Origin of the sequence: Burkholderia sp. Ac-20349, from assembly GCF_017104865.1 — a bacterium.
In the GTDB taxonomy this organism is placed as follows: Bacteria; Pseudomonadota; Gammaproteobacteria; order Burkholderiales; family Burkholderiaceae; genus Burkholderia; species Burkholderia aenigmatica.
In genome coordinates this window covers 1-56,613 of record NZ_JAAGPM010000034.1, presented here as the reverse complement: position 1 = coordinate 56,613, position 56,613 = coordinate 1, and the positions used below count along the sequence as shown (strand labels likewise).

Below are 56,613 nucleotides of genomic sequence, written 5' to 3'. Positions count from 1 at the left end.
AGGCGGCATCGAGGCGTGGGTACGGCTCGGCGAGGCATGCGGTCTCGCGCGCGCCGAACTGTGGTCGCTCGAACATGTGTTGCCCGGCGTGCGTTTCGCGGTGGACGCATACGTGAACTTCGCGCGGCGCGCGCCATGGCAGGAAGCCGTGTGCTCGTCGCTGACCGAGATGTTCGCGCCGCAAATCCATCTCGACCGCCTCGCGGGCTGGCCGTCGCATTACCCGTGGATAGAGCCGGCCGGGCTGCATTACTTTCGCAGCCGCGTCCCGCTCGCGCAGCGCGACGTCGAGCATGGTCTCGCCGTGACGCTGCAGCATTTCACGACACCGGAAGCGCAGCAGCGCGCGCTCGGCATTCTGCAATTCAAGCTCGACATTCTGTGGTCGATGCTCGACGCCGTCGAAAAGGCCTTCCCCCTATGAACACGATCGAAGCCGCGAGCGGCGTACCGCTGCGCCCCTGTCTCAGTGGCATGTACCGCCTGCAATGGGAGGCGGCCCAGGATGCGTACGTGCTCCTCTATCCGGAGGGAATGGTCAAGCTCAACCCGAGTGCGGGCGAGATTCTCGCGCGCTGCGACGGCACGCGCGAACTGGACGACATCATTGGCGAACTCGAGCGCCTGTTCAGCCAATCGGACCTCGCGACCGACGTCTACCGTTTCCTCGATCATGCGCGACTGCGCGGCTGGCTCGACTGATATGGTTCCCGACACGTCCCGTCCGTCCGCACCGCTGTGGCTGCTCGCGGAACTCACGTACCGTTGCCCGCTGCACTGCGCGTTCTGCTACAACCCCGTCGACTTCGCGGCGCACGGCGCGGAACTCGATACCGATGCGTGGCGCACGGTCATCACCGATGCGCGCGCGCTCGGCGCCGCGCAGATCGGCTTCTCGGGCGGCGAACCGCTGCAACGTGGCGACCTCGAGACGCTCGTCGCGCATGCGCGCGGGCTGGGCTTCTATACGAACCTGATCACGTCGGGCATCGGGCTGAACATTGCGCGCATCGAGCGGCTCAAGGCGGCCGGGCTCGATCACATCCAGCTGTCGCTGCAGGATTCGACGCGCGAGCTGAACGATTTCCTGAGCAGCACCCGCACGTTCGAGCTGAAGCGCAGCGTTGCGCGGCTGATCAAGGCGCACGGCTACCCGATGGTGCTCAACTGCGTGCTGCATCGCTACAACCTGCCGCACGTGGGACAGATCATCGAGATGGCGCTCGACCTGGGCGCCGATTACCTGGAGCTCGCGAACACGCAGTACTACGGCTGGGCGATGCTGAACCGAGACCAGTTGATGCCGACCGTCGAGCAGGTGCGCGAGGCCGAGGAAACGGTCAATCGCTATCGCAAGCTGGTGGGCGAGCGCTGCAAGATCCTGTTCGTCGTGCCCGACTATTTCGAGCGGCGCCCGAAGGCATGCATGAATGGCTGGGGCTCGGTGTTCCTGGGCGTTGCGCCGGACGGCACCGCGCTGCCGTGTCATGCCGCGCGGTCGCTGCCCGGACTCGCACTGCCGAACGTGCGCGACCGGTCGCTGCGGGAAATCTGGTACGACAGCGACGCATTCAACGCGTTTCGCGGCGACGACTGGATGCGCGAGCCGTGTCGCACATGCGACGAGCGGCATGCGGATCACGGCGGTTGCCGGTGCCAGGCCTATCTGCTGGCCGGCGACCCGAAGGAGGCTGATCCGGTGTGCGAGAAGTCTCCGCACCACGGCCAGGTCGAGCAGACCGTGCAATTCGCGCGACGTCGCGAGCCGCGCGACGAACAGCCGATGGTCTTTCGCAGCCGGGAGAATTCGCTTGCGCGATGCGGGACAGCGAGCGACTGATGACGGAGTACGGTGAAGACGACGGGAAGGCGCGAGGCTGGGCAAAACGATGAAGATCGTGGCAGTCGATATGCAGTCCTCTTCATGGCGGCGACGTGTTGCGTCCGGATGGGGTGATGGAACACTGGATGGAGGGCGTGTTGAGCACGGCTGCCTTCGATGCGCGAGGGACGGGCAGGACTAGCCGTTACGTCCGCGATCGTCCCGGTTGCCGCGGTATGCGCGTGGCATCGGCCGTGGCTGTCATGAGTGTGCTGCATGCGGGCGTATTCGTACCGTTCGCACGCGAACCGGTCGCACCGGTTCGAGCCCGGCAGCGCGCACATGATGCACTTGCGTCGCCACGGCCGGTGCCGTTTGCGACGGTGGTCGAGCGGCGCGAGGTGGTGCACCACGATGCGGCGTCCGGCACCACGCAGACACAAGCGGCGGCGTGAGCCGCGGCCTGCATCCGGTGTCCGGTGCCGAACGGCAGGCGTGTCTTGCCGCAGCGGCGCGCGCCGCGTCCCAACCGGAAGTGTGCCTGTCGGCCGATCGCGCGGCCTGTTACGACAGCGTCGCGAAGTTGCTGTCGGCGGCGCGGGCAGCCGGCCTTGCGAAGGTCGGTTTCGTCACCGATCTCGCACTTGGCCCTATAGCGCGCGGCGCTCCGCTGCCGCGGCAGCACGACGCGACCTGACGGCGCCGCCCGGCCGTGACGTTACCCATCATCCGCCTTCGCCTGCAGCCCCTTCAACCCCTGGATGACAACCAGCAGCGCGCGTCCGTGTTCGTCCGACCCATATCGCGGGCGTAGCGATCAGCGGCCGTTGGCGGTCGGGTTGGAGCAATAGGCGCTGTATCTGTATCCGTAGCGCGCGCTCGAGGTCAGCGTGCCGCGATCCGCGCGTTTTCGCGGCGAAGACTCGTGTGAGTGAGCATCAGCAAGTTGATGACGACGACGGCGATCGTTGCGACGATCATCCAGTTCACCCCGCCGTGGGTCACCAATACGCCCGCTACGTACGGAAACCCGAACAGGCCCGTAAAGTAGGCGATCGTGAAGACTTGCGAGCTTGCCGATGCGGACAAGCCCTTCTCGCTGGCGAGATTGACCGCCATGCCGTTCAAGGTGGAGTAGCTGAGTCCGTAGCCGATCGCGAAGATGAACGAGCCGACCACGTACAGGACTTCGCTGCCCGGATTGAACACAAAAATGACCAGCGCCACGAGCGTCATCGCGAACAGCGTGAAGGCGAGCTTTCGGACCGGCAATCGGCTGATCGTCTGCGCCAGCGTGAATCGGCAGAAGACGGTCGTCAACGTGAATGTCACGAAAAAGAGATCGGGCGACAGGTGTCGTGACTCCGCATAGATCGCCTGAAAATTCGACAACGCGGAAAAGACACAGGCGGCGAGTCCGATCATGATGATCGGCAGCCGGGTGGCATGGCGCAGTATCTCGGCAACCCGCGCGGCGGTCAGGCCGGTTGCATCGGCGGGCGGGTGGGGTAGGCGTTCCGCCCGTTTTCGGACAATCGAAAATGCGATGGCGGCAATCACGCAGAGACATGCCAGGCCTGCGTAGACGATGGCGTACGAACCGGAGCGCCTGGCGACGAAATGGCCGATCGGTGATGCGAGACCCAGCCCGACCATTTGACCACCCGAGAGCAAGGTCAGGTATTTGATCCGTGCGGAGGGCCTGAGGTGGTGAATGATTTGAAGTGGCGCGAGTATGTAAAAAGCCGACCATCCCATTCCCAGAAGCAGGCCGCCGATGAATGCGATCCTCAAATCGTGCGCTGCCAGGCTGAACGCGAGCATGGAAAGGGCCATGACGGCAGCGGCGGCCACGATGGTCGACATCAGGCCGATTCGTTGTGCTACCCATCCGGCGACCAGGGAACTGACGATCATGGTCAGGATGCCGGTCGAAATCACGGCGCCGGCCATCGACGAATCCAGGCCGCTCTGACGCAAATGCTCGGAGAGGAGAAAGCTGGCGCCGTAGGCGGCGGCAAGCGCGACGCTCGCGATGAGGAATGGAACGAACGTGGCAGCGGCGAGCGACGACGGAAGCGGGTCAGCGGAGGTGTTCATGGCGTTGGCGTCCAGTTTTTATCGCCGCCGTGATGCCTCGAGCGGGCCGGATTTCTTTGATCGTCTTATACCCGCATATGGCATACAGAAGGCCCTTCCGGATTTTATGATCCCGAGCCTGACGGGCATTGTGTTTTAGGTGGAAGCGGGATGAAATGTACAGTGACGCCGATTTTCTTCTGCACAGTTCCGGCCGTCGCTGATGAGCTTGGGCTCATAAACTTGAAGTCGATTGAGATTACGTTGGATGGTTTCGAAACGCGATCAATTACCTGCCTGAATCATTCCGATGTTGCTACCGCTCATATTTTTGCCGGCGATGCCGTGCGACGGCCGCCTGTATGCCGATCAGATCGACGCGCTGAAGGATCTTGCTTCGCCGACCGTGAAGATACTCGCGCATGCAACCTTTGCGGAGAGTGCGGAGCAGCTCCTGGCATCGACAAGCGGTGCGTTCATTCTTGCCGGCACGGCATATGGCGGATGTCTCGCGATGGAAGTGCTCGCGAGAGCGCCGGATCGCGTTCGTGGACTCTGGCTGATGAATTGTCAGCCGGGCGCTCATCCGGATCCGGACGCCGCTCGTGCCACCAGCCGGCGAATTCGCACCGGAGAGCACGAGCGGGTGATTGCGGAGTTCGCCGAGCAGGCGATTCCGGCGCACGACGGCGGGTCACGGGCTGCGTTCGTGCAGATGGCCCGCGATGCCGGAGCGGAGCTGTTCGCGCGACAATCCGATGCCACGCTGACGCGCTCGGATCATTGGTCGACGCTGGCGTCGAGCCAGGTTCCTGCGTTGCTCATCTGGGGGGCTGCGGATCGCTTCGTGCCCGTCGACGTCGGCCAGCGCATCGCCAGCCTGATGCCGCATGCCCGATTCGAGGCGATCGACGGATGCGGTCATTTCCCGACTCTGGAGCGGCCTTCGCAATGCACGGCGATCGCGCGTGAGTGGTTGAGAGAGTCGGTGCTGGGGTGAATCGTGCGTGGGAACGGGTCACATGCGCAGATTGCGCGGGGCTGCATTCGGCCAGTTGCGGTCATCACGACGAGAACGATCTAGTCAGCCGTTGCTGATCCATGCAGTCCACTTATGAGGCATCTAATGGATAAGAAGGCAAGAAACATCCTGGTCAGAACCTATTGGAGCAGCAATGGATGGGTAGACAGAAAGAACAGGAACATCAGCGAAGCCGATTTTGCCTATGCAAAGGAACACGGCGTGATGTTTTCTCCCGTCACGCTGACGCACGACCAGAGCATTGCGGCAATCAAGGACATTCTGCCCAAGGTTGCGCAGGATGCCGTAGCCAGGGCATTTTTAAGCAGCCTCTCGACGCGGCGGCTGGAGTGGCGTTCGGCGCTGGCTTCTTTCGTGTGTGCGCAACGATTGTCGCCGCCGCATGGATACGTGCCGAAGGTGAGCGGACACGGGTACACGAACGGTGTCATCACACACACCTCTTATCGCTGCGGCGTCTGCGATGGATCCCTGGAGTATGAAGATGTGGATTTGAACGTACTGAATTTCGAGCGCATCAAATGGGGAGGTGTGCGTCTCGGCGACCGGATCTATACCTTGTTCGATTTGCAGCAATTCCTGCGCGAAGAAATTTCGGAGCCCACGCAGGCCGACATCGACATTCTCAAATCGATGCTGTCAGTAATCGCTCATAGTCAGCCAGACGACTACCCGAGTGCGCTGAGGGACAGCCTGGCGCCGGTCATCAAATCGTCGAAAAGCGAGCGCGACGTGTTGATGGAAATTCTGGCTTGCGTTGATATTCTGAGACCATCGTCTTTCGACAGGCTCTCGCGAGGAAGGCACGATTGGCATTTCGTGGAGCACTGGCGCGGCGAGGACAAATACAACGAAGCTGCCGTGAAGCAGTATTTCGGCAAGTATCTCGATTGACAAGAGGGCGCAACTTGCCTGGTTTGCAGGCCGAGATGGCAGCACCGATTCAGCCTGCCTCGATTGCTGATGCCGCACATCGAAGCCAACACAGGGTTCGGCCGAATGGCGGCTTTCAGGAATGCTGCGCGTCTCTTGCGGGGCGTCAAGCAACATCCATTGGAATCTCCGACGCGCCTTCTCTTCTTCTCTTCCGTTGCTTGCCGTAGCCGCGGGCGCGTAACGCCCCACCCGCACGATCACCCATCATCCGCCTTCGCCTGCAACCCCTTCAACCCCTGGATCACGACCAGCAGCGCGCGCCCGTGCTCGTCCGACCCATCCCACGCGTCGACGATCGCTTCGCGCAGCAGGTCGTTGTACTGGCGGCGCGACGGCCCGGTATCGACACCATAGAAACTGCATAGCTTATTGAATGGCGCGCTGCGGCGCAGCCGGTGCCCGTTCGACAGCCTCAGGCGCGATACGGTCGGCTGGCTGACCCCGGAGAGTCGCGCTATTTCGCTGGACGAGCGTGTATCTGCCATCAGGCGGCGCAACAGGTCTTGAACGGGAAAATCTTGGTCCGGGGCTTCCATGCGATGCATTATACCTATACAGTTACGGCTGTTGAATGGGCTTGCTGTCACCAGCGAGGCTGTATCCCGAGAAAGTTGATGACACTGAAACACCTCCCACCCACGTTCTGCTGGACCAAGATCGGTACCGAGTCCGGCGAGGAACTGCCGACCGTCGTGCTCCGCAAGGAATGGGAGCGCCGGCTCGGGGGCGGGCGTTTTCTGTGGGGCATCAACCAGCCGCTCGGCAGCAGCGCACAAGTCGCCGCGCATCGCACGGGCTCGCTGCTCGCGCTGTTTTCGCCGGTCGCGTCGCGCCCGCGCGCAGGCGAGCGGAAAGACATGCTGCTGTGGAATGCATGGGTCGACGCGAGCGGGCAGGTGCGGCCGTTGCCGCCGCACACGTTCATCGCCAGTCGCGCGACCTTGCCGTCGGGCCGGCGTCGCGAACAGCACTACGCGCTCGTGTGCGCGTCATCCACCGCGCTGACGGTCGGCACGCAATTGCGCGTGTTTCCCGATCACCTGCGCAGCGTGAGCACCGGCCAGCCGCTCGGCGCCGCACAGGGTGCGGCCGTGGTCGATTGCGTCGGGCGCGCGAAGGAGCAGACGGGCAAGAGCTATCCGCTCGCGCTGTCGGTCGAACTCGAAGCGCCGTATTTCGTGCGGCTCGCGCAGCCGTGCGTGCTGAAGGCACGCGATCTCGCGGAAGTGAACAAGGCCACGCGCGCGGGCGATTTCGATCGCTTCGTCGAGCTCGTCGCGCGCTTGCGCGGCCGTTCGCCGACCGACGCCGAGCGCGGTGTCACGCGTGATCTGTTCGACGTGCCGCCGATCGAAACGGCGGCTGCGTACGTTGCGCCCACGCACGTGGCGCGCTTGCGCAATCGGCCGGCAGCCGAGCATCCGCGCGATCTCACGGGCGACCTGTTCGACCTGTCGCCGGGCGAGGCGGCCGCGTTCGCGGGTCTGTCGCATCCGCGTATCGGGCGCGCGTGACGCATCGCGCGCAGCAGATCGCGCAAGAATTTGTTGCAATCTCGCCATAGCGGAGCGGCGAGCGCAGAGGGACAATCGGCACGAAGCGCGCTGCGCGGCGGCCGATGCGTCGACACTTGATGGGTCGTGGTTCACGCCGCCGACATGCGCACCACGCACACTGAGCGTCGGCGTGCTTCACACTGCAACCCTGAGGGAGGAGTGTCGATGTCGACCCACATCTGTTCGCAGGAAGCCCGGGCCGCGCAACGCTTCGTCGAAGCCACGCGCAACGTCGATCAGGCCTTTCGCGCCGTGCGCGGCGAAAGCGACGACGACGGTTCGTCAGCCGAATACGCACGCGCGATGTCACGCCTCGATCGCGCACTCGACGAACTGGCGCGTGCACAGGAATTCTTCGATCGCGTCGTCAGCGCCGGCACGACAGCGCACGACAACTGACCCCGGCGCTACCCCGTGTTCGCGCGTCGGGCGACGCGCGTTCATCATCTTGCCGGGCATCGCGCCCGGCATGTCATTCAATCATCCCGTTCCGACTTCAGACCTTGCGGCCTTCGACCGGATAACCGGGATCGGTGTAGCCGTGCGTCGATGCATGCCCGGGCGGCACGAGCGCATCGACGAACCGTTCGTCGTCCGGGCCGAGTTCGAGCGTCAGCGCATCGATGTAGCTGTCCCAGTGCGCCTCGGTGCGCGGCCCCGCGATCGTCGAGCTGACGATGCGGTTCTTCATGACCCACGCGAGCGCGAAGGCAACTGATGTCGTGCCGCGCGAGGCCGCATGCGCGGCCACTTGCTGCGCGATGTGCAACGATTCGGGCCGCCATTCCGTTTGCTGGATACGCCGGTCGCCGCGGCCCGCGCGCGAATCGGCGGGCGGCTGCGCATCCACCGCGTATTTGCCGGTCAGCACGCCGCGCGCGAGCGGGCTGTACGGCACGACGCCGATCCCGTAATGCGCGGCGGCCGGCAGTTGTTCGACCTCGGCCGTGCGATCGACGAGGTTGTACAGCGGTTCGCTCGCGACCGGGCGATCGATGCCGAGCTGGTCCGCGAGCCGCACGATCTCGGCGATGCGCCAGCCCTTGAAGTTCGACAGCCCGAAGTAGCGCACCTTGCCTTGCCGGATCAGGTCGGCGATCGTGCGCATGCCTTCGTCGAGCGGCGCATCGGTCAAGGTGCGATGGAAATAGAGGATGTCGATGTAGTCGGTGCCGAGCCGCTTCAGGCTCGCATCGACCGATTCGACGATCCATTTGCGCGACTGGCCCTGCCGGTTCGGGCCGGCGTCCGGCCCGGCCGGAAAGCCGAACTTCGTCGCGACGACCCAGCTGTCGCGACGCGGCGCAATCGCGCGGCCGACCACTTCTTCCGAGCGGCCGGCGTGATAGACGTCGGCCGTGTCGATGAAGTTGATGCCCTGGTCGAACGCCTTGTCGATGATGCGCGCCGAGGTCGCTTCGTCGGTCTCGCCGCCGAACATCATCGCGCCGAGACACAGCGGCGACACCTTGAGCGCACTGCGCCCGAGATAGCGGTAATCCATGGAGGCTCCATGCGGGCGCATGCCCGCCGGTTGAATGAGGGGACGCCGCGCTCGCTTACACGCCGGCTTCGTCGAACACGCGCTGCGCGATCGTCAGCGCCGAGCTGGCGGTCGGCCAGCCCGAGTAGAACGCGAGGTGCGTGATCGCTTCGACCAGCTCGTCGCGCGTGAGGCCGTTGTCGAGTGCTTTCTTCAGGTGGAACGGCAGTTCGTTGATGCGATACAGCGACACGAGGCTCGCGACCGTGACGAGGCTGCGATCGCGCGGCGACAGGCCGGGGCGCTGCCAGACGTCGCCGAACAGCACGTTGTCGGTGTAGTCGGCGAGGGCGGGGGCGATGGCGCCGAACGCTTTGCGTGCGGCGGAAGTCGGTTCGGACATCGAGGGCTCCGGGGAAGGTAGGGAACACCGACGATGGTAGCCACCGGGGCGTCTATCGATAATCCCCGGCAATGCGCATGCACTTATCGACCGGATTCATGAATTGCGGCGCAAGAGCCGCGCGCCGTCGGCTCAGGCGCGATAGCGCAGCGCGTCGACGATCACCGCGAGCGCGCGCGACGATTGCCGCCGGCTCGCGTAGTACAGGTGATGACCGGGGAACGTCGGGCACCAGTCGTCGAGCACGCTGTCGAGGCGGCCGGCGGCGACATGCGGCGCCGCGAGTTCGGCGGGCACATAGGCGAGCCCGTAGCCCGCGAGCGCCGCGTCGAGCGTTTCGTACGTGCCGTTGAACGTGACCTGCCCGTCGACGCGCACCTGCAGCGTGTCGTCGCCGCGTGCGAGTTCCCACGCGTACAGCGCGCCGTGCGTCGGCAGGCGCAGGTTGATGCAGTCGTGCGCAACCAGATCCTGCGGCGACACCGGGCGCGCGCGTTCCGCGAAATATGCGGGTGCGCCGACGATCGCCATTTTCATGTCGGCGGAGATACGCACGGCGATCATGTCCTTCGCCACCTGGTCGCCGAGCCGCACGCCGACGTCGAAGCGTTCCGCGACGATGTCGGACAGCCCGTAGTCGTTCACGAACTCGACCTTCAGGTCGCGATAGTCGCGCAGGATCGGCGCGAGCTTCGGCCACAGCAGCGTGCGGATCACGAAGTCGGTCGCGTTGATGCGCACTGTGCCCGCGGGCTGGTCGCGCAGTTCCGCGAGCGCCGTCAGTTCGGCCTCGATTTCGTCGAAGCGTGGCGCGAGGTTGCGCAGCAGGCGCTCGCCGGCTTCGGTCGGCGCGACGCTGCGTGTCGTGCGCGTCAGCAGCCGCACGCCGAGGCGCGTTTCGAGCGAGCGGATCGTATGGCTGAGCGCGGATTGCGAGACGCCGAGCTGCGCGGCCGCACGCGTGAAACTGCGCTCGCGCGCGACGGCGATGAAGGCGAGGAGGTCCGCAAAGTTGTCGCGCGGCATGGAAGGTGTCGGGTGGTCGATGCCAGCGCATCGTACCACCGGGTTCACCGGGCCGCGTTGCGACGCGGCGCGCGTCAGCCTGCGCGCGTCATGCCCGGCGCATGGGGCGCCGGATGGTACGCATAGCCGCCATGCTGGAACGACGTCGCGAAGAACCGCATCTGGTAGCGGATCGCATTCGCCCAGTAATCCCACGTGTGGCCGCCTGGCCGCTCCGCGTAATCGTGCGGCACGCCGAGCGCGACGAGCCGTTCGTGCAGCGTGCGGTTCGAGCCGACGAACGCGTCGTCGCGGCCGCAATCGATCGTCAGGTCGAGATGCGCGCGCACGAACGCGCTGGCGCTGGCGACGATCACGTTGCGATTCCAGAACGACGGATGGCGGCCGGGGTCGCCGAACACGTGGTCGATGCCCGGCTCGTCCTCGCAACAGCGCGGATCGACCGCGCCGCTGATGCTGCCGACCGCGCCGAACGTGTCCGGCCGGTCGAGTGCGATGCGCAGCGCGCCGAAGCCGCCCATGCTGAGTCCGGTGATCGCGCGGGCGTGCTGTGTCGCGATCGTGCGGAAGTGCGAATCGACGTACGATACGACTTCGTCGCCGATGAAGGTCTCGTAGCGGCTGCCCGAGTCGAACGGGCTGTCGATGTACCAGCTCTCGTGCCCGCCGTCGGGCATCACGAGGATCACGTGGTAACGGTCGGCCAGCGCTGCGATGTGCGTGTTCGACGTCCAGTCGGTATGGTCGCCGCCTGAACCGTGCAGCAGATAGACGACCGGATAGCGGTCGCCGTCGCGGCTGCCGCGCGCATAAGCGTCGGGCAGCACGACGGTGGCCTTGAGCGTCTCGTTCATCGCGGCGCTGGGTATCGCGACGACCCGCGCGTGGAAGGCGAGAGCAGGGCCTGAAATGGCGAGCAGCAGAAGCAGCCAGAAGGCGCGTGCCAGGTACATCGATCCTCGCATGTGTCGACCCCGTCCGGCGCCGGGCGCCGGGAAACCCTGTTCGGGCGACTCTAGCAACCGCGCCTTTCAACCATATTTCGGCGAATCCTACGGGTTGTCAGGCGGGCGCTGCATACGCGATGCGCTCGACCGCCGCGCGAAACGCATCGGGCTGCTCGGCCGGGATCAGATGCCCGCAGTGCTCGATCGTATCGAAGCCGGCGCAGCGCGCGAGCGCCCAGTCGGGCACGTGCCAGCCTGCGCGCGACCGTTCGCCGGCGACCAGCCAGACCGGGTGACGCTCGAACACCTGCGCGAGCGCCTGCAAATAGCCGGGCTCACCCGTCGTCGCGACGACCGAGCGGCCCATCGCGCGCAGCGTCGAGGCCGGCTGATGCGCGAGCCAGCGGCGGGCGTCGTCGAGCAGGCCGGGCGACGGCATGTCGATCGCGCCGCGCAGCCAGCCGGGCGGATCGGCGCGCAGCCCGTCGAGCATTGCATCGGCTTCGGCGGGCGTCATGCGGCCGACCGATGCCGACCAGAACGCATCGTCGAGCGTGAAGTTGCCTTCGACGTTGACGATCCGCCGCACGCGTTCGGGATGCGCATGCGCGAACAGCATCGCGATTGCGCCGCCGACCGAGTGGCCGACGACATCGACCGGCTGCGCGCCGAAGTGCGTATCGACGGTATGGCGGACATGCTCGACCTGCGCGGCGAGCGTGATCGCATCGAACGGTACCGCGCGATGCGCGCCGTAGCCGAGCAGGTCGGGAGCGAGGTGCGGGCCGTTCCACCCGCGCACGTCGAGCGTGCCGATGAAACCGTGAATGAAGACGACGGGCGTAGGCGAGTTCATGCGGCGGGCGCGGAAGGAAGGGGCGGCAATTCGAGTTCGGCGAGCAGTTCGTCGAGTTCGAGCACGTGCGTGCGGTCGTGGTCGAGCAGCTCGCGCACGAGTTCCTCGAGCGACATGCGGCGGATGCCGTCGCGCAAGCCGCAGCGTGCGAGTTGCGCGGGATCGAGCGCGGCCGCGGTTGCGCGCAGCGCGGCGCGCCCCGTGCGGAATGCCGAGACGGCAGCGTCAAGCGGCTGCGCGAGATAGTCGCGTTGCGCGGCGAGCACGGTGCCGTCGACGGACGCGATCACCGGCAATTCGAGCGTGCGCACGGCGTCGATGCGTTCGGCAAACACCGCGTCGAGATCGCGCAGGTGGCACGCATGCTCGACCAGCGAGAAGCCCGTGCCGTCGGGGCGGCGTGTCCACAGCGCGGCTGGCACGTGCGCCGCATATGCGGCGAGCCGATCGGGCAGGCGGGCCAGCGCGGCGACGACGTCGGCGAACGGCAGCAACTGCGGATACGCGCTGAACACCGCGCCATAGCTGAACAGCGTGCCGCCGAGCCGCCCGCGTGCCTGCACGACGTCATGGCCGTGACGACGCATGACTTCCGCGACCATCGCGCCGCAGAACTGACGGGCCGTCGTGTCGGTTTCGATTTCGGGGAATTTCAGTGCGATCTCGTGCTGGATTGCGCCGATCGCGGCGACGCCCACGCGCGACAGCGCGGCGAATTCGACGTAGTGCCCGGGTTGCACGATGAGTGCTTCGAGCTGGGCGCCGAGCGGCGTGGTGCGAAAGCGGTCGAAGCGGGAATGCATGACGGAAGGATCTCGGCGAGTAACGTATCAAAACGATACGTTACTCGCCGAGCAGTGTCAACGGGCGGAATCGGGCAATGCGTGGCGTCACTCCTTGCCGGCGCCCTTGGCTGCCTGTTCGATCAGCTTCGCGACTTCGGCGGGATGCGAGATGTAGGCGACATGGCTCGACTTGAGTTCGATCGTCTTGCTGCCGGCGCGTTGCGTCATGAAGCGTTCGAGTTCCGGGTTGATCGCGCGGTCGGCGGTGGCGACCACGGCCCAGCTCGGCTTGGTGCGCCATGCGGCATGCGTGATCGGCACGCCGAACGACTGCGCGGCCGGCGTGACTTGCGAGATCGCCATGAATTTCGCTTCGGCGGCCGGCACGTCGGCTGCGAAGTCGGCGTGGAACGACGCCGGGTCGAAATACAGGTAGCCGTCCTGCGTGGCCTTGATCGCCTGGGTGGCGGGCGGCGTCTTCTTGGTCAGGTCGAGCGGGCTCTCGCCGGTGTCGGGCTGGAACGCGGCCACATAGACGAGGCCCGTGACCTTGTCGTCGTTACCGGCTTCGGTGATCACCGCGCCGCCGTAGCTGTGGCCGACGAGGATGCTCGGGCCGTCCTGCGCGTCGATGACACGCCGGGTTGCCTTCACGTCGTCGTCGAACGACGTTTCCGGCTGCTGAACGACGGAAACCTTGTAGCCGTCGCGCGTCAGGATGTTCGAAACAGCTTGCCAGCCCGAGCCGTCGGCGAAGTAGCCGTGAACCAGCACGACGTTCTTGACGGGGGCGGCGACGGCCGCATGCGAGCCGAAAGCGGCGGCGGACACGGCGAGTGCGGCAGCGATGCGGCGGAGTTGGGACGAGCGCGTCATTTTCATTCTCCAGAAGAAAGGCAGGTTAGGAACCGTCGGGTATCGACAGTCGTTTTGTTCCGTCGATGTAGCCATCCTACTAGTAGGTAGTCTCAACTTCAAGGAGAAAGCACAGCTAGAAAACAGTATCTCGCGGCGGTAAACTATTCAAGTTTTCATCCGACTAGATGGTAGGTAACTATGACGATAACGGGGGACAGTACGGCGGGCCGCATTCTCGAAGCCGGGCGGCAACTGATCATGCGGCGCGGCTACAGCGGGTTCAGCTATGCGGACATCGCCGACGCGATCGACATCCGGAAGGCGAGCATTCATCACCATTTCCCGACCAAGGCGGATCTGGCGGTCGCCGTGCTGCAGCAATCGCAGGCGAATTTCGATGCCGATATGTCGCTGCTCGATGCGAGCGGCGCCGACGCGCTGGTGCAGATGCGCGCGTACATCGGCTACTGGGAACGCTGCATCGCGGACGACAGCGCGCCGTTCTGCGTGGCCGGCATGCTCGGCGCGGAGCTGCCGGCGCTGCCTGACGACGTCGCGCGCGCGGTGAAGGCGCATTTCGACGATCTCGCCGCGTGGCTGGTGCGCGTGCTCGAGGCCGGGGTGAAGGATGGCGTCGTGCAGCCGGGCGTGTCGGTGCCGACCGAGGCCGCGACGTTCGTCTCGCTGGTCTACGGCGCGATGCTGGCCGCGCGGGCGTACGGCAATGCCGGCATGTTCAGGGACGTGACCGGCGGCGCGGTCGAGCGGCTCGCGGTGCCGCGCAAACGCGCGTGAGCCGCGCACGCGTCAGCGGGTAGGGGCGGCGCCCGGCGGTCATGCGAGACCGTCGGACGCCGCTCGACTTACGCGTGCTTCCCGGCCTCGGCTTGCGCGCGCTGCCGCGCCTTTTGCTCCTGCAACGCGTCCGTGAAGGCCGGGCTGAAGTCATCGGCCTCGAACAGCGGGCGGATCTCGATGTCGGAGTCGCCGGGCATCGGGTTCGGGCAGCGCTTCACCCATTCAACCGCTTCTTCCATCGATTTCACCTGCCACAGCCAGAAGCCGGCGACGAGCTCCTTCGTCTCGGCGAACGGGCCGTCGACGACGGTGCGGTTCTTGCCGGCGAAGTGCACGCGCTTGCCGCGCATGCTCGGGTGCAGCCCGTCGGCGGCGAGCAGGATCCCGGCTTGCGCCAGTTCTTCGTTGAACCGGCCCATCGCGGCGATCATTTCGGGGTCGGGCATCCGGCCGGATTCGGAATCGGTGGTGGCCTTGACGATTACCAGGACGCGCATGGTCGTTTCTCCTTCGTGAATGGGTGAGGGGCATGCCGGCCGTGTAACGCGGCCTGCTCGGGCTTGCAACGATACGACGGGCGGGCGGCGACGAAATCGACATCACGAAAAAAATATTAGTGCGGTGGAATCGCGACGGTTCGCCCGGCGGCGGCGACATCGCGACGTCGCGAACCATCAAGTGCGGGCCGGCGGGGCCCCATAAAGTTCGCTTCAAGGCGGACGGCCAGCAGACCGGGCCGCCGCTCCTTCGACGAACGACAGAAACAGGAACCCCGCCCATGCAACCGATCTCCGTTGTGAAGAAGCAGGACATCGTCACCGCCGACCGCTGGAAGCAGCAACGGCCGGAACGCGCGCTTACGCTGCCGTCGCGCTATTTCTATGACGACGCGGTATTCGCGGCCGAGCGCGATCGCATTTTCATGTCGGCCTGGCATGTGATCGGACACACCTCGGAGCTGAGCACCCCGGGGCAATTCGTGATGACCGACGTGTTCGACCAGAGCGTGATCGCCGCGTGCGGCCGCGACGGTCAGGTCCATGCGTTCCACAACGTGTGCCAGCATCGCGGCAATCGCCTCGTGGAAGCGCGGCGCGGCGAGCAGAAGGGCCTGTTCCGCTGCGCGTACCACTCGTGGTGCTACGGCGCGGACGGCAGCCTGCGCGGTGCGCCGCGCACCGATCGCGTCGAGGACTTCGACCTCGCGGCTCACGACATCCCGAAGGTGCGCATCGAGGAACTCGGCGGCTTCTACTACTTCAATCTCGATCCCGATGCGCCGTCGATGCGCGACCTGTTCCCCGGCGCCGACGCGGAGATGAAACGCGTGTTCCCGAAGCTGGACGCATACCGGCTGATCGAGGAGAAGGACGTGATCGTGCCGGCGAACTGGAAGGTCATCATGGACAACTCGATCGAGGGCTATCACTTCTCGCTGTCGGGCCCGCATCACGTCGAACTGGCCGGCCTGATCGATTTCGCCGGCTACCGGCTCACGCAGCACGACAAGTGGTGGACCTACATCGCGCCGGCCAACCGCGACGCGACCGCGGCCTACGGCGTACCGCTCGGCGACAAGAATCCCGACGAGTGCTTCTTCAACATCGGCATCTGGCCGCACAACACGTTCTATACGTTCCCGTACTCGGATTTCCTCGCCACGTTCCTGATCATCCCGCTGGAACCGGAGAAGACGCTGCTGCGCTTCGGCTACTACTCGACGCACGACACGGTGCCTGCGGTGACGAAGGCGTGCATGGACTGGATGAACACCGATCTCGGCCCGGAAGACATCCGCCTGAACATCTCGGTGCAGAAGGGGCTGCATTCGGTGGGCTACAACCAGGGCCGCTACGTGATCGATGCGCAGCGCAGCAACGAAAGCGAGCATCTGGTGCACCACTTCCATACGCTCGTGCACGACGGCATCCACGGCGTGTAGCCGGCGGGGAGCGCCGCTCCCCACACCCCGTTCCGCTTCCGGCGCCCGGACGGCGACGCCGTTTCGCGCACTCGTGTTCCATGATCTCGATCAACTGCATGCAAGCGATGAAGAAACCACAGGGAATCGACGCCGTGCGTCGCGACTACGACTACGTGATCGTCGGCGCGGGATCGGCCGGCTGCGTGCTGGCCAACCGGCTCGGGCAGGATCCGGGCGTCAGGGTGCTGCTGCTCGAGGCCGGCCCGACGAATCGGCACTGGTCGATCGACATGCCGTCCGCGATGGGTATCGTGGTGGGCGGCAACCGCTTCAACTGGCAATATCAATCGGAGCCCGAACCGTTCCTGAACCGGCGGCGCATCGCGACGCCGCGCGGGCGCGTGCTGGGCGGATCGTCGTCGATCAACGGGATGGTCTATATCCGCGGTCACGCCCGCGACTATGACGGCTGGTCGGCGCAGGGCTGCACCGGCTGGAGCTATCGCGAGGTGTTGCCGTATTTCATCCGCGCGGAGCGGCACGAGCTCGGCGCGGATCCCTATCACGGCGACAGCGGCCATCTGCACGTCACGGCGGGCCGGACCGACACGCCGCTCGCCAGCGCGTTCATCGCGTCCGGTGTCGATGCGGGCTATGCGCACACCGACGACGTGAACGGCTTTCGCCAGGAAGGCTTCGGCCGCGTCGATCGCACGACGTGGGGCGGGTCGCGCTGGAGTACCGCGCGCGGCTATCTCGCGGAGGCGCTCGGGCGCGGCAACGTCACGGTCGTGACCGGCGCGCTCGTGCTGCGCGTGCTGTTCGACGGCAAGCGCGCGACCGGCATCGAGTACGCGTGCGATGGCGAGACGCGGCAGGTTCGCGCGAGCGCCGAAGTGCTGCTCTGCGGTGGCGCGATCAATACGCCGCAGTTGCTGCTGCTGTCCGGCATCGGGCCGGCGAACGAGCTGGAAGGCCTCGGCGTGCGTGCGCGGCACGACCTGCCGGGCGTCGGGCGCCGGCTGTCCGATCATCCGGATACGGTGGTGCAGTATCTGTGCCGCAAACCCGTCTCGATCTACCCGTGGACGGTCGCCCCGCGCAAATGGTGGACCGGCGCGAAATGGTTCGCGAACCGCGCCGGGATCGCCGCGAGCAACCATTTCGAGGCGGGGGCGTTCATTCGCTCGCGCGCGGGCGTCGAGCATCCGGACCTGCAACTGACCTTCATGCCGCTCGCCGTGCAGCCGGGCAGCGTCGAGAGCGTGCGCGCGCACGCGTTCCAGGTGCACATCGACCTGATGCGCCCGACCAGCCTCGGCGCGGTGACGCTGGCGTCCGGCGACGCGCGCATCCCGCCGCGGATCCTGTTCAACTACCTGAAGACGGAGCGCGATCGGGCCGACATGCGCGCGGGCGTGCGGCTCGTCAGGGAGATCCTCGCGCAGCCGTCGTTCCGCGCGCTGTGCGGCGACGAACTGTCGCCGGGCGCGGGCAAGACCGACGATGCCGCGCTCGATGCGTGGGCGCGCGACATCACCGAAACGGGCTATCACGCGGCGGGCACCTGCAAGATGGGCCCGGCGGACGATCCGGAGGCGGTGGTCGACCCCGACCTGCGCGTGCATGGCATCGAACGGTTGCGCGTGATCGACGCGTCGGTGATGCCGACGATCGTCAGCGGCAATACCAATGCGCCGACCGTGATGATCGGCGAGAAGGGCAGCGATCTCGTGCTGGGGCGCGCGCCGCTGCCGCCGTCGGCGGCGCCGGTCTGGGCGCAGCCCGACTGGCGCACCTGCCAGCGGTGAACGCGATGGCACCGATCATCCCGTTCCCGCCCGGCGATCGCATCGCCGCAGTCGTGGTCGATGCGGTCATGCTGACGCCCGAGATCCGCGGCATCGTGCTGGCGGCAGCCGACGGTGCGGCGCTGCCCGCCGCCGAACCCGGCGCGCATGTCGAAGTCCGCCTGCCGGACGGCATCGTGCGCCATTACTCGATCGTCGAACGCGCGGCCGACGGTTCGACCTACCGGATCGCGGTGCTGCGCGAGCCGCGCTCGCGCGGTGGGTCCGCGTATCTCGTCGAACGGCTCGCGCCGGGCGATACGCTCGACGTGAGCACGCCCCGGAATCACTTCGCGCTCGACGAGCACGCGAGCGAGTACGTGCTGATCGCGGGCGGGATCGGCATCACGCCGATTCTGCCGATGGCGCGGCGGCTCGATGCGCTCGGCAAGTCGTTCACGCTGCTGTACCTGGCGCGCTCGCGCGAGCGCATGGCGCTGCGCGACGCGATCGAACGCGGCCCGCTGCGGGAGAACACCCGCCTGCATTGCAGCGAACAGCACGGCGAAGCGGACCTGCGCACGCTGCTGGGTGTGCCGCGCGCCGGCGCACAGGTGTATGTGTGCGGGCCGGGCCGCCTGATCGACGGCGTGCTCGACGCGGCGCGTGACTGGCCGGCCGGCGCGGTGCGCTTCGAGCGGTTCGGCGCCGCCGCGGTGCCGCGCGAGCCGGCGGCGGGCGCGCAGGCATTCGAAGTGGAACTGGCCCGCACCGGCCGCCGCGTCGCGGTGCCGGCAGGCCGGTCGATCCTCGACGTGCTGCGCGACGAGCGGATCGCCATCGATTCGGTGTGCGGCGAAGGCGTGTGCGGCACCTGCGCGGTCACGTTGCTCGACGGCGAGGCGGAGCACCGCGATTGCCTGCAGACGGACGCCGAGCGGCGTGCGAACAACCTGATCTACATCTGTGTGTCACGCGCGAAATCCTCGCGCCTCGTTCTCGATCTTTAGTCATCCTTCCATTTCTCAGGAGAAGTCACGATGAACGTCAGAAACACGCTCGGGTGCATCGCACTGGCTGCCGTCTGTACGGGCCAGGCCGCCGCGCAGGAAGCGGCGACCTGCCGCGCGGTGCGGTTTGCCGACATCGGCTGGACCGACATTGCCGCGACGACCGCGCTCGCGTCGACCGTGCTGTCGAGCCTCGGCTACCAGCCGACCAAGACGATGGCCTCGATTCCGATCGCGCTGGCCGGGCTCAAGGCACGTCAGATCGACGTCTACCTCGGGGACTGGCGGCCGTCGATGGACGCCACGAGCGCGCCGTTCGTGAAGAGCGGGGCCGTGAAGGTGCTGGACCGGCCGAATCTCGTCGGCGCGAAGTACACGCTCGCGGTACCGGCCTACGCGTACGACGCCGGGCTGCGTTCGTTCGACGACATCGCGAAGTTCGCCGACCGGCTGCAATACCGGATCTACGGGATCGAGCCCGGGAACGACGGCAACGAACTGATCCACAAGGCGATCGCGGGCAACCAGTTCGGCCTCGGCAAGTTCAAGCTGGTCGAATCGAGCGAGGCCGGCATGCTGGTCGAGGTGCGGCGCGCGATCCGCGATCATGCGTGGGTCGTCTTTCTCGGCTGGGAGCCGCATCCGATGAACCTCGACTTCAACATGCGCTACCTCGCCGGTGGCGACAACCTGTTCGGCCCGAACTACGGGGAGGCGAAGGTCTATACGATGACGTCGCCCGATTATGCGGCGCGCTGCCCGAACGTCGCGCGGCTGGTTGCCAACCTGCAGTTCACGACCGAGATGGAGAATCAGGTGATGAAGGCGATCGCCGGCGGCAAGCAGCCGGAGGTCGCGGCGAAGGCGTGGCTGCAGCAGCATCCCGACGTGCTGAAGGGGTGGCTGGCCGGGGTCAGGACGGTCGACGGCCGCGATCCGCAGGCGGCGCTCCAGGCCGCGCTGAATCTTCACTGAGCCGGCTGAACGCAACGGCCGCCGCCATACCGGCGGCGTGAGCGCTGTGCATCCGGGGGCCGGGCGCGATATGCTCGGCTCGATCCTTTTCGGGAGAAACGACGATGAGCCACAACCGCACCGGCCGGCTGGCCGGGAAAGTCGCCGTGGTGACGGGCGCCGCGAGCGGCATCGGCAGGAGCATCGCGCTGCGATTCGCGAACGAAGGCGCCAGCGTGGTCGCGACGACGAGCCGCAACACCGCGCAACTCGACGAGACCAGCCGCCTGGCACGCGACGGGGTCATCGTCGCCAGGCAGGCCGATGCCGCATCGGCGGAGCAGGTCGAGGCGCTGATCGACTTCGTGGAGCGCCGGTTCGGCCGGCTCGACGTCATGTGCAACAACGCGGGCGTCATTCGCGAGGCCCCGCTCGTCGACACCACCGAAGCGGACTGGGATGCCGTCATGGACGTCAACCTCAAGGGCGTGTTCCTCGGCTGCAAGTACGCGATTCCGGCGCTGATCCGCGCCGGCGGCGGGTCGATCGTCAATATCGGCTCCACGAGCAGCTTCGTCGGCGAACCGCTTCATGCGGCCTATTGCGCATCGAAGGGCGGGGTGCTGATGCTGACCCGCTGCGCGGCGATCGAGCACGCGAAGGATCGCATCCGCGCCAATGCCGTCTGTCCGGGCTGGATCGATACCCCGATGAATACGCCGTTCATCGACGCGCTCGGCGGGCGCGGCGCGATGGACGCGCTGCTCGACGAGGTTCAGCCGCTCGGGATGGGGACCCCGGAGCAGGTCGCCGACGTCGCGCTGTTCCTGGCCTCGGACGAAAGCAGTTTTGTCACCGGCACGTCGATCCTCGTGGATGGCGGCTTGACTGCGCGGTAGCGCGCGTGGCGACGAGCGCGGTGTCGCGAGTCGCGCTGCGCGGCCGCCCGGCATGCCGGCGATGCACGCGTTCGCACGGTCGGCGCAGCCCTGCCGGGCCGCGCCGTCCGGCGGCTACCACGCGTACGACGGCGCTTCCTCGTCGAGAATGGCCCGGAGCTCCGCCAGATGCTGCTCCGCGAATCCCGCATAGTCGTCGCGCCACTGCAGCATGGTTTTACGCGCGACGGCGTCGCTCGCGAACCGCAGCGGCTGACCGGTTTGCAGCGCGGTCACATACGTCTCGCACGCCCGCTCGAAGTAGTACAGGTCGTCGAACGCCTGCGCGACCGACGAAGCGGCGACGATCACGCCGTGCTGGCCCATCAGCAGCACGGGCTTGTCGCCGAGCGCGTCGGCGACGCGGCACGCCTCGTCGCCGAGCCCCATGCCGTCGAAGCCGGTGTCGATCGCGACCCGCTCGAAGAAGCGCATGCAGTTCTGGTCGAGCGGCGGGAGCGCGGGCTGCGCGAGGCACGACAGCACGGTCGCGTACGTCGAATGCACGTGCAGCACGCAGCGCGCGTGCCGGTGGCGCTTGTGGATTTCCGAGTGAAGCGCCCACGCGGTGATGTCGGGCGCGTTGTCGCGCCGGATTGTCTCCGGGTCGTCGGCATTCACGAGCAGCAGGTCGCTCGCACGGATCCGCGAGAAATGGCGCCCGCGCGGATTGATCAGAAATTGCCGGTTGTCGTCGGAGACGGCGGCGCTGAAATGGTTGGCGATCGATTCGTGCATGCCGAGGCGCGCGGTCCAGCGGAACGCGCAGGCGAGGTCCGCGCGGGTCGCGCGATGCGCCTGATCGGGTTGCGTGGCTGTGAGCATGTCGGGCTCCCGTTGCGAGAGGGATCAGAACCAGCGTTGCGGGCTGGCTTCGAAGTTGAGGTACGCGTGCTTGAGTTCCGTGTATTCGTCGAGGCCGCTGCGCGACAGTTCGCGGCCGATGCCGCTGGCCTTGTAGCCGCCCCACGGCGCGCCCGGCAGCGTGACGTTGTAGTCGTTGATCCAGACCGTCGCCGCCCGCAGCCGGCGCATGACCCGGTTCGCCCGCGCGAAGTCGCGGGTCCAGACCGCGCCCGCGAGCCCGAACGGCGTGTCGTTGGCCAGGGCCACGGCCTCGTCTTCGCTGTCGAACGCCTCGACGGTCAGCACCGGGCCGAACACTTCCTCGCGCGCGATCGCCATCGTCGTCCGGACGTCCGCGATCAGCGTCGGTTCGACCCAGAAGCCGGTCGCGAACGCGTCGCCCGCCGGTACGCGGCCGCCGCACACGATGCGCGCGCCGTCGCGGGCGGCCTCGCCGATCAGCGCGAGCACGCGGTCGCGTTGCTGCGCGGAAATCACCGGGCCCATCCGGGTGGCATCGTCGTCACCGCGACCGACACGGATGGCCGCAATGCGCGCGGCAAGCGCATCGACGAACGCATCGTGCAGCGTGCGTTCGACCAGCAGCCGCGAGCCAGCCGAGCACATCTGGCCGGCGTTGAAGAAGGCCGCGTTCAGCGCGTAATCGAGCGCCGTGTCGAAATCGGCGTCGCCGAACACGAGGTTCGGATTCTTGCCGCCGAGCTCCAGCGACACGCGCTTGAAATTGCCCGCGGCCGCGCGCATCACGCTGGCGCCGGCGGCGTTGCTGCCGGTCAGGGAAATCAGGTCGACCTGCGGGCTCGCCGCGAGCGCGTCGCCCACGTCGGCGCCGCCCGTCACGAGATTGAGGACGCCACGGGGCAGGCCCGCGTCATGCGCGAGTTCCACGAGCCGATGCGTCGACAGCGGCGTCAGCGACGCCGGCTTGACGACGACCGTATTGCCCGCCACCAGCGCCGGGGCGAGCTTCCATGCCGCCTGCAGCAGCGGGTAGTTCCACGGCGTGATGAGGCCGCAGACGCCGACCGGCTCGCGCAGCGTGACGCTGAGCACGTGCGGCTTCGCCGCATTCATGCTGCCCGTCTCGGTAACGGCGAGGCTCGCGAAGTAGTCGAATGCCGCCGCGGCGTCGTGCACGTCGGACGACGATTCGGCGAGCGTCTTGCCGGTGTTCGCGGTTTCGATGCGGGCGAGGGCGGGCGCTTCGTCACGCAGCGCGTTCGCGAGGCGGCGCAGACAGGCCGCCCGTGCTTCGGCGGGCAGGTGCGGCCACTCGCCCGCGTCGAAGGCAGTGCGCGCCGCGCGAATCGCGTGCCCGGCGTCGGCGGCCGAGCCGTAGGCGACCCGTGCGATCGTTTCGCCGGTGGCAGGATCGACGATGGCGCGCTGCCCGCCTGCGGCGGCGGGTTGCCAGGCGCCGTCGATGTAGAGCTGTTTGATGTGCATGTGCTGGTTCCACGGAGTCGGAAGATCGGCGTGCCCCGCCCGTGCGGAGCGGAACGCGAGCTGAATATAAGGTCGGCGCGAGCCGCTCACTTGATCGAATGCGACGGCGTGCGACGCGCGTGCACGGCCATGACGGGCCGATCCGGCCGGGACGGAACGGGGCGACGGAAAGCCGGCACAAAGCGACATGACGATGTCGCTTTTCATCAAGTTCTGGCCCGTCGCGCGCGGCAGAGTAATGGTTCGCGAGGGCCGCGCCCGCGCGCCCTCGCTCAATCGGCCGGCCCGGCCCTGATCGGTATCGCGATGACTTCACGGAACATGCAAGCGGCGGCGGTACCCGCGCCGCATCGGGTGGGGCTGCTGGTGATGCCTCAGTTCTCCCACCTCGGGCTCGCGCTCGTGATCGAGGCCATGTCGCTCGCGAACTGGCTGGCCCAGCGCGTGCGCTACGAGTGGACCGTCCTGTCGGTCGACGGCGAACCCGTGGATGCCACGAACGGCATGTGGACGCCGACGCGGCCGATCGGCGATGCGCGCGGCGGGTTCACGACGATCTTCGTGATCGCGAGTTTCGACGCGCAACGTCACGCGAAGCATCGCGGCGTGAAGACCTGGCTGCAGAACCAGATGGCCTTCGGCACGCAGATCGGCGGCATCGAGACGGGCACCGAACTGCTTGCGGCGGCCGGCTTGCTGCAGGGCCGTCCGTCGGCCGTGCACTGGGACAACGTCGAAGGCTTCCAGGAGGCTTATCCGAAGGTCGGCGCCACCACGCGGCTCTACACGATCGAGCCGCGCGTCATCACCTGCGCGGGCGGCACGGCGATCATCGACATGATGCTCGAATGGATCGGCCGGTCGGAGGGCGCCGAGCTCGCCGGGGAGATCGCCCGTCACCTGCTGCATGCGAAGCTGCGCGGCGCGGACGCGCTGCAGCTCGCGGAGGGCGAGGCCGCGCCGGCCTCGACGAGCACGACGGTGGCGAAGGCCGTCAGGCTGATGCGCGAGTCGATGGCGGAGCCGATGTCGTGCGAGTCGCTTGCGCAGGCGGTCGGGCTGTCGAAGCGGCAGCTCGAGCGTCACTTCAAGCGGCATATGGCGACCGCGCCCTTGCAGTACTACCTGAGCCTGAGGGTGGCGACCGCGCATCAGTTGCTTCAGCAGACGGAGCTGAGCGTATCGCAGGTGGCCGCGGCGACGGGCTTCGAATCGATCGAGCATTTTTCGCGCGTGTACAAGTCGCGGTTCGGATGCCCGCCGAGCCGCGACCGGTCGCAATCGTGGGCGGCGCCGGTGATGCGTCACCGGGCGCCGGCGGCCTGACGCGCGTGCTGCCGGGCGGGCCCGTTCCGGCGGCGTGCGGGATTGGGGCGCAAACGCCGTTCCGGGTCCACGGCCAAAGCTGGTATCCTGACCGCACCACGTTCACGCGGGAGGGTGCCATGGCAGCCAAGGAAGTCTCGAAGAAAAAGTACTTGAAGATCCTGAACAAACGCCTGCGCGCCGAGCCGGATGCCCCGGCCGGCGCGTCGTTCGCTTTCTACCCGCTGGGTGCGAAGGCGAAGCAGGCGACGGGCGTCGCGTCCAGCGAGCCGCGCAGCAAGCGCGAACTCGCGAAGATGGCCGCGATCCAGCGCAAGGCGGCGGAAGAGTTCGTCGTCACCGGCGCCTAGGCCGCGCCGTCGTCGTTTGCGCGGCCGCGTGGCGGGCGCGCAAACGGCTTTTCCTGTCGATATCGATTGGATGCCGCGCGGGCGAACCGGCCCGCGCGCGGTGGTTTTTGCCGGCTTTTTTCCCGCTACGCGGCGGCCGCCTCGCAATGCGCGATCGCGCCGGCGAGCACGCGCGGGATGTCGTGCGTGATGGCCGGGCCGTGCATCGGCAGGATCACGTCGAGATCGAGCGCCTCGATCCGGCGCAGCGCACTCGCCAGGTGGGCGAGCGACGGCAGGTAGTCCGAACGCCGGATCGAATCGAGAATTGCCGGCAGCGGGTCGTCCGCGGCTTCGTCGCCGAAGCGCATCAGGATGTCCGACGACAGCAGCGCCTTATACGCCGGCAGATACACGACCAGTGCATCCCACTGATGGACATGCTTCGTGAAGATCGGCACGACGTCGACACCGGAAATCGTCGTCGGCTCGCCGTCCTTCAGCGGCTTCGTGCGCACACCGAAGATATCGGCCAGCCCATGCGCGCAGATCGGATGCGCATACGCGACGAGCGCCGGATTGGCCGCGAGGAAGTCGGGCAGGACGCCCATCTCGTCGACTTCGAAATGCGGAACGATCACGCTGCTCACCCTCGACGGCGTGATGCCGACGGTCGCGAGGCTCGCGGTCAGTTGCGGAAAATTGGAACGCGTGCCCGTTTCGATGCAGACGACGTCGCCGTTCGGCGAGCGGACGAAGAACTGGCTGAAGCCGAGCTTCAGCTTGTCGATATAGGTCGTTGCGCGAAACAGGCCGCTGCGGATTTCTTCGATACGGGCGTTGTCCATCGATGCGATCCTTGCGCGGGCAGTGGGGGCCGGACACCACCATCGCGCGATCGCCGCGATGCGCCGGGCAGGCGCGCGACCCGGTGCCTCGACCCAGTCTAGCAGTGTCGGTCCGGCCGCGAATCCTGTCAGTTCACGCAGCAGCCGGCCGGGCGCAGCGCTGAACGCCGTCCCGGCCGTCATGAACACCCAGGCTGATCCGGCGCTCAGGAGATCTTGTCCGCGGCCGCGTACTGGCCGCTGCCGTCCGTTTCGTCGCCCGCCGCGAGCTGTTCCAGCGCGAGGCCCTTCGTCTCGATCCCGAGCGTCCACACGGCGAGCGCGGCCGCGACGAACGACAGCGCGCCGAGCGTGAACACGCCGCCCTGGCCGAACACCGGCAGCACGACACCGACCACGTAAGGCCCGATCAACGAGCCGACGCGCCCGATCGCCGATGCAAAGCCGGAGCCCGTCGCGCGCGCGCCGGTGCCGTACAGCTCGGGCGTATACGTGTACAGCGCGGCCCACATCCCGAACAGGAAGAACTGCATCGCGAGGCCCGTGACGATCAGCAGCGTCGTGCTGCCGCCGTACAGCGCACTTTGGCCGTATGCGTAGGCCATCACGCCGCCGCCGAGCAGCGACGCGATGCAGGTCGGCTTGCGCCCCCAGCTTTCGACGAGCCACGCGGCGCACAGGAAGCCCGGCACGCCGCCGAGCGAGATCAGCACCGTGTAGAACACCGATTTCGTGACTTCGAAGCCGGCCTGCTGCAGCAGCGCGCCGAGCCACGACGTGAGGCCGTAGAAGCCGAGCAGCGCGAAGAACCACAGCAGCCACACCATCACCGTGCGGCGGCGATACGCGCCGCTCCAGATCTCGCGCAGCGCGCCGCGCCCGCGGGCGGCGACCGGCTCCGCGAGCCGCGACGGCGGCGGCAGCGTCGTGACGCCGGCCGAGCGCATCACCTTCGCCTCGATCGTGTGCATCACCGTGTCGGCTTCCGTGTGCCGGCCCGCATGCTCGAGCCAGCGCGGCGATTCCGGCACGATGCGGCGCACGACGAGCACGAACACGGCGGGAATCGCGAGCAGCGCGAACACCGTGCGCCAGCCGAACTGCGGTAGCACGAAATACGCGACGATGCCGGCCGTGATGAAGCCGAGCGGCCAGAAGCCGTCCATCAGCGCGATCAGGCGGCCGCGCTTCTCGGTCGGCACGAATTCGGACAGCAAGGTTTGCGCGACCGGGAATTCCATGCCCATCCCGATTCCGAGCAGTACGCGGTAGACGATCAGCGCGTCGACGCTCTGCGCGGTCGAGCACAGGTAGGACGCGGCGCCCCACAGCACCATGCTCCACTGGAACACGGGCCGGCGGCCGAAGCGGTCGGCGAGCAGGCCGGCGACGGCCGCGCCGAGCACCATCCCGAAGAAGCTCGCGCTCGCGACGAGGCCGGCGGCCGCGGTCGACAGCCCGAACTCCTTGCGGATCGAGCCGAGCACGAAGGTCATCGTGCCGAGGTCGACCGAGTCGAAGAAGAACGCGATCGCGATGATGAAGAAGATCCGCTTGTGATAGCCGGAGAACGGCAGGCGTTCGAGCCGGGCGGCGGCGGAGGCGGGAGCGGTGGCGGCGGGCATGGCGTCCTCTGAAATGAAAAGGGGCCTCGCAGCGCATGCTCCAGGGCCCCGATGCTTCGGTATTCAGTAGACGCGACCACAAACTGCCGCATCAGAGGAAAAGCGCCGCCTGCTTGCCCAAATGCGTCATCGGCGGCGGCGCGTGCGGCTTCAATTCTTCAGCTTGTAGCCGGTGCGGAACATCCATGCGACGATCGCCAGCAGGATCACGAGGAACAGCGACGTCGCGCCGAGGCTGACGCCCACGTGCACGTCGGCGATCCCGTAGAACGACCAGCGGAAGCCGCTGACCAGGTAGACGATCGGGTTGAACAGCGTGACGACGCGCCATGCGGGCGGCAGCATGTCGACCGAATAGAAGCTGCCGCCGAGGAACGTGAGCGGCGTGATGATCAGCAGCGGCACGAGCTGCAGCTTCTCGAAGCTGTCGGCCCAGATGCCGATCACGAAGCCGAACAGGCTGAACGTGATCGCCGTCAGCACGAGGAACAGCACCATCCAGAACGGGTGCAGGATGTGCAGCGGCACGAACAGGCCGGCCGTCGCGAGGATGATCACGCCGAGCAGGATCGACTTCGACGCGGCCGCGCCCACATACGCGATCACGATCTCCCAGTACGACACGGGCGCGGACAGGATCTCGTAGATCGTGCCCGTGAAGCGCGGGAAGTAGATGCCGAACGATGCGTTCGAGATGCTCTGCGACAGCAGCGACAGCATCACGAGCCCCGGCACGATGAACGAGCCGTAGCCGATGCCGTTCACGTCGCTGATGCGCGAGCCGATCGCGGAGCCGAACACCACGAAGTACAGCGACGTCGAGATCACCGGCGCGATGATGCTCTGCATCAGCGTGCGGCGCGTGCGGGCCATTTCTGCGCGGTAGATCGCGCGGATTCCATGCAGATTCATGGGTCAGGCTCCTTGCTGCACGCCGTTGCGGCGGTTGTCGATCAGGCTGACGAAAATGTCCTCGAGCGAGCTCTGCGTCGTATGCAGGTCGCGGAAGCCGATGCCGGCCGAGCCGAGCGCGTTGATCAGCGTCGCGATGCTCGCGTCGTCGCGCTGCGAGTCGTACGTGTAGACGAGCGCGGCGCCGTCGTCCGCGCGTTCGAGCCCGAACGGCGCGAGCGCGGGCGGCACGTCCGCGAGCGGCTGCTCGAGCTGCACGGTGAGCTGCTTCTTGCCGAGCTTGCGCATCAGCTCGCGCTTCTCCTCGACGAGCACGAGCTCGCCGCCGAGGATGATGCCGATCCGGTCGGCCATTTCCTCGGCTTCCTCGATGTAGTGCGTGGTCAGCAGGATCGTCACGCCGCTCTCGCGCAGCGAATCGACGAGCTTCCACATGTCGCGGCGCAGCTCGACGTCGACGCCGGCCGTCGGTTCGTCGAGGAACAGGATGCGCGGCTCGTGCGACAGCGCCTTCGCGATCATCACGCGGCGCTTCATGCCGCCCGACAGCGTCATCAGCTTGTTGTCGCGCTTGTCCCACAGCGACAGCGCCTTCAGCGTCTTCTCGATATGGGCGGGATCGGGCGCCTTGCCGAACAGGCCGCGGCTGAACGACACGGTCGCCCAGACGGTCTCGAACGCGTCGGTCGTCAGTTCCTGCGGCACGAGGCCGATCATTTCGCGGGCCGCACGGTATTGATCGCGGATGTCGTGGCCGCCGACCGTCACGCGGCCTTCGGTCGGCGTGACGATGCCGCAGATCGAGCCGATCAGCGTCGTCTTGCCGGCGCCGTTCGGCCCGAGCAACGCGAAGATCTCGCCGGGGCGGATGTCGAGGGTCACGTGCTTCAGCGCCTGGAAGCCGGACGCGTAAGTCTTGGAGAGGTCGGAGACGGAAAGGATCGGTTGCATGCTCACGGATGGCACGGCCGGCCGGCGTGACGGCATGCGCCGCGCGTGCCCGGTGCCGCCGCCGCTGCGAAGCGGCCGGGACCGGGGACGGCATGGCGAACGGGCGTCATGTCGAACGGCGTTGTGGTGCGGGATCGCGGGATCGCCATATTAGCAATCGATAGATGGAAATGCATTCTCGTGGAAAGGGCGCGCGTTGCCGGTGTCTGATTTGCGCGAATTGCCGCGGCATTGCTTAATAAAACGATGCTTTATTTGCGATAGATGAACAATTTGTGCCGTTTTCGGCGAAGCGGGCGGCGATTGCATTTCGGCGCGGCGGCGGCACGGCTGGCAGGCCGACTGTGCCGCCCGAACGCCGTCGCGCCGTACCGGGACGGCATGCGCGGCGCTCGCGATAATGCGTTCCTTTCATCGTTCATGGAGCGGGGCGCATGTCTTTGATCGATTTCAAATCCGTGGCAGCTGCGCAAGCCGTCGCGTGGAAATCCACGATCGTCGGCGAGGTCGGGCCGGCCAGGATCAAGGTGCTGCGCATGGATGCGCAGGCTTACGAAGCGGAAGTGCACGACTACAACGAGGGGCTGCTGGTGCTGGACGGCCGGATGATGCTCGAGGTCGCGGGCGAGACGGTCGTCGTCGAGGCCGGGCAGATGTACCTCGCGCTCGCCGGCACGCTTCACGCGGTGCTGCCGGGCAGCCACGGCACGCTCGCGATCATCGACGTGTAAGGTTGCGCCGCAGCATCGATACGGCCCGTCGCGGGCCGGCCAGCAAGGCCGGGCGCGGGTTGGGCGGCGTTGTTCAAACGCGCGTTGGATGGGGCGGGTATTTGTCTGAGCAAATAAATCGAAGGCTGTTTGAAAAACTGTCAAATCCCCTGCACGCACTAGGATTGCGCGGTTTCGGTCGTTTGGAACTCTGCATCCATTTACTTGTGGGTATCGTCCGATCATAGTTTCCACAAACGACGCATCACGATAACGAATCAAGCGTACGTACGGAGACCAATTCATGAGACGCCTATCCGCGGGGCCAGTCGGACTGCCGTTTCCCGTTTTTTCGCTGAATGCAGGCGCGATGCAGATCGCGTCCCAGCGTTGCCATTTCGCCGTGTAGCGGCGAACCACTTCCCGTTTCGATCGTTCCGACGGCGCCGTGCCGCATGACGGCGCTGCGGGAGCGCGCTTGTCTGCCGCCGCGGCGTGTGCCGCATTTGCCTGACCGGCATCGCGGCCGCCTTGCGCGCACCGTCATGCGCTGCGCGTTCGTGCGGCGGCGCGATACCAACCGGCGGGCCATGCAGCCTGTCCGGACGAGACTTGTCGTACCTGAAAAGGAGGGGTTGATGATTTGCATTCCTGAATGGCGGAAAGCGATCCTGTCATGCGCGGTCGTCGTTTTGCCGTTCGTCGCCGGTTGCGGCGGCGGCGACGATCCGGGGCCGATCACCGTGCCGCAGTGCTCGGGGAGCGCATGCGGGCCGAGCGGTGCTGAAACGACGCCGCCTGTCGTGACGAAGCTGTGTCCGGACGCGCTCGATTACACGACGACCTACACGGGCGGCGCGGGTAGCGGCGAGTACGTGAAGGTGAAATTCGACACGACGAAGCTCACCTATCAGATGCAGTTCCTCGAATCGTCGGTGCCGACGTCGGCAGGGCAGGTCAACAATACCCGCGCGGGTCTGACGATCAGCGGCGCATTCCATCATCCGACCACCCTCCCGACCGCCGAGCAGAACCGCTGCGCGTTCGTGCTCGACAGCGGCGCGACGAGCGACGGCGCGTATGCGGTGACGATCAACCGTGCGGATCCGCCGATGCTGTTCGTCGGCAATGGTGTGGTGGGTGGCGGGATTCCGGGGGCGACGATTGCGTACAAGGGGATCGACCTCGGGGGCCCCACGCCCATCGGTTACGTGCCGTCGCGGACGTTCGATTTCTATCCGTTCATCGGCTTCATCGAAACGGAAACCGACTTTTCGAAGGTCGCGGGCAATTACAACGAGGTCGGCATCCATCTGTCGCCGATCGGCGGGGGCGGGCAGAGCGCGCCGGGGCCAATCGGCTGGGAGCCGGACGTCGTCAACTGGAACCAGACGCTCAATGCGGACGGTTCATGCACGATCACGCAAGGCAGCGACTACTCGTGCCAGACGACCGGGACCCCCTGGGCGCTGCGCAAGAATGCGGACGGGTCGACCGACAACGTGTTCGTGAGCAACGGGCTGCCGAATGCGTTTGGCGTGGTTTCGTATCCGATCGCGGGGCAGGGGCAGGGGGGGACGATCATCCTCCTTGTGTCGAGCCAGGCCAAAGGCATCATGATCGTCGGCAAGCTGAACGGCGTGCGGATACCGGTCGTGATTCGTGTCGGCTATACGTATGTCGATCCGGCCAATCCGCTCGCGTCGGTCGCCGATGCCGAAGTCGGGATCTCGATGCTGTCGTCAGCCACCGCGATTGCCGCCAATTCGCTGAAGGGCGGTTACATCGGCGCGACCAGCGCATCCGCATGCGGCCTCGTGACGTCTCCCGGCACGGCGAGCTTCATCCCGTCGCCAGGCCCGAGCTTCAATCCGAACGTGCCGCACCCGGATCTGCCTGGCAAGTTCGTCAATGGCACCTTCCTGACGGAAGCAGGAACCTGTAACGACGGCACTGCCGTGTCGACGATGGCCGCGAACTATACGTCCACGCTGTTCCAGGGCAATACCGCGGCGTTCATCGACCCGCAGACGTCGTCGGTCACCTCGCAGTTCGCGCTCGACTATACGCAGGCCACGCCCGGCAAGATCAAGGTCACGGCCACGCAGGACTTCAACGCGAAGGGCACGAACGGCAACGTGGCGATCTTCAGCAAGGGCGACACGGGCTGGCTCGTGACGGCCGGCAACGTCTACGCGATGGTCGTCAACAACAACAAGGTCAACCCGTTCTTCACGGTCGGCGCGTTCGTCCAGTGACCCTGCATTGAACACGTCACACCGGCGGCGCATGCGTCGCCGCCGGCGAATCGAATTTCAAGAGGATTCCTATGAATTTGAAACAATGGATGGCCGCGGCGTCGCTCGCGCCCGTGCTGGCCGCGTGCGGCGGCGACGGCGACCCGCCGCCTGCGCCGGTGGTCCGGCTGTGCCCGCAGACGATCGACTACAACACGGTGTTCATCGGTGGGTCGGGGTCGGGTGAGCTCGTGAAGGTGCAGCTCGACACGACGAAGATGACGTACCGGATGACCTACCTCGCATCGCCGGTGCCGACCGCCGCGGGCACCGTGCAGCCGACCCGCGATACGGCCCCCGCCAATGTGGTCGACGGCACGCTGGCCGACGAAACGGGGCTGCCGACGGTGAAGCTGAACCAGTGCACGTTCCGGATGCAGAACGCGAGTCTCGACCCGAGCCGGCCGGCGCGGCTGTTCCTCGGCGAAGGCGTGCTGGGCGGCGCGATCCCCGGCGCGACGATCCAGTTCGACGGCGTGATCGGCGTCGGCAAGATCCCGAAGACGACATTCCCGTACTACCCGTTCATCAGCTTCTCGTCGCTGGAAACCGACCTGACGAAGATCGCCGGCACGTACAACCAGCTCGGCTATCACCAGGTGCCGTCGCAGAACTTCCAGCCGGTGGCGCTCGACCAGAAGGTGACGATCAACGCGGACGGCAGCTATACGGAAACCGACAACTTCGGCAAGAAGAACGGCGGGCAGCCGCTTGCGTCGAGCGCAACCGTGAACCAGCCGTTCACGCTGCGTCCGGATGCGCCGGCGTTCCAGTCGCTCAACTACCAGCCGCAGATTCCGCCGACGCTCGCCGCGCTCGATCCGGCGAAGGCCGGCAAGGGGATCCTGATCGTCGGCAAGCTGCGCAACCAGCTCGTGCCGATCTTCATCCGCACCGGCGCCGCCAACGCGGACCTCACGCAAGGCCCGCCGAGCGCGGACGACGAATCGGGCATCTCGTTCCTGAGCCCGCAGACGGCGATCACGCAAGGCTCGCAGGACGGCGAGTACACGGGCGTCGACAGCGCGTTCAACTACCGTGCGACCGCGCTCATCGGCGCGCAGGCCACGCTGCTCGATCCGTTCAACGCGTCGCAGGCCGCGCTGACACGCGCGCTGAACCTCGACTACACGCAGAAGGTGCCGGGCGTCGTGACGACCGTGCATGCGGACGCGGCGTCGGGGCCGGCAACCGGCAAGTTCGTGTTCACCGGCGGCGTGTTCGGGTTCCTCGACATGGTCGATACGAGCAACCCGTACTTCACGGTCGGCGCGTTCGTGCAGTGACCGCGTGTGGATGGAGACACGGCGGCGCCGCGCTCGGATGCGCGGCGCCCCGACAGAATGAGGGGGAGACTTCATGAAGAAGCTGATTGTCGCGGGTGTCGTCGCAGGCGTGTCGACGCTCGCATCGGCCCAGCAGGCGGGCGACAACGTCGCGACGCTGGGCTGGCTGCACATCATGCCGCAGGATTCGACCAACGGGCTGACGACGAATCTCGCGAGCATGCCGATCAACGGGCCGCTGCGCCTGCCCGGTTCGTTCACGTCGCCGGGCACGAGCCTGACGGTCAACAACGCCGATACGGTCGGCCTCACGCTCACGCACTTCTTCACCGACCACATCGCGGTGACGTCGGTGCTCGGCGTGCCGCCCGAGTTCACGCTGACCGGCCACGGCGTGATCAAGCCGCCGGGCCCGGCCGGCGCGCTCGGCAACGTCGACATGGACAAGTCGGCGAACCAGCCGGCCGTGAAGAACGCGCGGCAGTGGAGCCCGACGGTCATCCTGCAGTACTACTTCAATTCGCCGACGGCGCGATTCCGCCCGTTCGTCGGGATCGGCGTGGCCTACAGCTGGTTCAGCAACATCGAACTGAACGGCAACTTCGCGAAGGACATCAACGAGAACCTCGGCAGCGTACTCGCGGCCGGCGCCGGCAAGCCGGGTGCGACGTCGGTGGAGGGCAAGGCGTCGTCGTCGTTCACGCCGGTCTACAACGTCGGCGCGAGCTATGCGATCGACAAGCACTGGGGCGTAACGGCGACGCTGACCTACATGCCGCTGAAGACCTACTCGTCGCTCGTGATCAAGGCGGCCGACGGCTCGACACTCGCCACCACGCGCACGCGGCTGAAGGCCGATCCGCTGATCACGTTCGTGGGGATTTCCTACAAGTTCTGAGCCGTCCGGCGCGCATGACGCGCGCTGGCGGTTTCCTGCGACCGGCTGGCCGGACCATTCCGGCCGGGAGATCGCGTTCCTGGCGGCGTGCCGCCATTTGTGAAGAGAGGGGGCAGTTCAAATGAGCATTCGCAAAATCGTATCGCTTGTTGCTGCAGTGGCTTTCACCGCGGTTTCAGCCGCGCCTGCTTTCGCAGTCACCGTTACGCGGGCCGATGGCCAGGCCATGAACCCGAACGGCGAGCCGTTCTCGGCGACCGGGCTCACGAACCTCAGCAAGGGATCGATCAGTGCGGCCTGTAACGCGACCTTCAACGGCACGATCACGTCGACCGGCATCGTCAACATCACGTCGACGACGTTCTCGGGCGGCGCGACGTGCGGGCTGATCAGCGGCAGCGCGAGCAGCACGTCGCCGTGGACGGGTCAGGCCGACAGCACGACGCAGCTGACGATCAACAACGTGAAGGTGAACGTCACGCTACTCGGCGCTTGTGGGCCGAGCAAGGTCGTAACGGCGTGGAGCGATACGAACTCGTCGCTGACGTTCAACAGCGCCGTGCTGACGCCGGATTGCACGGTGGGCGGTACGGTCCTGACGTCGCCGAAGTTCCACGTGCAGTAAGCGTCGCGGATCGAAGCGGGTGCCCGCCGCGCGCGAGGGCCGTGCGGCATGCGTGGCGGGTATTCGCGGCTTCGATGGGTGCGTGGCGTCGCACGTATCGGTGCGACGGCCGAAATCAGGCTGCAGAGCGGTCGCGTTGCGGGTGGCAGGCCGCCATATATCGAGAGAGGGCCATACAGATGAAAGTTCATCAAATCGCATCGCTGGTTGCTGCAGTGGCATTCACCGCGGTTTCGGCTGCGCCTGCATTCGCGGTGACCGTTTCACGCGCGGACGGGCAGCCGATGAATCCGAACGGTGAGCCGTTCTCCGCGACGGGGCTGACCACGCTCAGCAAAAAGTCGATTGTCTCGAACTGCGCCGTGACGTTCAACGGGACGATTACGCCGGCGGGTATGGTCAATATCACGTCGGTGCAGTTCAACGGGGGGAGCTGGTGTCCGGCGGTCAGCAGTACCGCGAGCAGCGCGTCGCCATGGACAGGGCAGGTGGACGGCGCGACACAGCTTTCGATCAACAACGCGCAGGTGGACTTCAAGCTGCTCGGCGCTTGCGGGCCGAGCAAGCTCGTCGCGGCATGGAACGATTCGAATGCATCGCTGACGTTCAACAATGCTGTCTGGACACCCGACTGTGTGTGGTCCGGCACGTTGATGGCATCGCCGAAGCTCCACGTGCAGTAAGCGTCGCGGAATGAAGCCGGGCGCCCGCGGCGCACGAAGGCCGTGCGATAGGCATGGCCGACGCCTCATTCCTCGTTGCATTCGTGTCGTCGCGTGTATCGGCGCGAGGGCCGGCTGACCGCCCGTGTCGCGATCCGATCCGGGTGGACATGCAGGGATGGCGCGGCGTGCCGCGCTGTCCGATTCGATTGAAACAACCAAATTCAAATTGGCCAGAACTATCCCGGAAGACCCATGCTTACCGATCCAGCAAAGTATGGAGATGCCCGCGGCGCGACGCCTGACCGGCTGCGCACGGCCGCGTGGTTGCAGTACCTGATCGAACGACTCGACGCTGCCGCTTGTGTAGCGATGACGGCTGACGCTGGCGACACGACCGTCGCCGAGTCACAGGCGATACGTATGCCGACAGGCGCGAATCTGTCTCGCGACGCAGCGGCCGTTCTTCACCGGCTCGCGCCGTGGATCGCAGCGGACGGCGGCGCGTGCGCCTGCGACCTGACCGACCCATTCGGTGCGTGCTCGCACGTGCCTTCGATGCAGCAACTAGACGAAGCCGAACGCAGTTGCCCCGGCTCGCGCGCCGCGTTCGACACCGCACACGGCGTGATCGACGCATGCGCATTCGACGACCCCGATGTCGGCTGGGCCGCACTCGGGCGGATTGCCGGCGGTGTCGGAAGCAACGGGGGGGATGACGGCGAATGTACCGAACATGAAAAGGGCGCACAGGGCAACACGCTTTCTGCGAAGAACCTGAGAGACAGGCTGGCCGTCGTCGCGGCGGCGAGTGGGGAAACGTCGGCCATGCCTGGCGCCGTCATCGACGCGATCGTGCTGCGCGCGTGCGGGCCGCGCGACGAGGCGTCGCGCATCGACGAGATGGCGGCGCTCGTGGCGTTCTCGTCCGCGCTTGCCGCCGGCAACGGGACCTCCATCGCCGCGTATGGCGGTCAGCACAACCTCGTTGCGCGGGCGATTCGCTCGCATCGTGCCGATCTCGCGTCGGGGGACGGGCTGCTCGCGGCGCTCTCCGTGTGCAGGCTCGATCAACTCGTCGGCGCGGGCAGTTTTTGGGCCTACTACCTGCTGGCGGGCATCGTGATCGCGGCGCCGGAGGCCGTGCGGGAAATCGGTGGCCGCTTTCATGGCGACGAGTGGCAGGCATGGCTCGATCACGTGCTCGCCTGGCCGGCAGTTAGCCGCTTCGGGCCGAAGGAGGACGCCGCGTTCGAGCGCTTGCGCGGCGCAATGAGCCTGACGTCGCGATGGAATCCGATCGTCCGCGGGAAGCGGATGGGGAAGCGGGCCGTTGTGACGTCCTGATTCGGCGAGCATGGGGACAAGGCGGGCGGATGCACCGCCTGTGCCGAACCGATACGCAAGGATTCCAAACGATCTGTGCGCGAGCACCCCAGTTCGCGCCGAAATGCCGGGCCCCGTTCGCATGCGTGAACGGGTGTCAGGCGCCGCCGCGCCGGGCTGTCATGCCGTCGGCGTCCACACTGGTTGCGCGCCGCGCCATCCTTCCTTCCTGACCGACTGTACATCCCCCGATCCGGGCGCCATCGACCGAACGCAGTATGATTCCGCAGACGATGCCGGCGATCGCGTTGCTGTAACCGCCCGCCCGCACCGTCGAAGATCTGCCAAGCTTGTTGTAAGCCGGACACGAACCGCCGCCGCGTGAGAGCGTCGCCGCGAACCCGCGTCCGGACCACCTTCATCGAAACGGTCAGTCAGATGTCAAAGCAAAACAAGAAGATTCTCCTCCTGAGCGTGAGCGCCGGCGCCGGCCATACCCGCGCGGCCGAAGCGATCCGCGCGTTCGCCGACCACCATCCCGCCGGCGTCGACGCCACCCACCTGGACGTGATGGATTTCGTGTCCACCGGCTTCCGCAAGCTGTACACCGATCTCTACATCAAGCTCGTCAGCAGCCAGCCGGCGCTGTGGGGCTACCTGTACCAGAAGACCGACGAAGTCGATCCCGCCGCGCCGTCGCAGAAGATCCGGCGCGCGATCGAGCGGCTCAATTGCCGGCCGCTGCTCGCGGAGATCGAACGGCAGCGTCCGGACGCGATCATCTGCACGCACTTCCTGCCCGCCGAACTGCTGTCGCGCGAGATCCGCAAGGGGCGCGTCGACACGCCGGTGTGGGTGCAGGTCACCGATTTCGACCTGCACAGCATGTGGGTCGTGCCGAACATGCGCGGCTATTTCGCGGCCAACGACGAGATCGCGTGGCGCATGCATGCGCGCGGCATGTCGCCCGACACGGTGCACGTCAGCGGCATCCCGATCATGCCGGCGTTCGGCCAGCCGCTCGATCGCGCGGCCTGCGCGGCCGAATTCGGCCTCGATCCCGCGCGCCCGACCTTCCTGATGATGTCTGGCGGCGCGGGCCTCGGTGGGCTCGACGTGCTGGCTGCGCGCCTGCTGGAGATGGATGCCGACTTCCAGCTGATCGCGCTGGCCGGCAAGAACCAGGCGATGCTGGCGTCGTTGCAGGCACTGGCCGCGCAGCATCCCGGCCGGCTGTTTCCGCAGGGCTTCACGCAGCAGGTCGAACGCCTGATGGCCTGCGCTGACCTCGTGATCACGAAGCCGGGCGGCCTGACGACGTCCGAATGCCTCGCGATGCAGTTGCCGATGATCGTCAATTCGCCGATTCCGGGCCAGGAAGAGCGCAATGCGGATTTCCTGCTCGAGCAGGGTGTCGCGCTGAAGGCGATCGACGACGATGCGCTCGTCTACCGGATCCGCGCGTTGCTGCAGACACCCGAGCGTCTCGCCGACATGCGCCGCCGTCTCGCGCCGCTCGGGCGGCCGCTCGCCGGCCGCTTCGTGCTCGATCGCGTGCTGGGCCTGGAGCCGGCTGCATGAGCGTCGCGCGTTTTGTGCCGACGCGCCATACGGTGTTCGTCGTCGCGTGGGTCGTGCTGCTCGCGTACTTCTTCGCGAACGTCGAGATCCAGATCGAAGGCAGCGCGGGCTGGGCCGCCAACCTGCCGACCTGGCGCATCGAACATCACTGGCTGCTCGACATCTTCTGGGGCGGGCGGCCGATGACCGGCTACCACGCGTGGGTGTTCCCGTTCGTCGCGCTGTTCTTTCACCTGCCGGCCGTGTTCAACGGGCGCTGGTCGTGGCGCATCGAGGCGCGCATCGTCGCGTGCATCATGGTGTTCTGGCTGACCGAGGATTTCCTGTGGTTCGTGCTGAACCCGGCATACGGCCTGGCCCGCTTCAATCCGGCCAACGTGCCTTGGCATATCCATTGGCTGGGCGTGGCCCCGACCGACTACTGGACGATGAGCGCCGCCGCGATCGTGCTGTTCATCGTTTCCCGCGAGCGCAAGCGCGCGTTTTATTGATCCCCGACCCGACATGAAAATCGCCATCATTGCCGCGCTCGCCGTCACGCTTGCCGGGCTCGCTCAGCCGGCCTGCGCGGACCCGGCCTCCGAGGTGTCCGCCCGGCCGATCAAATGGGCGCAGAGCGTGACCGATGCGCACGTGAACAACCTGCATCGCATCACGCCGTCGCTGTACCGCAGCGCGCAGCTTTCCCGCAGTGACGTGCCGGAACTGCAGAAGCTCGGCATCCGCAAGGTCATCAGCTTCCGCTCGTTTCACGCGGACGACAGCATCCTGGCCGGCACGCAGATCAAGATGCAGCGCATCCGGATCAACACGTGGGACATCCGCGACGAAGACATGGTCGCCGCGCTGAAGGCGCTGCGGACGGCCGACCAGGACGGCCCGGTGCTGATCCACTGCCAGCACGGCGCCGATCGTACCGGCCTCGTGTCGGCGTTGTACCGGGTGGTGTACCAGGGCTGGACACGCGAGCAGGCGCTCGATGAGCTGCAGCACGGTGGTTACGGGTTCCATCCGATCTGGCAGAACATCACGAACTACTTGAAAAACGTCGATATCGAGCGTTTGCGGCAGCAGGTCAACAACGGTTGAGCCGGACATGAAAAACGCCGCCGACAGTCAATGTCGGCGGCGTTTTTCATGGGAAAGGCCGACCGGGGCGTCTCACCGCTTTCGCGATATGACGAGCTGACGCGCCATTCTTTTTTTCTCCATTTCGATGATCTCCGGATAGTCCACTGGCCATCGGCAGTCGCGTTTCAGCGCGCTTCGTTTCATCGACGCTCGTCGGCTCGATGCGAGTACGACGCTATGGGCTCGTTCGCTGGCGGATCGTGCTTTGGGTGAATCTTTCCGTGAATTTCAGATTCGTCCGATAGACGCTAGAGCGATAGCTCGATATTTTTGATCCCCACCCAGTATCGGCGCCGACCTGTCCGTGACAGCGGATGGGGCTGGGCCGAGGCACTTTATCGACTGCTATTTGCGTCGTTTGCCGCTATTCGCCATTGATGACCGCTGCCCGGTCCCGGGTCGGCAAGGATCTTCTATGCCCACGCAATCCGACCTGCGCTTTACCTTTACTGCCGGAGACGAGTCGTTTGAGGTCGTCGAGTTCACGCTGCGTGAGGGGTTGTCCGAGACCTTTCGCCTGGAGGTCGAGCTAGCCAGTACCAATCCGGCCATCGACTTCGGTCAGATGCTCGATCGCAACGGCCAGCTCACGATCTGGCAGGGCGGTCAGCCCGTGCGCTATGTGCATGGCGCGGTTTCGTCGTTCGTTCAGGGCGACACCGGCTTTCGGCGCACCCGCTACTCGGCCGTGGTCGAGCCGCGCCTCGCACGGCTCAAGCTCTCGTCCGACTGGCGGATCTTCCAGACCCTGAGCGTGACCGAGATCGCAGTCGCCGTGCTCAAGGCGCATGGGCTGACGATGGACTACGAGCAACGCGCCACCAACGAACACCTCGCCCGCGAGTATTGCGTGCAGGCCGGTGATACTGGCTACGACTTCGTCGAACGCATCCTGCGCGAGGAAGGCTTCTTCTACGCGTTCCAGCACGGCAAAGAGGGGCACCGGTTGATTCACTGCGATCGGCTGTTCATCTTCGGCCGTCTTGACGGCGAGCCAGTGATCTACAACCCGACGCCGGGCGGCGATCAGCCACAACCCAGCCTACGGACCTTCGCTTACACCGAGAGCGTGCGTACCGCGCGCCAGGTGCAGCGCGACTACACGTTCAAGAATCCGCGCTTCAACCACGAGTACCCGCGTGACGGCACGGACCTAGATCATCAGGGTCGAGGCTGCGCACGCTATGACTACCCGGGCCGATATAAACACGAAGCCAGCGGCAAGGCGTTTACCCACGATCGTTTGCGCGGCCACCGGCGCGATGCACGTGTGGCATTCGTCAGTGGTGACGACGCGCGCTTGCAACCGGGTATCGCCTTCGCGCTCACGGGCCACCCGCGCGAGGACATGAACCGGAGCTGGCGTCCGGTGAGCCTGGTGCATCACGGCAAGCAACACACCAGTCAGGCGGAAGAAAGCGCCGACGCGCAACACGGCACGTACTACCGCTACGAAGCGGTACTGGTGCCGGATGATGCCGAATGGCGCGCCGAGCCGCTGCCGCACCCGCGCATCGACGGCCCGCAGCCGGCGGTGGTCGTGGGCCCGGAGGGTGAAGAGATCTATACCGACGAGTACGGCCGAGTGAAGGTGCAGTTCCCGTGGGATCGTCAGGGCCGCCATGACGAGCACAGCTCGTGCTGGATCCGCGTCGCGCAGAACTGGGCGGGGGCACTGTGGGGGCATATGGCGATTCCCCGCATCGGTCAGGAGGTGATCGTCGACTTCTTCGACGGCGATCCGGACCAACCGGTCATAACTGGCCGCACCTATAACCGCCTGCAGCTACCGCCGTACGAACTGCCGCGACACAAGACGCGGATGACGATCAAGAGCCAGACGCACAAGGGCGAAGGTTTCAACGAGCTGCGCTTCGAGGACGAGGCAGGACAAGAGGAAATCTACGTCCACGCGCAGCGCGATCAGAACATCCACGTCAACCATGACGAGACGACCTTCGTCGGTCATGACCGCAGCGAACAGGTCGAGCACGACGAGACGATTGCGATCGGCAATGATCGCAAGGAGACGGTTGGGCACGACGAACAGGTCACGATCGGGCGGGATCGCCGGCACGATATCGGTGACGATGACTTCCTGACCATCGGTCGCAACCACACGATCACAACCGCGAAGGATCGCACGGAAGAGGTCGGCAACAACCGCCGCGACAAGACGGCTGCCAGCCACACGGTGGACATTGGCGGGCACTTGGAGCAGCGCGTACAAGGCAGGGTGGAGGTCGAGGCCGGGCAAGCCATCCAGCATCGCACCAAGGCCTACGAGATTCGCGCAGCCGAGGTTGTCGTCATCAAAGGTCCCGGTGGGACCTTGCGTATCGACAGCAGCGGCATCACGCTGGATGGTGTGGCGATTCGCGTGAAGGGACCGATGAGTCAACAGGGCGGGGGCGGCGGGAATAGCTTGTCCCTGGGTAGTCAAGTTCTGGAGGGGCAGTTGGCCGATTGTCTGGAGCGCGCCAGATGATCGAGCGTACCGTACAGGCGTTTGCCCTTAGCGAACGTGCAGCAAGCGACTATCTCTACCTGCTATTGGATCCGATGGCAGAGTGTGATCCTGAAAATCCGCTGAGTATCACGTCTCTGACGCAGACGTTGGGTGAACAGGCGATCACGCGTGTCTTGCGCCCGGACCTCGCTCACACCCCTGAAGCATGTCCGGCGTTGGTTCAACTCGCATCGCCCGGGGAGTTTCCGATGACGGCGCTGCTGGCCGCGAGTGAACGGTATGCGCGCGAGGATGCGAGCTACAAGAAACGCTACGTCTGCGGCTGGCTGCTGAGTCAGTATTCGCCAGACGTGCTCGTCGACCATCTGGTCTTGCGTTGCGTGGATATTGCATCGGCGAGTACCCAAAGCGTGTCGCCATGGTTCGAACCGTTGCGGCTTGAACTGCTGTTCGCTTCTGCAGGGAATATCTTTCCCGATCTGATGTGGCCCATCCGACGTTGGCTTTGCCCGACTAGTTGGGGCACCTGTACCGTGTTTCGCGGCGAGGCCACCGGGTCCGGGCTGGACATCCCCGCGCTGGTTCGCCAGACCCAACGGGCCGTACCTCTGATCAACGACTTCCTTGATGTCTGGCGCCTTGCTCTTCGATTTCCCATGGCCTACGCCCCGTGGCGCTGGCGCGGTGACACGCTCCTGCCGCCTCAAGCGGCAGTCCATGCGTTCCGGTTGGTGCGCCACGCGCGCGAATGTGGACTACGCCTGAGTGCCGACATCATCGACCTGTGCACGCATCGTGTGTTCATCCACCCGGCTCTGCCACTGAATCCCGATGTCCAGGCCGACATTGCATGCGCGACGGCCGGCCAGTCCACGTTGCAGGCTCGCTTTGAGACCTACGACGATCCGGCCTGGATGCGCATCGTCGCATCGCTACCCAAAGCAGTGAGCTATTCATGAGCACCAGCCAAACTCTTACCAGGGCCGGCCGCCAGGCTGCGCCCAATCGCACCGGCGATTGCAACGCCTGTGAGCGAACCGGGTTGCCGATCTTACCGCTGCGTCTCGCGGTCATGCCGGTTGCTCAAGGGCTCAAGCGGCAAGGTACCCTGCGTAGTGAATCGGTACAGACCGCGTTGCGTGTGATGCGGCAGGGCTACATCTATGTGCTGCTGGATGGAAAGATTTGGCACGCTTATCAGGTCACGCCCGAAGGCTATTTTCGCCAATGCAATCCGTTTGCCATGCCACGTACGAATCCCGAGCTGCTTTCCAAGGCATGCCTGGGCGCGGGGCATGATCTGCGTGCGGCGTTCATCAATATCGACACGGCGACATACAAACAGGCCTGGATCGCCTTCGCACAGGACCCCTGGCCCAAGGCCACGCTCGATGCCTATCGTACAGGCAAGTACGACAACGGCGAGCCGCTGCCGGCGGATTATCGCCAGCGCTTCAAGGTGATCAACCTGGCTGGCCTCAAAGCCGATCCAAAGGCCAATAACCAGGCACTCGCCTTGGAACACGGTGATTTACTCCACGAACATGTGGCTGAATACACCGTGGGCGCGAGCGACTTCAACAGCATCCACGGGTGGCATCCGCGCCAGCCGCGTGTGCAAGCGATGCGCGCGCAATTGCACCTGCTCGAAAAGCAATATGGGCTCGCCAAGGGGGTGGCCGGCCTGATCTTGCCCGATCCGGTCGGTATGGCGGCGGAGCTCAACAGTCTGCGGCTCTCCGTCGTTACCCTACGCCAGCACTGGCGCGAGGACCCCAAGCGACGGTATGCCTACCTCACGTCGCAATGCCTGCTCGGCATCAAAACCTACATCGCTCAGCTTGTGGATGCCGAGACACCGCCACCTGCGGGTGATTTCTGGATGCCTAGCGAAGCGGGTAGCCCGCCGGTGTTTCAGGACTCGGCAAAAGAACGCGACGCCACGGTTAAGAGCACGACCAAGAGCCGAGTTGCCAGGCTCGAGGAGCGTTATTGGGAAACCGGCCCGAAGGGACGACAGACATTCCAGGACGCGTACGACAAGCAAATCAACGATTTTCAGAAGCAGATCGACGCTTATGCGACCGACTGGGGAGCGCAGGTGGCCGGTGCCGACTGGCGACGCGTCATCATGCTCGACTATGCCGACACCGATCCGCGTTCGCGACAACGTCGGCTTGGCACCACCGCCGACTGTCTTATGGGTGGTGTCACCGATGCGCCATCGCCGCCAGCCAAACCGGGCGAAAAACCCAAACCCGAGGTGCTCGGTCCGAGCGGCAAGGTATGGCAGCAATTATTGAAAGACCCCAACAGCCCCGCATACATCGCCCTGAATGGGCAGCATACCGACCTGCAGAAAGCGTTCGAACCGCAATTCGTAGCTGGCGCCATGCCCAACGATGCGGGCAAGAAATACTATGACCTGATCAAGCTCATTGCGACCAGTAGCGATGGCGACGAATGGCGCAGAGGTGTCATCGTTGGTGCTGCGGATCAGTTACTGTCTGCCATGCACGATGCTGCCAATCGTCTGGACAACAGCCTGAGCGTGGGTGTCAAGGCGGCGCTGGACAACCTCCATGTAGGCGCGGCATGGCTGTACGGTAAAACCAAGCTCACGCAGGTCACCATTCAGCTCACAGTAGGCGAATGCTTCGACCTGCTTTCGGACGAAATCCGCAACCACGCAAATGCGGCGCAAAAAGCAGCTGGCAAGGGAGTACGTGCGATGCTGCTGGGTAGCCTGATTACTATCCCGAACGCCAACGTTCGCAACGTGCTCATCGATGTGACGCTCTGGGCCAGTGGCTCGGCTGAAGAGGTCAAGCAACGACTCATGCAACTCGGTCAGGACGCTAGGGAGGGCGTGCGCGACGTCAAGCGGGGGGCCGAAGTGCTCGGGGAGGACGTGAAGCGGGAAGCCAAGGCTGCGTTGCGTCAGGTCAAGGCCGGCCTGAAGAATCTGGAGCCAGCCGCCGCCAAGGTGCTCAATGGTTTGCAGATCGGTGCCGCAGGCGCACGTCGTTTCGCTGGTAGCAGTTTCGCTGGCATCAAGAGCTTGTCCGTTGGCAGCGTCGATGGGGGACTGTCGTTTGTTGGGCTGTACTTTCTGCAGGACAGCCTGAAGAGCACGCTGGCTGATCTGGATGCGAAGGTGGGGGCACGCCATCCGGAAGCGGTTGCAGCGTTCTATGGCGCTTCCGTTGGCATTATCGGAGCAGGCGTCGAAGCGGCTGGCTTGGCGATCAAGATCCCGGCGGAGGCCACTAAGGAGTTTGCATTGCGCTGGGGGGCTGAGAAGACTCCGGTACTTAGCCGCGTCGTCGGGTTGGGCACGAAGATGGTGGCGGTCGGAGGGGCGATTGCAGCCTTGGCAGGAATTTCGGATGCGGCTGCAAGTATTAGGGCGGCAATACGTGTGGCGAAGGTTGGGGACTCAACGGCGGCGAGAATATATTCCGGCGCCGCAATTTTGTCTATTGGCGGTGCTTTTTTTACGGCTTGGGGATCTTTGGGGTCTGCTTGGGCGGCTTTCGGTTCTGCATCGTTATCTGGTCCCCTGGGGATTGGTATTGCGCTCGGGCTTCTCGCTTTTGCGGCAGTTCAGTATGCCAAAAGCCACGAGTCCGACGCCCTTGAGCAATGGGCTCGACGTTGCTACTTCGGACAGGCAGAAGACAAACAGCGTTGGCGCGATCCTGAGAAAGATATGGACCGTGCCATCGCGGCACTCAATGCCGCAGTACTGGGCATGGACGTGACCCTCAGTTTTGAAAGCGGAACGCGTCCTAGACCGATTGACGAACTCATCACCGAAGATGTAGAGATACTAAAGAATGGTGGTGCCGTTGAAAGAGGAAGCGAGCTAGTTTATAGCGCAGTTTTGCCAGGATTCGACGTTCAGCAATCACGCTATCGCTTTACCCTCACTACGGAGCGCTTTGGCGTTTCGCCCACCGGCAGACGCTTACCAAGCCTCTCCTCTCATGTAATGGCATCAGGTCAATTCAACGATACGGGTACGCTTAAGCAACCTACTGTGCTGAAGCGACCGGATTACTCGTTGGAGAACGAAACAAAACCTACGGGGAAGCGGCCGGTGCTGAGTGGTCGATACTGGTTGGATCCGGTCAACAAGATTAAGTCGGCAACTTTAATGGTGATCTTCTGGCCCGATAAGACTGATCAATCTGGATTTGCTGCTGTCGAAATAGCCGAGGATATCTGATGGTGAAACCTAAGCTCAATCCCCCCCCCTATACAGGTTGGCAACGAGATCTCCCAGATCCCAACGAAACTGTCCGGGAAAGTCCGGCGCTGTTATCTATATCCCCGGTGCATCTCGATAAAATTTACATGGAAATTTCTCGTAATGCATTATCTGTTCATGGCGTACTCATTTGGTTTGCAGTATTGATGGCTGTATGGTTGGCTCAGTCAATATTCACGGCCGTTTTTAATTTATTTGACGTGCAGGAATTTAACATTTCTGGCGACAGAGTTGTGGTAATGATCATCTTGTGGGGCACTATGGCGGTGGCTGTATGGGCAAGTGCGGTGTTCTATCGTATGGACGTTTCTCCACCGCGCGACCTGCCTCTTCGCTTCAACCGCTTGCGCCGTAAGGTGTATGTGTACGGCTTTCACTCGATCTGGTGGAACCCGTTTACGCGGTGGCACGTCACAACGGCGAGCTACGACTGGGACGATCTGCGTGCTGAGAAGTGGAAGGTACGTGGAGCGACTGCTGGCGGCGCCCTGATTCTCAAAGAGGGCGTTTCTATAGCCGTGGTTGAACCTGGTACGAACAACGTCATCACGCGGTTTGACTTCAGCACTACCGCTGCCAACACTACGAATCTGTGGGCCTATGTCTGCTCATACATGCAAAACGGCATTGAGGGTCTCGACCCTGACCACGCCGATCCACGTGATTCCAACGACGTTGCCCCGTACAACCTCGCCCTGCGCCTAGCGCCCAAAGTCGAGTGGCCAGCTGACATGGATCGCGAGTCGAGGACGGTGCCGTGAGGTTTATTGAATTCGGAGTACATGGAGGCTACGTGACTTGTCACCGGTGTGGGTGGGGGAGCAACTAATGGCAAAGCCGAAACTCAATCCTCCTTGCCCCGGATGGCAACGTGACCTTGCTGGTCCAAATGAGTCTACTCAGGAAATTCCCAGCTTGATATGGTTAACTCCGTCGTATCTTGACACGGTCTATATGGAGCTTGAGCGAAATACGTTGAAGATTCGTGGCCTAGTGTTGTGGTTTTCGCTGGGGATGGCATTGGCAACTATCTTCTACGTCATTTTTCAGATTTGGCTCTTCGCAACGACTGAAATGCTTGCAATGAGTACCATTCTCGATATGGCCGGGTTTGCTCTCATGGACGTCAGTATGTGTTCGTTTGGAGTGTGGGCCACGTATGCCATGTATCGTGCGGACGTCTCAGTACCGCGCGATCTGCCGCTGCGTTTCAACCGTCTGCGTCGCAAGGTCTATGTCTACGGATTCCATTCCGTGTGGTGGAATCCGTTCACACGCTGGTACGTCACTACGGCGAGTTATGACTGGGACGATTTGCGCGCCGAGAAGTGGAAGGCCAGGGCTGCGACCGCAGGTGGTGCACCTATCATCAGAGAAGGTGTTTCCATTGCCGTCGTGAAGCCCGGTACCAACGACGTCATCACGCGGTTCGACTTCAGCACTACTGCCGCCAACACTACGAATCTGTGGGCCTATGTCTGCTCGTACATGCAAAACGGCATCGAAGGCCTCGACCCCGATCATGCTGAGCCGCGTGACGCCAACGACGTTGCCCCGTACAACCTTGCCCTACGCCTAGCGCCCAAAGTCGAGTGGCCAGCTGACATGGATCGCGAGTCGAGGACGGCGCCGTGACGTCGGTTGAGTTTGGTATACGTCGGGCGCGGCGAAAAAAGATTGATCGGAGCCGGGATGGTTGGGCGATCGCGATCGAACAAGGATGGGGCCAATGGAACTAAAGCGATATTCTCCGAAATACGATTCAAGCTACCTTCCTGATCCTGATACTGTTCCCTCGCGTACGCCGCAACCAGACGAGTTGGGGGCTACCCAAAATCATGTGGACTCGATCTATCTAGAATTACCATTGTGTGAACCACTACGTGGTTCCTCACTTTATCTCGGCGCTATATGCCTTGTTCAAGTTCCCTGGATGCTGTGGGTGACGGTTGCCACGTTCTTTAATTTGAGTAATATCGGTTTTTTCATTTTTATGCTTGCGACTAACTTTTTTCTAATCTCTGCTGGTCTCTGGGTGATTCGATGCGATGTGGAGAGTCCGCGTGATTAACCTATCCGGTTTAATCGCATACGACGCAAGGTATATGTGTATCGTTTCAAGCCAAAATTCAATCCATTCATGCGCCGACGTTGGGAAGCCAGCGCAGTTGTATTCGATTGGGATCAGTTGCGCGCCAGAACACATCGAGGGGGTATGCTGACTGCGCCTATGTCAATGTGATTGACTTGGCCAGTGGAAAGATCATCGATAGATTCGATTTGGTCCGGAAGTTTGCCGGACTGGGCATTGCTAGGTGGAGCCTTGCGTGCCTTTTTATGCATCGTGGTCCGGAGGCGTTGCCCGTATTCCCCGAGCCTCCTCGCGACTGGAATAACGAAGAAACACTGAATCTCGCTCGGTGGCTTGCACCGAAAGTATCCTGGCCTATCGATATGGACATCGAGTCGAGAACCGTACCGTGAAGCGCATCGAGTTCGGGTACAACAACGGTGCGAGACGTGGCACCGTATCGGCGGGGAAAAGCCGGGTGGCAATATCCCAGTGCGGCCGTGTTGAAGGATCGCTTTTGCGAACCCCGGGCGCTTTATCTCGCTCGGCGCAATTGGTTGCCCGTCGGCCAGCGACGCTGCTGGTGGATGGTGTTTTTCAAGTCGACGTTACAGGCGCCCGCGAGTGGGCCGGTTCGCTTGGTGTAATTGCTATATCAAGTACACATCAAAGCTATCTGGTACTTACGGGGCAGCGATGTCTTCTTGCAGTACAACAAGGTAACCAACCTACGCTTGGCGATAGCGAAGATGGATGGCACGGAGACCGGACCGGGCGGGCGCTTCTCGCCTCTCGAAGATGCTCGAAGTGATCTGCCGCGAGCACGCAGACACTCGCTTCCAACCGGAAAGAAGAGCGCCACCAAGCGTGGCTGGCCGGGATATGGCAAACTTCCGCAATTCCCGGCTACGCTTTTCGTAGCGACTCCCCGCCGCCGTCAAACCGTCTCCGGCTGCCGCACAGCTTTCGCGACATTCCTCGCCATCGCCCCATTCGCAACGAAATAGGGCACCTCCACCCGCGCAAGCGCCTTGCGCCCGCGAATCTTGTCCGCGATTTTCTCGGCGATCATGATCGTCGGCGCATTGAGGTTGCCGGTCGTGATGATCGGCATGATCGACGCATCGACGACCCGCAGGCCTTCGAGCCCATGCACGCGGCCTTCTTCATCGACCACGGCCATGTCGTCATACCCCATCTTGCACGAGCACGACGGATGGAACGCGGTCTCCGCGCGGGCCCGCACGAATGCGTCGAGTTCCTTGTCGGACTTGCAGTCCGCACCCGGGTTCAGCTCGCGGCCGCGATAGCGGTCGAGCGCGGGCTGCCGCATGATCTCGCGCGTCGCGCGGATCGCATCGCGGAACTCGCGCCAGTCGAGCGCTTCGGCCATGTAGTTGAACAGGATGCTCGGATGCTGGTTCGGGTCGCGCGAGCGCAGCTTCACGCGGCCGCGGCTCGGCGAGCGCATCGAGCCGACGTGCGCCTGGAAGCCGTGCATCTCGATCGCGTTCGAGCCGTTGTAGTTGATCGCAACGGGCAGGAAGTGATACTGGATGTTCGGCCACAGATCGTCGTCGCGCGTGCGGATGAAGCCGCCCGCCTCGAAGTGGTTGCTCGCGCCGAGGCCCGTGCCGTTCAGCATCCATTCAAGGCCGATCTTCGGCTGGTTCCACCACTTGAGCGCCGGATACAGCGACACCGGCTCCTTGCACTCGTACTGGATGTACATCTCCAGGTGGTCCTGCAGGTTCTGGCCGACGCCGGGCAGGTCGAGCACGACCGGAATGTCGAGTTCCTTCAGCCACGCGCCGGGGCCGACGCCCGAGCGCTGCAGCAGTTGCGGCGACGCGATCGCACCGCTGCACACGAGCACTTCACGGCGCGCATGCGCGGTCGCGCGCTCGCTGCCGCGCAGGTACGTGACGCCCGACGCGCGCTTGCCGTCGAACAGGATGCGATCGGCGAGCGCGTGCGTGACGATCTCGAGGTTCGACCGCACCTTCGCCTGGTCGAGGTAGCCGCGCGCGGTGCTCGCGCGGCGGCCCTTCGGCGTGACCGTGCGGTCCATCGGGCCGAAGCCTTCCTGCTGATAACCGTTTAGGTCGTCGGTGCGCGGATAGCCGGCCTGCACGCCCGCGTCGACCATCGCCTCGAACAGCGGGTTCACGCCCGGCTTGCTGGTCGTGACCGACACGGGACCGTTGCCGCCGTGATAGTCGTTCGGGCCGACGTCGCGCGTTTCGGCTTTCTTGAAGTACGGCAGGCAGTCGAGATACGTCCAGTTCTCGAGGCCCTTGTGCGTCGACCAGTTGTCGTAGTCGAGCGCGTTGCCGCGGATGTAGCACATGCCGTTGATCAGCGACGAGCCGCCGAGCCCCTTGCCGCGTCCGCATTCCATCCGGCGGTTGTCCATGTGCGGCTCGGGGTCGGTTTCGTACGCCCAGTTGTAGCGGCGCCCCTGCAGCGGATAGGCGAGGGCGGCCGGCATCTGCGTGCGGAAGTCGAAGCGGTAGTCGGGACCACCGGCTTCGAGCAGCAGCACCGTGACGTCCGGGTCTTCCGTCAGGCGCGTTGCGAGCACGTTGCCCGCGGAACCTGCGCCGCAGATGATGTAGTCGTATTCGCGTGTCGTCATGACGGTCAGTCTCCTTTCGTGATTCTCAAAACACCGGGTTATAACGGCCGAGCTCGACCTGCACCGACTTGATTCGAGTGTAGTGTTCGAGCGTCGTGATGCCGTTCTCGCGTCCGACACCGGATTGCTTGTATCCGCCAACCGGCATCTCGGCCGGCGATTCGCCCCAGGTGTTGATCCAGCAGATGCCGGCTTCGAGGCGATGGATCGTGCGGTGCGCGCGCGACAGGTTCTCGGTCACGACGCCGGCCGCGAGGCCATAGTGCGTGTCGTTCGCGCGGGCAATCACTTCGTCCTCCGATTCGAAATCGAGGATGCTCATCACCGGCCCGAAGATTTCCTCGCGGACGATCTTCATGTCGTCGCGGCAGTCGCCGAACACGGTCGGCGCGACGTACTGGCCGCTGCCGAAGTGGCCGTCGGTCAGGCGCGTGCCGCCCGCGAGCAGCTTCGCGCCTTCCGCCTTGCCGCTCTCGATGAAGCCGAGCACCTTGTCGAGCTGCGCGGCCGACACGAGCGGGCCGAAGTTGGTATCGGCATCGGTCGGCTTGCCGACGCGGATGCGCTTCACGCGTTCGAGCACGCGCTGCGTGAACGCATCCTTGATCGAACGGTGCACGAACACGCGCGTGCCGTTCGTGCAGACCTGGCCCGAGCTGAAGAAGTTGGCGGTGACCGCGATGTCGGCCGCGCGGTCGAGGTCCGCATCGTCGAACACGATCAGCGGCGACTTGCCGCCGAGCTCCATCGTCACTTCCTTCAGCGACGACGCGCCGGCCAGCGACATCACCTTCTTGCCGGTCTCGACGCCGCCCGTGAACGACACCTTCGCGATGTCCGGGTGGCCCGTCAGCAGCGCGCCGACCGAGCCGTCGCCCTGCACGACGTTGAACACGCCGGCCGGCACGCCGGCTTCCGTATAGATTTCCGCGAGCTTGAGCGCGGTGAGCGGCGTGACTTCGCTCGGCTTGAACACCATCGCGTTGCCTGCGGCGAGCGCGGGTGCCGTCTTCCAGCATGCGATCTGGATCGGGTAGTTCCATGCGCCGATGCCCGCGCACACGCCGAGCGGCTCGCGGCGCGTATAGACGAACGACTCGGCGCGCAGCGGCACCTGCAGCCCTTCGATCGCGGTCGCGAGGCCCGCGTAGTACTCGATCACGTCCGCGCCGGTGACGATGTCGACTGCGAGCGTCTCGCCGATCGGCTTGCCCGTGTCGCGCGTTTCCAGTGCGGCGAGTTCGTCGTTGCGCTCGCGCAGCAGGTCGACGGCGCGGCGCAGGATGCGCGAGCGCTGCATCGCGGTCATCGCGGCCCATTCACGCTGGCCTTCCTGCGCGGACGCGACCGCGCGGTCGACGTCGGCGGCGCTCGCCTGCTGCACTTGCGCCAGCAGTTCGCCGGTGGCGGGATCGAAGGTGTCGAAAGTCTTGCCGCTCGTGGCGTCGACGTAACCGCCGCCGATGTAGAGGCGCTGCAAACCGTATACGGACATGAGGATCTCCTAGAGGGCGACTGCGTGGCGCGTCAGGCGGACGCGAGCAGCAGGTCGATGTAATCGTGGGTGAGCTTCAATGCAGCCCGGGTGTCGATCGGGCCGCCGGCGAGCGCGCCGCGCAGCCACAGGCCGTCGATCAGTGCGGCGAGGCCGCTGGCGGCTTCGCGCGCCTTCGCTCGGGGCAGCGCCTTCGCGAATTCCGCGCACAGGTTCGAATGGAGGCGCCGCGTGTTGACGTGCTGCAGGCGCTTGAGCATCGGGTCGTGCATGCTCTGCGACCAGAACGCGAGCCACGTCTTCATCACGGGCGCGCTGACCTGCGTGTCGTCGAAGTTTGCGGCGGCGATTGCACGCAGCCGCGAACGCGGGTCCTTGCGCGTACCGCCGCGGCGGCGCGTGGTGGCCGACCACAGATCGCGCAGCACATGCCGCATCGTCGCTTCGAGCAGGCCGTCCTTGTCGCCGAAGTAGTGGCTGACGATGCCCGTCGAGATGTTCGCGCGTTGCGCGACCGAGGCGAGCGTCGTGCCGGGCAGGCCCGCCTCGTCGATCGAGCGCAGCGTGGCGTCGATCAACTGTGCGCGGCGAATCTCCCGCATTCCGACTTTCGGCATCGCGACTCCCTTCGCCCGGACGGGCCGTCCATGGAAGTCGAGAGCTTAGCGGTTTTTTATTGATCGTTCAATCAACAAAAAATCGGGGTCTGACGGAGAAGGCGGGTGTCCGGCGGTGAGCGCGGCCCCCGCTCGCGCGTTGTGCAGTTGCGGAAAAATAATTGAAAGATGATTAAAAAAGCTGGAGTTTGTTTAAAACGCATTCTGAAGCGAGCGATCAATAGGGTTAATCATTGCGGGTGCCGAAGCGATTACGGAATGAAAGATTATTGAGCTATGTGATATTCGATGAAACAGGGAAGTCGGCCGGCGAAGCGGTGTCACGATTCATTCATGAAAATCCGTTTTAAATAATCGAATTAAACGAAGTAAGGTATTGATTTTAAATGGATGCGGGTCTGTTAGGCGGATGTGAGCCACCGCTCCGCAAACGATTGCGTTCGCCCTCGAAAGCATTCCGCTTACCATAAAAAATGCGGGAATAATTTGAATCTGCCGAATTTCCTAACAGAGTAGAGGGTATCGTTGGAATGACTTGAGTCAGTAATATTGTCCGTATTAGTATGGCGCCGCACTACGAGGAATGAATCGATGCCGCCGGTATTGCCGCGGTGCATTGGCCAATCGCGCGATTCGGATTGCGCGCAAACAACCGGCGCAGTCATTGCGCACCTGCAGCATGCCGCGACGTCGAGACGCCGCATCCACCGGAGAACGACGATGCTGACCGAAAAACACGTGGTCCCGCTGCCGAATGGTCTGAAGGTCTACGTCGAACGGAACGTGTTCGACCCGGCGTTCGACACGGCGATGCTCGTCAACGGCGCGCTCGCGACGACCGCGTCGTTCGGGCAGACCGTCCAGTATCTCGGCGAGCGGATCAACACGATCTGCTTCGACCTGCCGTATGCGGGGCAGTCGCGTCAGCACAACCCGGGCTGCTTCATCCTGACGAAGGACGACGAAGCCGCGATCCTGCAGCATCTGGTCGAACGGTTCGCGCCGTCGTACCTCGTGTCGGTGTCGTGGGGCGGCGTCGCGTCGCTGTTCGCGCTCGCGCGCGGCTGCCCGAGCGTGCGGCGCGCGGCGATCTGCTCGTTCTCGCCGTTCCTGAACGATGCGATGGTCGACTACGTGACGCGCGCCCGCGACCACATCGCGGCCGGCGAGAACCTGAAGGCCGCGCAGCTGCTGAACGATACCGTCGGCCGCTACCTGCCGCGCATCATGAAGCTGTACAACTACCGCTATCTCACGCGCCTGCCGCGCGACGAGCAGGACCAGGTTGCGTTTCACGTCGACCAGATCCTGTCGCTGCAGCCCGAGCGCTACTTCAGCGAGTTCTCGAACATCGGCTGCGAGCTGCTGTTCCTGAACGGCGAGCGCGACGAATACACGACGCCCGCCGACGTGCGCCAGCTCGGCGCGCACGTGCCGCGCGCGCGGTTCGCGACGGTGCCGGACGCCGGCCATTTCCTCGACATCGAAGGCCGCGCGCAGCGCGAATACACGCGCTCGGCGCTGCTCGACTTTTTCTGCGGCGGGTCGTCGCTGGCCGCCGGCATCGCGCTCGCCGCCGCGCAGGTGTGCGTGCCCGCACCGATGCACGCGCTGTCGTCGTGACACCGCACACCGGGCGGCCGGTACGCCCGTCGCAATCGAATTCCCATCCCAACGAGGCAGGCCAGCCGTGAATATCGTTCAGACCATCGCCATCGTCGTTCCGTGGGCCGCGTGGCTCGCCTACTGGATCGCCACCTCGCAAGGCGCGAAGACGACCGTGCGCAAGGAAGCGTCGCGCTCGCGCACGCTGCAGTCGATTCCGCTGATCGTCGGCGGCGCGCTGATCATCCTGCCCGATCCGTCGTGGCAGGCGCTCGTGCCCGACTGGCAGCGTTTCGGCCTGCAGGCGCAGGGCGGGCTCGCGGTGCTGGTGGCCGGCCTGCTGTTCTCGGTGTGGGCGCGGCTGCATCTCGGCACGAACTGGAGTGTGTCGGTCACGCTGAAGGAAGACCATGAACTCGTCCGCACCGGGCCGTATGGGCTCGTGCGTCACCCGATCTATACGGGCTGCCTGATCGCGCTCGTCGGCGCCGCGCTGATCGGCGGCGAATGGCGCGGCGCGATCGGCGTGCTGCTCGTGTTCGCGTCGCTCGCGTACAAGGTGCGCGTCGAGGAGAGCTGGCTGACCGGGTATTTCGGGCCGGCGTACACGCAGTACCGCCGCGAGGTCGCGGCGCTGATTCCCGGCTTCTACTGACACCCGCGAGGCGCGCGATGGCGAAGATGATCGTGACCGCGATCGGTTCGGCGGGCGACGTGCATCCGCTGCTCGGCGTCGCGCGCACGCTCGCGGCGCGCGGTCACGACGTCGTGTTCTGCACGCACGCGCCGTTCGAGGCGGTCGTGCGCCGTTGCGGGTTCGCGTTCGTGCCGATCGGCACTGCGGCCGAATACGAGGCCGCGATGGCGAACCCCGCGCTGTGGGATTCGCGCACGTCGTTTCGCACGCTGTGGCAGGTGATCGCGCCGACGCTGCGCCCGCATTACGACGCGCTGCGCGCGCTGACCGATGACGATACGGTGCTCGTCGGCACGCTGTGGGCGTTCTCCGCGCGCTTCATGCAGGAATTGCACGGCACGCCGTACGTGTCGGTGCAGGTGTCGCCGTCGACGCTGCTGTCCGCGCATGCGCCGCCGACCCACCCGCGCCTGACGATTCCCGCGCGCTGGCCGTTGCCGGTGAAGGCGGCGCTGATGACGCTGATCGAGCGGCAGGTGCTCGATCGCACCTGCGGCCCCGCACTCAACGCGGTGCGCCGCGCGCTCGGGCTCGCGCCGGCGCGGCGCGTGCTGGGCCGCTGGCTGCATTCGACCGACGGCGTGCTGTGCCTGTTTCCCGGCGCAGGTGCCACCTTGCTGCCACCTGCTGCTAAGGCTGGGGGCCCCAAACGACGGCCTCGAAAAGCCGTTATAGTAGCAGGTTTGGTTCCCTCCATTTTCGCCAGGTTCATGGAACAGA

Annotated in this window: 54 protein-coding genes and 1 pseudogene (1 of these 55 only partly in view); 35 read left to right on the top strand and 20 right to left on the bottom strand. The window is 65.0% G+C overall.

Going from position 1 to position 56,613, the window contains the following annotated elements; all coding sequences use genetic code 11:
* The 5 genes from pqqC to G3N61_RS14075 form a co-directional block, all read left to right on the top strand.
* Positions 1-424: the 3' portion of a pyrroloquinoline-quinone synthase PqqC gene (pqqC, locus tag G3N61_RS14095; RefSeq protein WP_205822769.1), read on the top strand. The gene continues 296 nt to the left of window position 1, outside the view; only the last 424 of its 720 coding nucleotides appear in the window; its start codon lies beyond the left edge, outside the window; the stop codon is at positions 422-424.
* The gene (gene pqqD, locus G3N61_RS14090; protein ID WP_205822768.1) at positions 421-702 is read left to right on the top strand and encodes a pyrroloquinoline quinone biosynthesis peptide chaperone PqqD; all 282 of its coding nucleotides are present in this window, start codon (positions 421-423) and stop codon (positions 700-702) included. The genes pqqC and pqqD overlap by 4 nt, the downstream gene beginning before the upstream one ends.
* A gap of 1 nt (position 703) precedes the next feature.
* On the top strand, positions 704-1,840 hold the full coding sequence (gene pqqE, locus G3N61_RS14085; protein ID WP_205822767.1) for a pyrroloquinoline quinone biosynthesis protein PqqE: 1,137 nt from the start codon (positions 704-706) through the stop codon (positions 1,838-1,840).
* A gap of 116 nt (positions 1,841-1,956) precedes the next feature.
* Positions 1,957-2,277 (top strand): hypothetical protein, encoded by a 321-nt coding sequence (locus G3N61_RS14080; protein WP_205822766.1) that lies wholly within the window; start codon positions 1,957-1,959, stop codon positions 2,275-2,277.
* The gene (locus G3N61_RS14075) at positions 2,274-2,519 is read left to right on the top strand and encodes a hypothetical protein (RefSeq protein WP_205822765.1); all 246 of its coding nucleotides are present in this window, start codon (positions 2,274-2,276) and stop codon (positions 2,517-2,519) included. Before G3N61_RS14080 ends, G3N61_RS14075 begins: the two co-directional genes overlap by 4 nt.
* 21 nt (positions 2,520-2,540) lie before the next feature.
* On the opposite strand, the pseudogene G3N61_RS14070 reads toward G3N61_RS14075, so the two are convergent.
* Positions 2,541-2,621 (bottom strand): annotated as a pseudogene (locus tag G3N61_RS14070) (XRE family transcriptional regulator); the annotation flags it as partial.
* Between the two features lie 86 nt (positions 2,622-2,707).
* A complete protein-coding gene (locus tag G3N61_RS14065; RefSeq protein ID WP_205822764.1) occupies positions 2,708-3,922 on the bottom strand; it encodes an MFS transporter in 1,215 nt (404 codons plus the stop codon).
* A gap of 289 nt (positions 3,923-4,211) precedes the next feature.
* On the opposite strand from G3N61_RS14065, the gene G3N61_RS14060 reads away from it, so the two are divergent.
* Both G3N61_RS14060 and G3N61_RS14055 read left to right on the top strand, forming a co-directional pair.
* A complete protein-coding gene (locus tag G3N61_RS14060) occupies positions 4,212-4,901 on the top strand; it encodes an alpha/beta hydrolase (protein WP_205822763.1) in 690 nt (229 codons plus the stop codon).
* A gap of 126 nt (positions 4,902-5,027) precedes the next feature.
* Positions 5,028-5,837: a hypothetical protein gene (locus G3N61_RS14055; protein WP_205822762.1), complete on the top strand. Its 810-nt coding sequence runs from the start codon at positions 5,028-5,030 to the stop codon at positions 5,835-5,837.
* Positions 5,838-6,076: 239 nt separating this feature from the next.
* On the opposite strand, the gene G3N61_RS14050 is transcribed toward G3N61_RS14055, so the two are convergent.
* Complete coding sequence (locus G3N61_RS14050; RefSeq protein ID WP_043180557.1) at positions 6,077-6,415, bottom strand: helix-turn-helix transcriptional regulator; 339 nt, start codon at positions 6,413-6,415, stop codon at positions 6,077-6,079.
* A 78-nt stretch (positions 6,416-6,493) separates the two neighbouring features.
* On the opposite strand from G3N61_RS14050, the gene G3N61_RS14045 reads away from it, so the two are divergent.
* Both G3N61_RS14045 and G3N61_RS14040 read left to right on the top strand, forming a co-directional pair.
* Entirely contained in the window at positions 6,494-7,393 is a 900-nt protein-coding gene (locus G3N61_RS14045) for a hypothetical protein (RefSeq protein WP_043180554.1), read from the top strand.
* A gap of 207 nt (positions 7,394-7,600) precedes the next feature.
* Complete coding sequence (locus tag G3N61_RS14040) at positions 7,601-7,834, top strand: hypothetical protein (RefSeq protein WP_043180552.1); 234 nt, start codon at positions 7,601-7,603, stop codon at positions 7,832-7,834.
* Positions 7,835-7,931: 97 nt separating this feature from the next.
* Here the strand turns inward: G3N61_RS14040 and G3N61_RS14035 are convergent, their stop codons facing one another.
* The 7 genes from G3N61_RS14035 to G3N61_RS14005 form a co-directional block, all read right to left on the bottom strand.
* A complete protein-coding gene (locus G3N61_RS14035) occupies positions 7,932-8,939 on the bottom strand; it encodes an aldo/keto reductase (protein WP_205822761.1) in 1,008 nt (335 codons plus the stop codon).
* A gap of 55 nt (positions 8,940-8,994) precedes the next feature.
* On the bottom strand, positions 8,995-9,321 hold the full coding sequence (locus G3N61_RS14030) for a carboxymuconolactone decarboxylase family protein (RefSeq protein ID WP_043180547.1): 327 nt from the start codon (positions 9,319-9,321) through the stop codon (positions 8,995-8,997).
* A 132-nt stretch (positions 9,322-9,453) separates the two neighbouring features.
* Complete coding sequence (locus G3N61_RS14025) at positions 9,454-10,347, bottom strand: LysR family transcriptional regulator (RefSeq protein WP_089451967.1); 894 nt, start codon at positions 10,345-10,347, stop codon at positions 9,454-9,456.
* A gap of 74 nt (positions 10,348-10,421) precedes the next feature.
* Positions 10,422-11,300, bottom strand: a complete 879-nt coding sequence (locus tag G3N61_RS14020; RefSeq protein WP_205822759.1) for an alpha/beta hydrolase family protein — start codon at positions 11,298-11,300, stop codon at positions 10,422-10,424.
* Positions 11,301-11,409: 109 nt separating this feature from the next.
* Positions 11,410-12,150 (bottom strand): alpha/beta hydrolase, encoded by a 741-nt coding sequence (locus G3N61_RS14015; RefSeq protein ID WP_205822757.1) that lies wholly within the window; start codon positions 12,148-12,150, stop codon positions 11,410-11,412.
* Positions 12,147-12,953: a DinB family protein gene (locus G3N61_RS14010; RefSeq protein WP_205822755.1), complete on the bottom strand. Its 807-nt coding sequence runs from the start codon at positions 12,951-12,953 to the stop codon at positions 12,147-12,149. The genes G3N61_RS14015 and G3N61_RS14010 overlap by 4 nt, the downstream gene beginning before the upstream one ends.
* Positions 12,954-13,040: 87 nt before the next feature.
* A complete protein-coding gene (locus G3N61_RS14005; RefSeq protein WP_043180537.1) occupies positions 13,041-13,811 on the bottom strand; it encodes an alpha/beta hydrolase in 771 nt (256 codons plus the stop codon).
* A gap of 180 nt (positions 13,812-13,991) precedes the next feature.
* Here G3N61_RS14005 and G3N61_RS14000 point away from each other — a divergent pair, with 180 nt between their 5' ends.
* On the top strand, positions 13,992-14,588 hold the full coding sequence (locus G3N61_RS14000; RefSeq protein ID WP_205822753.1) for a TetR/AcrR family transcriptional regulator: 597 nt from the start codon (positions 13,992-13,994) through the stop codon (positions 14,586-14,588).
* A gap of 68 nt (positions 14,589-14,656) precedes the next feature.
* Here G3N61_RS14000 and G3N61_RS13995 read toward each other — a convergent pair whose 3' ends face one another.
* On the bottom strand, positions 14,657-15,088 hold the full coding sequence (locus G3N61_RS13995; RefSeq protein WP_205822752.1) for a YciI family protein: 432 nt from the start codon (positions 15,086-15,088) through the stop codon (positions 14,657-14,659).
* Between the two features lie 281 nt (positions 15,089-15,369).
* Between G3N61_RS13995 and G3N61_RS13990 the strand changes: the two genes are divergently transcribed.
* From G3N61_RS13990 to G3N61_RS13970, 5 genes are all read left to right on the top strand, one after another.
* Positions 15,370-16,533, top strand: coding sequence for an aromatic ring-hydroxylating dioxygenase subunit alpha (locus tag G3N61_RS13990; protein ID WP_205822750.1), 1,164 nt, complete (start codon positions 15,370-15,372; stop codon positions 16,531-16,533).
* 107 nt (positions 16,534-16,640) lie between these two features.
* Positions 16,641-18,326, top strand: a complete 1,686-nt coding sequence (locus G3N61_RS13985) for a choline dehydrogenase (RefSeq protein ID WP_089452440.1) — start codon at positions 16,641-16,643, stop codon at positions 18,324-18,326.
* Positions 18,327-18,331: 5 nt separating this feature from the next.
* Positions 18,332-19,315, top strand: coding sequence for a PDR/VanB family oxidoreductase (locus G3N61_RS13980; RefSeq protein ID WP_143331064.1), 984 nt, complete (start codon positions 18,332-18,334; stop codon positions 19,313-19,315).
* Between the two features lie 30 nt (positions 19,316-19,345).
* On the top strand, positions 19,346-20,290 hold the full coding sequence (locus G3N61_RS13975; RefSeq protein ID WP_089451973.1) for a choline ABC transporter substrate-binding protein: 945 nt from the start codon (positions 19,346-19,348) through the stop codon (positions 20,288-20,290).
* Between the two features lie 104 nt (positions 20,291-20,394).
* Complete coding sequence (locus tag G3N61_RS13970) at positions 20,395-21,168, top strand: SDR family oxidoreductase (protein ID WP_043180528.1); 774 nt, start codon at positions 20,395-20,397, stop codon at positions 21,166-21,168.
* A gap of 114 nt (positions 21,169-21,282) precedes the next feature.
* Here G3N61_RS13970 and G3N61_RS13965 read toward each other — a convergent pair whose 3' ends face one another.
* Positions 21,283-22,032: a class II aldolase and adducin N-terminal domain-containing protein gene (locus G3N61_RS13965; RefSeq protein WP_205822747.1), complete on the bottom strand. Its 750-nt coding sequence runs from the start codon at positions 22,030-22,032 to the stop codon at positions 21,283-21,285.
* 24 nt (positions 22,033-22,056) lie between these two features.
* Positions 22,057-23,520, bottom strand: coding sequence for an aldehyde dehydrogenase family protein (locus G3N61_RS13960; RefSeq protein WP_205822746.1), 1,464 nt, complete (start codon positions 23,518-23,520; stop codon positions 22,057-22,059).
* Between the two features lie 306 nt (positions 23,521-23,826).
* On the opposite strand from G3N61_RS13960, the gene G3N61_RS13955 reads away from it, so the two are divergent.
* Positions 23,827-24,846: a GlxA family transcriptional regulator gene (locus G3N61_RS13955; protein WP_043180524.1), complete on the top strand. Its 1,020-nt coding sequence runs from the start codon at positions 23,827-23,829 to the stop codon at positions 24,844-24,846.
* Between the two features lie 119 nt (positions 24,847-24,965).
* Positions 24,966-25,196 (top strand): hypothetical protein, encoded by a 231-nt coding sequence (locus G3N61_RS13950; protein ID WP_041493471.1) that lies wholly within the window; start codon positions 24,966-24,968, stop codon positions 25,194-25,196.
* Positions 25,197-25,321: 125 nt separating this feature from the next.
* On the opposite strand, the gene G3N61_RS13945 is transcribed toward G3N61_RS13950, so the two are convergent.
* The 4 genes from G3N61_RS13945 to G3N61_RS13930 all read right to left on the bottom strand — a co-directional run bounded on the left by G3N61_RS13945 (position 25,322) and on the right by G3N61_RS13930 (position 29,511).
* Complete coding sequence (locus G3N61_RS13945) at positions 25,322-26,023, bottom strand: MBL fold metallo-hydrolase (RefSeq protein ID WP_205822745.1); 702 nt, start codon at positions 26,021-26,023, stop codon at positions 25,322-25,324.
* A 206-nt stretch (positions 26,024-26,229) separates the two neighbouring features.
* A complete protein-coding gene (locus G3N61_RS13940) occupies positions 26,230-27,648 on the bottom strand; it encodes an MFS transporter (RefSeq protein WP_205822744.1) in 1,419 nt (472 codons plus the stop codon).
* A 150-nt stretch (positions 27,649-27,798) separates the two neighbouring features.
* A complete protein-coding gene (locus G3N61_RS13935) occupies positions 27,799-28,560 on the bottom strand; it encodes an ABC transporter permease (RefSeq protein ID WP_011354149.1) in 762 nt (253 codons plus the stop codon).
* A 3-nt stretch (positions 28,561-28,563) separates the two neighbouring features.
* Positions 28,564-29,511 (bottom strand): ABC transporter ATP-binding protein, encoded by a 948-nt coding sequence (locus G3N61_RS13930; protein WP_043181413.1) that lies wholly within the window; start codon positions 29,509-29,511, stop codon positions 28,564-28,566.
* 434 nt (positions 29,512-29,945) lie between these two features.
* Here G3N61_RS13930 and G3N61_RS13925 point away from each other — a divergent pair, with 434 nt between their 5' ends.
* From G3N61_RS13925 to G3N61_RS39550, 15 genes are all read left to right on the top strand, one after another.
* Positions 29,946-30,242: a cupin domain-containing protein gene (locus G3N61_RS13925; protein WP_011354152.1), complete on the top strand. Its 297-nt coding sequence runs from the start codon at positions 29,946-29,948 to the stop codon at positions 30,240-30,242.
* A 617-nt stretch (positions 30,243-30,859) separates the two neighbouring features.
* On the top strand, positions 30,860-32,479 hold the full coding sequence (locus tag G3N61_RS13920) for a DUF2957 domain-containing protein (protein ID WP_205822743.1): 1,620 nt from the start codon (positions 30,860-30,862) through the stop codon (positions 32,477-32,479).
* A 71-nt stretch (positions 32,480-32,550) separates the two neighbouring features.
* Positions 32,551-33,804, top strand: a complete 1,254-nt coding sequence (locus G3N61_RS13915) for a DUF2957 domain-containing protein (RefSeq protein WP_205822742.1) — start codon at positions 32,551-32,553, stop codon at positions 33,802-33,804.
* A gap of 73 nt (positions 33,805-33,877) precedes the next feature.
* Complete coding sequence (locus G3N61_RS13910) at positions 33,878-34,702, top strand: OmpW family outer membrane protein (RefSeq protein ID WP_043180517.1); 825 nt, start codon at positions 33,878-33,880, stop codon at positions 34,700-34,702.
* Between the two features lie 121 nt (positions 34,703-34,823).
* Positions 34,824-35,327 carry a hypothetical protein gene (locus tag G3N61_RS13905; protein ID WP_043180516.1) on the top strand — a complete coding sequence of 168 codons (504 nt, stop codon included), beginning with the start codon at positions 34,824-34,826 and terminating at the stop codon, positions 35,325-35,327.
* A gap of 179 nt (positions 35,328-35,506) precedes the next feature.
* Positions 35,507-36,010 (top strand): activator protein, encoded by a 504-nt coding sequence (locus tag G3N61_RS13900; protein WP_205822741.1) that lies wholly within the window; start codon positions 35,507-35,509, stop codon positions 36,008-36,010.
* A gap of 234 nt (positions 36,011-36,244) precedes the next feature.
* Positions 36,245-37,336, top strand: a complete 1,092-nt coding sequence (locus tag G3N61_RS13895; protein ID WP_205822740.1) for a hypothetical protein — start codon at positions 36,245-36,247, stop codon at positions 37,334-37,336.
* Positions 37,337-37,753: 417 nt separating this feature from the next.
* Positions 37,754-38,896: a glycosyltransferase gene (locus G3N61_RS13890; protein ID WP_043180510.1), complete on the top strand. Its 1,143-nt coding sequence runs from the start codon at positions 37,754-37,756 to the stop codon at positions 38,894-38,896.
* Positions 38,893-39,387, top strand: a complete 495-nt coding sequence (locus tag G3N61_RS13885) for a hypothetical protein (protein ID WP_043180508.1) — start codon at positions 38,893-38,895, stop codon at positions 39,385-39,387. Before G3N61_RS13890 ends, G3N61_RS13885 begins: the two co-directional genes overlap by 4 nt.
* A gap of 13 nt (positions 39,388-39,400) precedes the next feature.
* Positions 39,401-39,985 carry a dual specificity protein phosphatase family protein gene (locus G3N61_RS13880; protein WP_205822738.1) on the top strand — a complete coding sequence of 195 codons (585 nt, stop codon included), beginning with the start codon at positions 39,401-39,403 and terminating at the stop codon, positions 39,983-39,985.
* Positions 39,986-40,442: 457 nt separating this feature from the next.
* Positions 40,443-42,515 carry a type VI secretion system tip protein TssI/VgrG gene (gene tssI, locus G3N61_RS13875; protein ID WP_205822737.1) on the top strand — a complete coding sequence of 691 codons (2,073 nt, stop codon included), beginning with the start codon at positions 40,443-40,445 and terminating at the stop codon, positions 42,513-42,515.
* Complete coding sequence (locus G3N61_RS13870) at positions 42,512-43,456, top strand: hypothetical protein (protein ID WP_205822736.1); 945 nt, start codon at positions 42,512-42,514, stop codon at positions 43,454-43,456. Before tssI ends, G3N61_RS13870 begins: the two co-directional genes overlap by 4 nt.
* A complete protein-coding gene (locus G3N61_RS13865; protein ID WP_205822734.1) occupies positions 43,453-46,728 on the top strand; it encodes a T6SS effector BTH_I2691 family protein in 3,276 nt (1,091 codons plus the stop codon). The genes G3N61_RS13870 and G3N61_RS13865 overlap by 4 nt, the downstream gene beginning before the upstream one ends.
* A complete protein-coding gene (locus G3N61_RS39555) occupies positions 46,728-47,531 on the top strand; it encodes a DUF6708 domain-containing protein (RefSeq protein ID WP_241017739.1) in 804 nt (267 codons plus the stop codon). The genes G3N61_RS13865 and G3N61_RS39555 overlap by 1 nt, the downstream gene beginning before the upstream one ends.
* Before the next feature lie 67 nt (positions 47,532-47,598).
* Positions 47,599-48,405 (top strand): DUF6708 domain-containing protein, encoded by an 807-nt coding sequence (locus tag G3N61_RS39550; RefSeq protein ID WP_241017738.1) that lies wholly within the window; start codon positions 47,599-47,601, stop codon positions 48,403-48,405.
* Positions 48,406-49,778: 1,373 nt separating this feature from the next.
* Here the strand turns inward: G3N61_RS39550 and betA are convergent.
* Genes betA through betI form a run of 3 tightly spaced genes read right to left on the bottom strand, consistent with a single transcriptional unit; the run spans position 49,779 to position 53,591 of the window.
* Complete coding sequence (gene betA, locus G3N61_RS13850) at positions 49,779-51,479, bottom strand: choline dehydrogenase (RefSeq protein WP_205822733.1); 1,701 nt, start codon at positions 51,477-51,479, stop codon at positions 49,779-49,781.
* A gap of 25 nt (positions 51,480-51,504) precedes the next feature.
* Positions 51,505-52,974 carry a betaine-aldehyde dehydrogenase gene (gene betB / locus G3N61_RS13845; protein WP_043180500.1) on the bottom strand — a complete coding sequence of 490 codons (1,470 nt, stop codon included), beginning with the start codon at positions 52,972-52,974 and terminating at the stop codon, positions 51,505-51,507.
* 32 nt (positions 52,975-53,006) lie between these two features.
* Positions 53,007-53,591, bottom strand: coding sequence for a transcriptional regulator BetI (gene betI, locus G3N61_RS13840; RefSeq protein WP_043180498.1), 585 nt, complete (start codon positions 53,589-53,591; stop codon positions 53,007-53,009).
* A gap of 720 nt (positions 53,592-54,311) precedes the next feature.
* Here betI and G3N61_RS13835 point away from each other — a divergent pair.
* The 3 genes from G3N61_RS13835 to G3N61_RS13825 form a co-directional block, all read left to right on the top strand.
* Complete coding sequence (locus G3N61_RS13835; protein WP_175021196.1) at positions 54,312-55,214, top strand: alpha/beta hydrolase; 903 nt, start codon at positions 54,312-54,314, stop codon at positions 55,212-55,214.
* Positions 55,215-55,281: 67 nt separating this feature from the next.
* Positions 55,282-55,851 (top strand): isoprenylcysteine carboxylmethyltransferase family protein, encoded by a 570-nt coding sequence (locus G3N61_RS13830; protein WP_043180493.1) that lies wholly within the window; start codon positions 55,282-55,284, stop codon positions 55,849-55,851.
* 17 nt (positions 55,852-55,868) lie between these two features.
* The coding region (locus G3N61_RS13825) for a glycosyltransferase (RefSeq protein WP_241017737.1) at positions 55,869-56,613 on the top strand (745 nt) is incomplete at its 3' end.

Excerpts from the sequence above, each read along its gene's own strand:
- G3N61_RS14030 (WP_043180547.1), bottom strand. The coding sequence starts at position 9,321 with ATGTCCGAACCGACTTCCGCCGCACGCAAAGCGTTCGGCGCCATCGCC.
- G3N61_RS13940 (WP_205822744.1), bottom strand. The coding sequence starts at position 27,648 with ATGCCCGCCGCCACCGCTCCCGCCTCCGCCGCCGCCCGGCTCGAACGC.
- G3N61_RS13920 (WP_205822743.1), top strand. The coding sequence starts at position 30,860 with ATGATTTGCATTCCTGAATGGCGGAAAGCGATCCTGTCATGCGCGGTC.
- G3N61_RS13965 (WP_205822747.1), bottom strand. The coding sequence starts at position 22,032 with ATGCTCACAGCCACGCAACCCGATCAGGCGCATCGCGCGACCCGCGCG.
- G3N61_RS13945 (WP_205822745.1), bottom strand. The coding sequence starts at position 26,023 with ATGGACAACGCCCGTATCGAAGAAATCCGCAGCGGCCTGTTTCGCGCA.
- pqqD (WP_205822768.1), top strand. The coding sequence starts at position 421 with ATGAACACGATCGAAGCCGCGAGCGGCGTACCGCTGCGCCCCTGTCTC.
- G3N61_RS13975 (WP_089451973.1), top strand. The coding sequence starts at position 19,346 with ATGAACGTCAGAAACACGCTCGGGTGCATCGCACTGGCTGCCGTCTGT.
- pqqE (WP_205822767.1), top strand. The coding sequence starts at position 704 with ATGGTTCCCGACACGTCCCGTCCGTCCGCACCGCTGTGGCTGCTCGCG.
- G3N61_RS13870 (WP_205822736.1), top strand. The coding sequence starts at position 42,512 with ATGATCGAGCGTACCGTACAGGCGTTTGCCCTTAGCGAACGTGCAGCA.
- G3N61_RS13955 (WP_043180524.1), top strand. The coding sequence starts at position 23,827 with ATGACTTCACGGAACATGCAAGCGGCGGCGGTACCCGCGCCGCATCGG.
- G3N61_RS13985 (WP_089452440.1), top strand. The coding sequence starts at position 16,641 with ATGAAGAAACCACAGGGAATCGACGCCGTGCGTCGCGACTACGACTAC.
- G3N61_RS13935 (WP_011354149.1), bottom strand. The coding sequence starts at position 28,560 with ATGAATCTGCATGGAATCCGCGCGATCTACCGCGCAGAAATGGCCCGC.
- G3N61_RS13835 (WP_175021196.1), top strand. The coding sequence starts at position 54,312 with ATGCTGACCGAAAAACACGTGGTCCCGCTGCCGAATGGTCTGAAGGTC.
- G3N61_RS13970 (WP_043180528.1), top strand. The coding sequence starts at position 20,395 with ATGAGCCACAACCGCACCGGCCGGCTGGCCGGGAAAGTCGCCGTGGTG.
- G3N61_RS14025 (WP_089451967.1), bottom strand. The coding sequence starts at position 10,347 with ATGCCGCGCGACAACTTTGCGGACCTCCTCGCCTTCATCGCCGTCGCG.
- G3N61_RS14080 (WP_205822766.1), top strand. The coding sequence starts at position 1,957 with ATGGAACACTGGATGGAGGGCGTGTTGAGCACGGCTGCCTTCGATGCG.
- tssI (WP_205822737.1), top strand. The coding sequence starts at position 40,443 with ATGCCCACGCAATCCGACCTGCGCTTTACCTTTACTGCCGGAGACGAG.
- G3N61_RS13925 (WP_011354152.1), top strand. The coding sequence starts at position 29,946 with ATGTCTTTGATCGATTTCAAATCCGTGGCAGCTGCGCAAGCCGTCGCG.
- G3N61_RS39555 (WP_241017739.1), top strand. The coding sequence starts at position 46,728 with ATGGTGAAACCTAAGCTCAATCCCCCCCCCTATACAGGTTGGCAACGA.
- G3N61_RS14005 (WP_043180537.1), bottom strand. The coding sequence starts at position 13,811 with ATGACGCGCTCGTCCCAACTCCGCCGCATCGCTGCCGCACTCGCCGTG.
- G3N61_RS13900 (WP_205822741.1), top strand. The coding sequence starts at position 35,507 with ATGAAAGTTCATCAAATCGCATCGCTGGTTGCTGCAGTGGCATTCACC.
- G3N61_RS14040 (WP_043180552.1), top strand. The coding sequence starts at position 7,601 with ATGTCGACCCACATCTGTTCGCAGGAAGCCCGGGCCGCGCAACGCTTC.
- betB (WP_043180500.1), bottom strand. The coding sequence starts at position 52,974 with ATGTCCGTATACGGTTTGCAGCGCCTCTACATCGGCGGCGGTTACGTC.
- betA (WP_205822733.1), bottom strand. The coding sequence starts at position 51,479 with ATGACGACACGCGAATACGACTACATCATCTGCGGCGCAGGTTCCGCG.
- G3N61_RS14055 (WP_205822762.1), top strand. The coding sequence starts at position 5,028 with ATGGATAAGAAGGCAAGAAACATCCTGGTCAGAACCTATTGGAGCAGC.
- G3N61_RS39550 (WP_241017738.1), top strand. The coding sequence starts at position 47,599 with ATGGCAAAGCCGAAACTCAATCCTCCTTGCCCCGGATGGCAACGTGAC.
- G3N61_RS14000 (WP_205822753.1), top strand. The coding sequence starts at position 13,992 with ATGACGATAACGGGGGACAGTACGGCGGGCCGCATTCTCGAAGCCGGG.
- G3N61_RS14045 (WP_043180554.1), top strand. The coding sequence starts at position 6,494 with ATGACACTGAAACACCTCCCACCCACGTTCTGCTGGACCAAGATCGGT.
- G3N61_RS13930 (WP_043181413.1), bottom strand. The coding sequence starts at position 29,511 with ATGCAACCGATCCTTTCCGTCTCCGACCTCTCCAAGACTTACGCGTCC.
- G3N61_RS13910 (WP_043180517.1), top strand. The coding sequence starts at position 33,878 with ATGAAGAAGCTGATTGTCGCGGGTGTCGTCGCAGGCGTGTCGACGCTC.
- G3N61_RS14010 (WP_205822755.1), bottom strand. The coding sequence starts at position 12,953 with ATGCATTCCCGCTTCGACCGCTTTCGCACCACGCCGCTCGGCGCCCAG.
- G3N61_RS13865 (WP_205822734.1), top strand. The coding sequence starts at position 43,453 with ATGAGCACCAGCCAAACTCTTACCAGGGCCGGCCGCCAGGCTGCGCCC.
- betI (WP_043180498.1), bottom strand. The coding sequence starts at position 53,591 with ATGCCGAAAGTCGGAATGCGGGAGATTCGCCGCGCACAGTTGATCGAC.
- G3N61_RS14050 (WP_043180557.1), bottom strand. The coding sequence starts at position 6,415 with ATGGAAGCCCCGGACCAAGATTTTCCCGTTCAAGACCTGTTGCGCCGC.
- G3N61_RS13885 (WP_043180508.1), top strand. The coding sequence starts at position 38,893 with ATGAGCGTCGCGCGTTTTGTGCCGACGCGCCATACGGTGTTCGTCGTC.
- G3N61_RS13880 (WP_205822738.1), top strand. The coding sequence starts at position 39,401 with ATGAAAATCGCCATCATTGCCGCGCTCGCCGTCACGCTTGCCGGGCTC.
- G3N61_RS14015 (WP_205822757.1), bottom strand. The coding sequence starts at position 12,150 with ATGAACTCGCCTACGCCCGTCGTCTTCATTCACGGTTTCATCGGCACG.
- G3N61_RS13995 (WP_205822752.1), bottom strand. The coding sequence starts at position 15,088 with ATGCGCGTCCTGGTAATCGTCAAGGCCACCACCGATTCCGAATCCGGC.
- G3N61_RS13960 (WP_205822746.1), bottom strand. The coding sequence starts at position 23,520 with ATGCACATCAAACAGCTCTACATCGACGGCGCCTGGCAACCCGCCGCC.
- G3N61_RS14035 (WP_205822761.1), bottom strand. The coding sequence starts at position 8,939 with ATGGATTACCGCTATCTCGGGCGCAGTGCGCTCAAGGTGTCGCCGCTG.
- G3N61_RS13950 (WP_041493471.1), top strand. The coding sequence starts at position 24,966 with ATGGCAGCCAAGGAAGTCTCGAAGAAAAAGTACTTGAAGATCCTGAAC.
- G3N61_RS13890 (WP_043180510.1), top strand. The coding sequence starts at position 37,754 with ATGTCAAAGCAAAACAAGAAGATTCTCCTCCTGAGCGTGAGCGCCGGC.
- G3N61_RS13915 (WP_205822742.1), top strand. The coding sequence starts at position 32,551 with ATGAATTTGAAACAATGGATGGCCGCGGCGTCGCTCGCGCCCGTGCTG.
- G3N61_RS14020 (WP_205822759.1), bottom strand. The coding sequence starts at position 11,300 with ATGTACCTGGCACGCGCCTTCTGGCTGCTTCTGCTGCTCGCCATTTCA.
- G3N61_RS13905 (WP_043180516.1), top strand. The coding sequence starts at position 34,824 with ATGAGCATTCGCAAAATCGTATCGCTTGTTGCTGCAGTGGCTTTCACC.
- G3N61_RS14060 (WP_205822763.1), top strand. The coding sequence starts at position 4,212 with ATGTTGCTACCGCTCATATTTTTGCCGGCGATGCCGTGCGACGGCCGC.
- G3N61_RS13980 (WP_143331064.1), top strand. The coding sequence starts at position 18,332 with ATGGCACCGATCATCCCGTTCCCGCCCGGCGATCGCATCGCCGCAGTC.
- G3N61_RS13990 (WP_205822750.1), top strand. The coding sequence starts at position 15,370 with ATGCAACCGATCTCCGTTGTGAAGAAGCAGGACATCGTCACCGCCGAC.
- G3N61_RS13895 (WP_205822740.1), top strand. The coding sequence starts at position 36,245 with ATGCTTACCGATCCAGCAAAGTATGGAGATGCCCGCGGCGCGACGCCT.
- G3N61_RS14065 (WP_205822764.1), bottom strand. The coding sequence starts at position 3,922 with ATGAACACCTCCGCTGACCCGCTTCCGTCGTCGCTCGCCGCTGCCACG.